Source organism: Stenotrophomonas sp. 169 (assembly GCF_014621775.1).
Taxonomy (GTDB): domain Bacteria; phylum Pseudomonadota; class Gammaproteobacteria; order Xanthomonadales; family Xanthomonadaceae; genus Stenotrophomonas.
In genome coordinates, this window is sequence record NZ_CP061204.1 from 4002713 (window position 1) to 4060383 (window position 57671).

Sequence of the window (57671 nt, forward strand, 5' to 3'; positions counted from 1 at the left end):
CGCCCAGGCGGTCAGCACGGCATTGCTGCTGGCCGATACGATCAGCTGCACATCCACGCCGGACAGCGCTGCGATGCGCAGGGCACTGAGCGTGGCTTCATCAGGCACGAAGTACGGCGTTACCAGCACGATGCGGCGGCGGGCGAGGTGGATCAGCGCGTTGACCGCATCGCGTGCGTTGCTGAACGGATACGCCGGTCCGCTGGGCAGCAGCTGGGTGGCGATGTCCTCGGTGCATACCGGCACATCGGCCATCACGTCCAGGCGCTGGCCGGTTTCCATGTACCAGTCGCTGGCGAACACCGCTTCCAGATGGGCCACGGCGGGGCCGCGCACGCGCGCCACCAGTTCCCGGTTCGGATGGCCCGGCACGAAACCGGCATCGGCCAGGTTCTGCGAGCCGATGTAGCCGACCTTGTTGTCGATCACCGCGATCTTGCGGTGGTTGCGCAGATCCATGCGTCCGCTGCGGCGCCAACGCAGGCCACCCGGCAACATCGCGCGCACGTCGATGTCGCGCGCCAGCAGGCGCTTGCGGTACGCGCGCAGGCCGCGTTTGGCACCCACCGCGTCCAGCAGCAACCGGCAGTGCACGCCACGCGCGGCGGCACGCTGCAGCGCTTCCACGATGGCCTCGCCGACCCGATCATCGAACATCAGGTAGTACAGCAGGTGCACGCGCTCTTCGGCCTGGTCGATGTCGGCGATCAGATGGGTCAGCGACTCGTCATACCCGGTCAGCAGGTCGAGCGCATTGCCATGCACCGGCATGAAGTCGCCCTGGCGCTCCACCAGCGGCACCACCTCGGCCACCGCGGTGTCCGGGCAGGGTTGCCAGCGCAGCGCGGCCTGCAGCGCCTGTTCCTCGCGGATCACCTGCGAGGCCTCGGCCTGACGCCGCACGCGCTCGGCGGACAGCCACGGATGGCCGAACAGCAGATACAGGGGCAGGCCCAGCAACGGCACGAAGCCCACCAGCAGCAGCCAACTGCGCGCTGCGCCCGGGGTGGTGCGGGTGGGGATCCAGAACAGCGCCGCCAGCCGGATCAACCAGTCCAGCAGCAACAACCATGACCCCAGCATCCACTCGAACAGCATCGCATCGCCCGTCGGAACATCGACCTGCATTCTGGCACGGGCGGCAAGGAGGCAAAAAAAAACCCGCCTCGCGGCGGGTTCTTTCTTCGGGGAGACCCGTAATCCGCAAGGATTACTTGATCTTGCCTTCCTTGTACGGGACATGCTTGCGCACGACCGGATCGTACTTCAGGAATTCCATCTTCCCGGGGGTGTTCTTCTTGTTCTTGTCCGTCGTGTAGAAGTGGCCGGTACCGGCCGTCGAAATCAGACGGATCTTGTCGCGCTTGCCTGCCATGATTTACTCCTCAGACCTTTTCGCCGCGCGCACGCAGCTCAGCCAGAACGGAGTCGATACCGTTCTTGTCGATGGTGCGCAGTGCATGCGCGGAAACACGAAGCTTGACCCAGCGGTTCTCGCTGGCAACCCAGAAGCGGCGCTCGTGCAGGTTGGGCAGGAAACGACGACGGGTCTTGTTGTTGGCGTGCGAGACGTTGTTACCCGTCTGCACTCGCTTGCCGGAAACTTGGCATACGCGGGACATTGCGCACCTCGATAGTAGTTGTTGTCAGCCCGTAGCCCGGGCGACGGCGGCCTCGATGGTTGCCCACCACACGTCAAGAGAATCAAAGGGTTACGCTGACCTGGGCGGACCGGAGGACGTGTTCCCGGCCCCGCCGCCCGGAATCAACCGGACACAGCGAGCCGCGAAGTATGCCGCGAACGGGACCTTGGCGCAAGCGCGCTCCGGGCCACCCCTCAGGGATCGGGCCGGTACACAGCGCCCTGCCCCGGCGCCTGCTACACAGAGCCCCATGAAACTGCTCGCACTCACCTACGGTACCGAAGGCGATACCCGCCCGCTGACCCTGCTCTGCCGAGGCCTGATGGACGCCGGCCACGAGGTGATGCTGCTCGCGGATGGCAGCACGCTGGGCAGCGCACGTCAGCTGGGTGTGCCCCATGCGGCACTCGACGGCGACATCCACGAAGAAGTGGTGGCGCTGCTCGCCCGCGGCAACAGCCCGCGCGCCGCCAGCCGGGGACTGGCACGGATGGCCCAGCGCCATGTCGGGGCCTGGATGTGTCAGGCCGATGCAGTGGCCAAGGACTGCGATGCCGTGCTGACCGGCGGGCTGGCGGCCTTCGTCGGCATGAGCGTGGCGGAACACCATGGCCTTCCCCTGATCGGCACCGGCATGATCCCGATCACGCCCACCGGCGCGTTTCCTTCGCCGTTCCTGCCACCGGGCTGGACCCCGGCGCTGCTCAACCGGGCGAGCTATCGGCTGGTCAACCAGCTGATCTGGCGGCAGTTCCGCGGCCCGATCAACGACGCGCGCCGGGCAGTGCTGGATCGACCTCCACGACGCAGCCCGTGGACGGACGTGCCGATGCTCTATGGTATTTCCCCCAGTCTGGTGCCGGCTCCGCCGGACTGGCCGTCCGACCATCGGATCTGCGGGCAATGGCGGATGCCGGAGACGCTGGAATGGGCACCGGATGCGGCCTTGCAGGCGTTTCTCGATGACGGCGAGCGTCCGGTGTATGTCGGCTTCGGCAGCATGACCGGCTTTGATCGTGAGGCCGTGCTGACCGCGCTGCTGCGCATGTTGGATGGGCGACGCGTGCTGTTGTCGCCTGGCTGGTCCGGCATGCCACAGGTGGCGTTGCCGTCCAGCGTCCATGTGATCGACGCGGTGCCCCACGAAAAGCTGTTTCCGCTCACCTCGCTGGTGATTCACCACGGCGGCAGCGGCACCACACACTCGGCCTGCCGGGCGGGCGTGCCGTCGATGGTGATGCCCTTCGCGGCCGACCAGTTCTTCTGGGCAGATCGCCTGCACCGCCTGCGCGTGGCCCCACGCGCGCTGTCGGCGAAGCGACTAACCGCTGCATCGCTGGCGGAAGCGTTGGCCTTCGTCGAACAGGCCGAAACGCACACACGCGCCGCTGCGTTGGGCCAGCGAATGGCAGGCGAAGACGGCGTGGGCCACGCGGTGGCCGCGATACAGGCGGCCCTCCCCACAGCCCGGTAGCGCCGAGCCGTGCTCGGCGAGCACGCAGCGCGGCCTGTATCCGACATCGCACCGCCGAACGCATCCGCCGAGCGTGGCTCGGCGCTACAAAGATGTGCCGCCAGCCCGGTAGCGCCGAGCCATGCTCGGCGAGCGCGCAGCGCGGCCCGTATCCGACATCGCATCGCCGGACGGATTCCGCCGAGCGTGGCTCGGCGCTACAAAGATGTGCCGCCAGCCCGGTAGCGCCGAGCCATGCTCGGCGAGCGCGCAGCGTGGCCTGTATCCGACATCGCATCGCCGGACGGATTCCGCCGAGGGTGGCTCGGCGCCAGGGGCTAGACGCGTGTTCACCAGCTCATGGCGACGGCGGCTTCACCGAGTTGGTCGGCCAGCGCAGGATCGGTGGCATGCAGTGCGACGAAATCCCGCGCACAGGCCGCGAACTCTCCCGCAGCGGCCTGTGCGGCGTCCACGGCTTGCTGGTGGTACTGAATCAACAGGGCGGGCAGTCCGGGCGTGTCCCTGGTACGCAATGAAAGCCACAGCGCTCCAATCAAGCGCGCGCGGCGACTGCACAGGTCCTGATGGTTGAGCTGGAAGAACGCGATGGTCACCAGTGCGCGTTCGAAATCCCGTCCCCGGTCATGCCGCGGCACAGCCAGCACACCCGCAAAACGGATCAGGCTCGCCGGATCGACATCCAGATGGCCGAGGGGATAAATCAGCAGCGGATCTTCGGCCATGGCGGTGTCCGGATGAGCAGCGCGCGTGCTGCGCGCCCGGCGGACCGGGAAGTAATCCGCCTTCAAGGTCGAGTTGCAGCGCGTGCAGGCGATGACGTAGTTCAACGGATGGTAGGCGAGCAGGTAGTAGCCACGTCGGCTGGCCCGCCCCAACCGGCACGGCGGCACGAAGCCCACGGCGCCCTTTCCGGTCGCCGGCGGCCACGTCTTCACCCGCGACTTGGGCCTGAAATGCTCTACCTCATGCACTTTGCTGCTCAGCTCCCTGCCGGCCAGACGGGTCTCGCAGTACGCGCATTTCTCGTGCTGCAGTTCGATGTAGATGTCTTTTATCTCGCCCCAGAAGTCCTGCCCTTCCACGTAGCGTCCTGTACGCCGATACATCGCTTTCCTGCTCTTGGCCCTGGCCAGCCACGACGGCCGATGGGCGGCAATGGCAGCGTACAGGACGTCGGTTTCGGTCTCGATCCGTATCATGCTCACAGCGCTCCGGAAGACAGCAGGTGCAGATAGTCGGCCGCAGCGCGCAGATCCCCCGCCTCGCTTGCGCGCCTCAACTGTTCCAGCCGGTCCGCCACGCCCGGTGCGCGGGTGGACGCCAAGCCGAAGTAGGGGCTGAGCAGCACCTGTTCCGCACTGCGCCCGTGCACCTGTTCGGGCAGGCGGCGGCACTGGGCGCCGTCGTCATCGCTTTCGTCGAGGACCAGCAGGTTCTGCGGCTGCAACGAGCCCACCACCAAGGGGCTGTGCGTCGTGACGATGAACTGGATGTTGGGCAGGGCGCGCGACAGCGTGGGCAGCAACGAACGTTGCCAATCCGGATGCAGGTGCAGGTCGATCTCGTCGATCAGCACCACCCCGCGGTTGTCCACCAGCTTGCGGCCTGAGGGCGCACCCATGCACAGGTGGTACAGCATGTCGCCGATCCAGCCGATATACGCGCGATAGCCGTCCGACAGCGCGCGGAATGGGACGTGGACGCCGTGCATGCTGAAGCCAGGCGCTTCCGTATCGCCCCTGTTTTCTCCAGCCGCGTGCATGCAGCACGATTCGGGCAACAACCGGTTCATCAGGTTGATCACCTGCTTGCCGCGGCCTGGATTCTGCGTGGCATAAGCGGGCCACCAGGCAGACAACGGCACCATGCTGTGATGGTCTTCGAACAAGCCCGCCACGCGCTCGTAGCGCGGGGCGCGGGTCTTGAAACGCTGCGCCGGGTCTGCATCGTGATCGTGTTCAACACGCCGGGTCGCACCGTAGCCCACCAGGAAGAAGGCACTGGTCTGCCGTGTGTCCTGGAGCTCACGGACCTCGCGTGCCACGTGCGGATCGTCGGGTGGAATCCACTGCAGCACTTCCGAATCACCGACCTGCTCGACCTTCGCCTGCATCGTCAACGCCACGCTCGCCGAATCGCCGCCGAGTGCGCCATCCTGCGCGTCAATCCACACCGCCGTATCCAGCGTGGCCACCAGCGGTGCACGGCGTGGGACGCCTGCCTTGCCGTCCGTGCCTGCGCGAGGGGTCCGCACCAAGCCATCGGGAAAGAACCCTGCGCCGCGTTCAAGCACCGGGGCGAGCACACTCAATGCGATGGCGCGCAGGACACTCGATTTGCCGGCGCCGTTCACCCCCAGCAGAACGTTGACGTTGGCCAGCGCTGTCCCGTCTGGCGCATCACCCGGTCCGAGCAATGAAACGCTGATGTCCTGGATGGAACGAAAATTGCGGATGCGGAGAGACTGGATGTGCATGTGCGTGCCGATGCAGGGTGCCGACCCAGCATGGCAACCCACCGCAGCCGCTGCAGCAGGCAAACCCGTCGAGGTCGCCGTGCGGCGCTGCGATGGCTGTCGGATACGTGCATCGCTGTCGCACCGCACGCGCGAGCAGCGCGGAAGGCAGGAGGCAACGCATCCCGTCAGTTCAGCCCGTCGTGCCGGGTGCCATCATCTGCGTCACCCACTCGATGAACACGCGCAGGCGGTGACTGACGTGCCGGTTGGGCGGAAACATCACATGCATCGGTATCGCCTGCAGGTGCCAGTCATCGAACAGGCGCACGAGTTCAGTACGTCCCTCATGAGGGGCCGCCATGTAGACGGGCACGCAGACGATGCCCAGACCCGCCAGGCCAGCAGCGAGATACGCATCGCCATCGTCCAGAGCGATCACGTGACGGCCCTGCACGTCCATCCGTTCATCACCGCGCTGCAGGATGAAACGGCGGGTGCGTCCGGTGCGCGGGCGCAGGAAGCCGACGGTGAGGTGGTGCGGCCCGTCGAGGTCCCGCGGATGCGTCGGCGTGCCATGGCTTTGCAGGTAGTCCGGACTGGCATACACCGCCAAGGGCAGCGCACCGAGGGGGCGGGCGACCAGCGACAGGTCGTCCGGCGTGCCGCCGCGGATCACGCAGTCCACGCTGTCACCGATCAGGTCCACCTCGCGGTCACTGACCCCGATATGCAGCTCGATGTCCGGATAGCGCGCGTGGAAGTCCGGCAGCGCCGGTACCAGCAGCAGCCGGGCGAACGGGCTGGGCACGTCGATGCGCAGCCGTCCGCGCGGTGCCGCCGTGGCGGTGGAGAGACTCCCCTCGACCGCCTCCAGTTCAGCCAGCAGGCCGACCACGCGAGGGTAGTACGCCTCCCCTTCCGCGGTCAGGTTGAGCCGCCGGGTGGTGCGGTTGAGCAGGCGCACGCGCAGGTGCGTTTCCAGCTGCTGCACCAGTTCGGTGACCCGGGTACGCCCCACCTGCAGGGTGTGCGCTGCCTTGGTGAAGCTGCCAGTTTCGACACCCGGGCGAAGGCGCGCATTGCGTCGAAACGGTCCATGGCGGCCTGTATCTGTCGGTTATGCCGAACAATCTAGGCGTGATTGGACGGTTTATCCAGCACACGAAGCGGTCCAGCATGCAGGCATCCCCGCTGCGCCGTGCAGCGATCCTGCTGGAGCCCTTCCATGATCCGTGATGTCGTTTTTCCCGCTGGCCGCCAGGCCCTTTACGACCGTAATCATTATTCCCCTGCCGTACGGGCCAATGGCTTCCTGTTCGTGTCTGGCCAGGTGGGCAGCCGCGAGGACGGCTCACCCGAGCCCGTGCTGGAAGATCAGGTGCGCCGCGCCTTCGACAACCTCAATGCCGTGCTGTCTGCGGCCGGGTGCACCTTTGATGACGTGGTCGACGTGACGGTGTTCATCGTCGACCCGGAAAAGAACTTCGAAAAAGCCTGGGCGATCGTGCCGGAGTATTGGGGCGAGGCGCCCTACCCCACCCTGACAGGGATTGGCGTGACCTGGCTGTATGGCTTCCAGTTTGAAATCAAGGTGATCGCCAGGGTGCCGGACAGCCAGCCCGCGCGTTGAGGCGCGCGGAACCGACTGGAACGGGTAGAGCCGACTTCAGTCGGCTGCACTTTTGGAAGCCGACTGAAGTCGGCTCTACCCTGCGTTTTTGGAAGCCGACTGAAGTCGGCTCTACCTTCGGGTCACTACCGTTCGTTGCGGTGCAGCCAGCGGTACAGCACCGGCAACAGCAGCAGGGTCAGCAGCGTGGACGACACGATGCCACCGATCACCACGGTGGCCAGCGGACGCTGCACTTCCGAACCGGCACCCACATTGAAGGCCATCGGCACGAAACCCAGCGAGGCCACCAGCGCCGTCATCAGCACCGGTCGCAGGCGTCCCAGCGCGCCTTCGCGTACGGCCTCGCTCAGCGGCATGCCCTGCGCGCGCAACTGGCGAACGAAGCTGATCATCACCAGACCGTTCAACACCGCCACGCCGGACAGCGCGATGAAGCCGACGCCCGCGGATATCGACATCGGCATGCCCCGTGCGGCCAACGCCAGCACACCGCCGGTCAACGCCAGCGGTACGCCACTGAACACCACCACGGCATCGCGACCCGAACCGAACGCCCAGAACAGCATCGCGAAGATCAGTACCAGGGTGACCGGCACCACCACCGCCAGGCGCTGGCTGGCCGATATGAGCTGCTCGAAACTGCCGCCGTAGTCGATCCAGTACCCGGTCGGCAGCGGCACCTGCGCGGTGACCGCGGCCTGCAGATCGGCGACGAAGCTGCCCAGGTCACGATCGCGCACGTTGGCCGTCACCACGATGCGTCGCTTGCCATTCTCACGATTGATCTGGTTCGGTCCCTCACTGGTCTCGATGCGCGCCAGTTCCCGCAGCGGCACGGTCCGTGGCCCGCGACCGGCCGCACCGACACCCCGGCTCAGCTCATCCGCGTTGCCGCCAGCGAGTGCGGCCTCCAGGGATATGGGCAGGTCGGCGAGGGCAGCCGGGTCCTGCCGCAGCGCTTCCGGAAGCCGCACGACGATGTCGAAGCGGCGGTCACCTTCGAACAGCTGGCCGGCCACCTGGCCCCCTACCGCCGTCGCAACGGTGGACTGTACCTGCCCAGGATTCAGCCCGTACCCCGCCAGCGCCTGGCGATCGGGCAGTACGGTCAGCAACGGCAAGCCACTGGTCTCTTCCAGACGTACATCCGCTGCCCCCGGTATCGCTGCAACCTGCTTCTCGATGCGTTTCCCGAGCTGCACCAGCGTGTCCAGATCATCGCCGTAGACCATCACGGCCACATCCGCGCGCACCCCCGAGATCAGCTCGTTCATGCGCATCTGGATGGGCTGGGTGAACTCGTAGTTGTTGCCCGGCAGCTGTTCCACCGCCGCTTCCAGTTCGCCCAGCAGGGCGGCCCGCGATTTGCGCGGGTTGGGCCATTCGCTGCGGTCTTTCATCATCACGAAGGTATCGGCCACGGACGGAGGCATCGGATCGGACGCGACTTCGGGGGTGCCGATCTTCGAGAACACCTTCTCCACCTCTGCGAACTGCAGCAGGCGCGTTTCGATCTGCACCTGCATCTGCACGGACTGGCTCAGGCTGGTACCCGGTATGCGCATGGCATGCATCGCGACATCGCCTTCGTCGAGGCTGGGTACGAACTCGCTCCCCAGCCGGGTCGCCAGCACACCACATCCCACGATCAGCACCAACGCACCGGCCATCACCCAGCCCGCGTGCTGCAGCACCCGGTCCAGCAGGGGGTGGTAGCGTCGCCGCAACCAGGCCATCACCCGGTTCTCTTTTTCCTGGACCCTTCCGCCCAGGAACAGCGCGATGGCCGCCGGTACGAAGCTCAGGCAGAGCAGCATCGCCCCGGTCAGTGCCAGCACCACGGTGATCGCCATCGGGTGGAACATTTTTCCTTCGACGCCGGTCAGGGCGAAGATCGGCAGGTACACGGCAGTGATGATGCCCAGGCCGAACAGGCTGGGGCGGATGACCTCGGCGGTAGCGCGTGCGGTCTCGTCGAAGCGCTCGGCGGCGGTCATGTCGCGGCCCAGTGCGTGCTGGCGTTCGCCGAAGCGACGCAGGCAATTTTCGATGATGATCACGGCACCATCCACGATCAAGCCGAAGTCCAATGCGCCCAGGCTCATCAGGTTCGCGGACACACCGCCGCGGGCCATGCCGGTCAGGGTGAACAGCATCGACAGCGGAATCACCGCCGCGGTGATCAGCGCGGCCCGGAAGTTGCCGAGCAGCAGGAACAGCACCACGATGACCAGCAACGCGCCTTCCAGCAGATTCTTCGCCACGGTATGGATGGTGCGGTCCACCAGCGCGGTGCGATCATAGCTGGCGGTCACGGTGACCCCATCAGGCAGGCTGCGTTGTGCCTGCGCCAGCTTCGCCGCAGCGGCCTGCGCCACGTCACGGCTGTTGCCGCCGACCAGCATCACCACGGTTCCCATCACGACTTCGTGGCCGTTCTGGGTGGCCGCACCACTGCGCAGCTCTGCGCCTTCGGCCACGCGCGCCACGTCATGCACATGGATCGGCACGCCTTCCCGGCGGTCCAGCACGATGTCGCCGATCTCGTCCAGGTTGGCGACCTGCCCCGGTATGCGCACCAGGAACTGCTGGCCATTGCGCTCGATGTAGCCAGCACCGACGTTCTGGTTGTTGGCCTGCACGGCGGCGACCACGTCGTCCATGGTGAAGCCCAGCGCGCGCAGGCGCGCGGGATCCGGGGTGACGTGGACCTGACGCTGGAAACCGCCGATGGTGTTGACCTCGGTGACGCCCGGCACGTTGCGCAGCTGCGGCCGGATCACCCAGTCCTGCAGGGTGCGCAGATCGGTGGCGGTGTACGCCGTCCCGTCAGGCTTGCGGGCCGTGGGCGCCGCATCCAGGGTGTACATGAAAATCTCGCCCAGGCCCGTGGCGATCGGACCCAGCTGCGGATCCACTCCCTCCGGCAGCTGCGACTTGACCTGTTGCAGACGTTCGGCCACCTGCTGGCGGGCGAAGTACAGATCGGTGCCGTCTTCGAACACCACGGTGACCTGGGACAGCCCATAGCGCGACAACGAGCGCACCTGGTCCAGTGCCGGCAAGCCGGCCATCGCGGTTTCGATGGCATAGGTGATGCGCTGCTCGCTCTCCAGCGGCGAATAGCCCGGCGCGGCCGTGTTGACCTGCACCTGTACGTTGGTGATGTCCGGGGTGGCATCGATCGGCAGCCTGCTGAAGCTCCATGTTCCGACCAGTACCAAGGCCAGGGTGAGCCCCATCATCAGCCAGCGCTGGGCAATGGCGCCGCGGACCAGGCGCTCCAGCAGGCCGTGCGGGGTGCCATCGAGAGACGGTTCAATGCTCATGGGCCGCCGCCGCCTTGCCGATGTCCGCCTTCACCGTGTAGCTCTGCTCGACCACGACCTGCTCGCCTGCGCGCAGTCCATCGGTCACCGCGATCTGGCGGGCATCGCGCGCGCCCAGCTGCACGGGGCGTGCGGTGTAGGTGTCGCCGTCGCGCACGAATACCACGTCGCCACCGTCCAGCGTCTGCAGCGCGGTCAGCGGGACGACGATGGGCGCCGGGGTGCTCGCCACCACGATGCGCGCCCGCACGGCCGCGCCGGGCCGCCACAGGCCGTCCGCGTTGTCGATCAGGGCGCGGGCGACCGTGCTCTGGCTGGCGGTCGCGGTGCCGGGCAGCACGCGTTCCAGGGTGACGGTCTGGCTGGCACCGTCGGTCATGCGGGTCACCGTGACCGGCACGCCCGCGGTGATGTGCTGCGTGTCGGAACCGAAGATGTGGAGGTCCACCCACAGCTGCGACAGGTCGCCGATATCGAACAGGACCTGGCCCTCGGCAGCGACGGCACCGAGCTGCACCTGGCGTGACAGCACGACGCCGGAAATAGGGGCGGCTACGCTGTAGGTCGACAGGCTGAGGTTGCTTTCGATGCTGGCCAGCGGCTGTCCGGCGCGTACGCGGTCGCCGACATTCGCCCGTAGTGCGCGCACCGGACCGGGGAAGCGTGCAGTGACCTGGGCGCTGCGTCCGTCGACGGGTGCCAGCAGGCCCTGCACTTCGTGCTCATCGGCAATCGTGCCCGACGCAGCGGGCGCGGTGACGATGCCCGCTGCCCTCGCCTGTGACGCGGCGATGTGGGTGGTGGCCGGTGCCTCTTCTTCGTCATGTGCTTCCGCTGCGTCATGGTCCACCGCGGGCTTGCCCGCAACCGAGGCCCCGTCGTCCACCTTGCCGGTGCACGCGGCAAGCGCGGAAAGCAGCAGCAACGACAACGCGCTGCGCGCCAACATCGTGAGGGTCAGGGTCATGGTGCGGTTCCTTGGATGGCAGGGGCAACCAGCGGTTGCCCGGTGAGCCTCTGGATTTCAATGAGAGCGGCCTGTCCGGCCAGGGCCGCATCCAGCTGGCGCTGCCGCGCTTCGATGCGCATGGCCTGCAGCTGCGACCATTCGAGATAGCTGATGGCACCGGCGCGCCATGCGGTTTCGGCGGCCTTTTCGGCACGGCGCAACTGCGGCACGACGTCGCTGTCCATCCGCGTGACCTCCAGCCTGGCGGTGCCGTAGCGTCCATGTGCCTCCGCCAAGGTGGCGTGCAGCTGAAGCGCGCGCCCTTGACGTTCCAGCGCGCTCATCGCCAGTTCGCTGCGTGCCGCCCGGATCTCCGGCTCGGCCCGCCGTGCAGCGCCCAGCGGGATGCTGAAGCCGCCCACCAGCGATGCATCGCGGCTGGCCCGGTCGTGGCGCACGCCGAGCTGCCAGGACATGTCACCGCGCAGTTGGGTACTCGCCAACTGCAGCTGTGCCTCACGCACACGTTGTTCGCCGGCGATCACCGCAAGTTCGGGTGTGCGCTCGAGCAGATCGGCCAATTGGGCGAAATCCTGCAACGCAGGCAGCTGCAGCGGATCGCCGCTGACCACATCGAACGCAACGCTGCGCTCGTTCCACAACGCGGCCAACGAAAGCCGCGCCGCCTGGGCTTCCTGCAGGGCACGGTCACGGTCCAGCTCTGCCTGCGCGAGGGAGGCCTGTGCGGTCATCAGGGTCGATGCCGGTGACGCACCGGCGGTCAGGCGCCGCTGTGCTGCGTCCACCGCGCGCCGACGCTGTTCGATGTCATCCCGGGCAATCCGCTCGCGGGCGGCGGCGGCGGTAATGGCCAGGTAGCGGCGTGCCACCTCCGCCATCATGTCCAGGCGGGTGATCTCCCGCTGCGGGGCCAGTGCATCGAGGTTGGCCTGCGCGACCGCACGGCGCGCATCCAGCTTGCCTCCTCGCTCCAGCACGCCTGCCAACGACACGGTGGTCTCCAGTGAGCGGACACCGCGGCTGTCACCGGTGCCGAGGGCGTTCTCGACGTCTGCGCCGAACACCAGCGGCGGTGCGAGCCCGGCGGCATCGCGTCGTGCCTGCGCGGCATCCTGCTGCAAGGGCAGAAGTCGCAGGTCAGGATGGGTGTGCGCAACACGCTCGATGGCGGCATCGAGTGTCAACGGGACAGGGGGCGGCGTCACCTGTGCAGGGGCGCACGGTGCCATCGCCAAGGCCGCCAAGGCGGCCAGGCATTTCCACATGGGGTCTCTCCGAAGGACGTATCAGGGATCAGATCACCGGCTGCGGGCCGGCGGTGGATCAGCCCTGGATCGGAGGACGCAGCAGACTATCGGGCATCATCGATGTCCCGCCGGCGTCGTACACCGCGTCAAGCAGAACGACGCCGGGAGACAAGCTGCACCAGCCAGCGTGCCCCATCGGCAGCTGCCCGCCCTGCCCGTGGCAATGGCCACAATGCACAAGCGCATGCAGCAGCCGGTCGCCGACATCTTCATCGTCGTGACCGCTATCGCTTTCCAGACTGCCATGCGGCACGGCCGGATGATCCGCGTGCGACAGCTCGTGCAGGTCACCCAATGCCGATGCCAGCGCGCCGCCGGCCGTACCCAGCGCCACCACCACCAGCATCAGCAGGCGGAGCAGGAACAAGCGGCGGTGGCGGGGTGGACGGATCATCACCCGCAGGGTAGCGGGCGCATCGGGCGTTACACAATCGCAGCGACCGCATGCGCCGCTACAGATGGGTCGCCTCGATATCGCCAAGCGACGCGCCGGTCACCTCCTTCATGCCGGGCGGCAGCGCCGCTTTCAGCGCGTCCAGACTGGTGAAGTGCACATCGCGTACGCCATTCCATGCCGGGCGAGCTGTCTCCGGTACATGAAGGCGCCAGCCCGGTGCCGAAAACTCCAGCGGCGTACGCACCAGCGGCACCAGCGCACCTGCTCCCGCAGCCAACCGCGGACGATGCACCAGTACGAAGCTACCCGCCTCATCACGACGCACGCAGAAGCTTCCCGGCTCGCACAACTGCCGGTAGGTCAGGTGAGCCTCGGCCTGGTCCGGGCGCACCGCGATGATGCGCTCCGGATCGGCGAGTGCGGAAGAATGTACGGCGTAATCCAGGTAGAGGGTACTGCGCTCCGCGTGGGTCAACAGGTCCATGACACTGGTGCGCAGCCCATCCTGGTAGCACGGCATGCCGCACATTGTCGTGGTGGTGGTCATTGCTGGCGCGTTGGTCACCGAGAGCGGCGCCCATGCCGGTGGCTCGCCCGAGGGCTGCACGACCCCCTGCGATACGCTGAAGGTTCGCCACTGAATGGAGAAATCATCCGGAACGTTGTTCATGCGGCAGCCTTTTGGAGGTGACCCCCCAAGGCTGCCGCATCCCTGCTGCGGCGCTACCGTGGATCGCTCATGCGCGCTTGCGCTCTGCGATGAACGCCCGGATCTGCTGCTCAAGCACCGGCAACGGCACCGAGCCCTGTTCCAGCACGGCGTCGTGGAAGGCCTTGATGTCGAACTTGTCGCCCAGCTCCCGTTCGGCCTGTGCGCGGAGCCGGACGATGGCGATCTCACCCAGCTTGTAGCTCAGGGCCTGTCCCGGCCAGGAGATGTAGCGGTCGACTTCGGTGGTGACCTCATGCTCGCTCAGCGCCGTGTGGTCACGCAGGTAGGCAATGGCCTTGTCACGTGACCAGCCCTTGCTGTGCACGCCGGTATCGATCACCAGACGCGCCGCACGCCACATTTCGTAGGTCAGGCGGCCGAAGTCTTCGTAAGGGGTCTCATAGATGCCCATCTCGATGCCGAGCTTTTCGCAGTACAGCCCCCAGCCTTCACCGTAGGCGGAGATATAGCTGGTGCGACGGAACGCCGGCAGGTCACCCTGTTCGGCGGCCAACGCACCCTGCAGCGCATGGCCGGGATCTGATTCGTGCAGGGTCAGGGCGGGCAGGTTGTAGAGCGGGCGCGCCGGCAGGTTGTAGGTATTCAACCAGTAAGTGCCCATGCCACCGCGGCCGGCGGTCCAGAACGGCGCGATGTCCGGCGGCACCGGCACGATGGTGAAGCGCGCACGCGGCAGCGTCATGTACTTGCCGATCACCCCGTCCACGCGCTTGGAGATCCACGCTGCACGATGGAGCAGCTCATCCGGGGTCTTCGCGTAGAACTGCGGGTCGGTGCGCAGGAAGGTCAGGAACTCATCGAAGCTGCCCTTGAAACCGACCTGCTGGATGATGGCGTTCATTTCCTTCTGGATGCGTGCCACCTCATCCAGCCCGATGCGATGGATCGCATCCGGGGTCAGGTCCAGCGTCGTGTATTCGTGGATCTGCTGCTTGTAGAACGCCTTTCCATCGGGCATGGCTTCGGCCGCCAGCGTAGTGCGCGCCTGCGGCACGTAGTCCTGCAGGAAGAACGTACGCAGTTGCTGGAAAGCCGGGATGACCTTGCCGCTGATCGCCTCGCGTGCCTGCGCCTGCAACGCGGCCTGGTCCGCCTGCGGCATGCTGGCGGGCAGCTTCTTGAACGGTGCGTACAGCGGGGATTCGGTCGGATCCTTCAGGTCGGCAACGTTGGAAATGGCCACCTCACGTCCATCCAGCACCGCGCGCGGCACGCTGAAGCCGCGCTTCAGGCCGGCCCGCATGTTGTCGGTCTGCTGGCCGAAGTAGCGCGGTACGTCATTCAAGCGGGCGATGTAGTTGCGGTAGTCCTGCGCGGTCTTCATCTCGCGCCGTGCCATGAAGGACAGGTTGGACCAGAACGACGAGTCGGAGTTGAACGGCATCTCGTAGGTCCGCAGGCGCACTTCCTGGGCCAGGTTGAAGACCTGGTCGCGATAGATCGCGAAGTTCACCTGGTTCACCGGGGACAGCGCCTTGACGTCGGTGCGGTCCAGCTGCGCAAGCACCTCGTCCCAGACCTTCAGCCGGTCCTGCTGCGCGGCGGGGCCCACGTCGGGCAGCCGTGCCGCGCTGGCCGGCGCATCGCCGTCTTCGCTGGCTTCACCGCCGCCCTCCTGGCGCCAGGCCCATTCCTTTTCATAGATAGCGCGGAACGCGGCATCGGCAGCGCGTTCGTTGGCGACGCTGGCCGGCGCGGTCGTGGCAGTGGGCACGGCGGCATGGACGGCCAACGGCGAGGAAAGGGCAAGCAGCAGGGCAACGGCAAGACGGTTTTTCACGAGCGACAGGTTCCCGGGAAGGCAGACCACCGATCATGGCACCGTTGGCTGCCTGCGACATGGGTCGAATGTCCTGCCCGTGCCGGGCAATGGCGTCGATCACGTCTACGCAGGGGCGGTGGACGCAGGGGTGTGCGTCGCCCCGTCAGTGCGCGGCTTTGTCGCGCTTCCAGCCGCGGTGGTCGATATCCAGTTTCAGGCTGTACAGGGCAGTGAACGCCGGGAACAGATTCTGCAGCACACCGACGGAGTCCTGCTTGGCCGAAAACAGAAAGTAGCTCAGCGTCATCAGGCTGCCGACCACGCTCATGTACCAGAACAGGCGCGGGATCACCGGTTTACCGGCACGCCGCGAGGCGACGAACTGGACCAGCCAGCGGCCCCCGAACATCAGCGCGCCGGTATAGCCGATCAGCTTCCAACCCGTCACATGCAGCCCGGTCCAGTACAACCAGGTCAGCGGCTGGTCCAGCCAGTGCAGTTCCATCAGGCTTCTTCCACGACAGTACGGCGGCTGCGGGTGATCAGCCAGGCCACGCCGCGCAGGTCGCGGATGCCGACCAGCGCGCGGCCCAGGTTGGTGTACTTGGACACGCCCGTGGTGCGATGGCGGTGGTTGACCGGCACGCTGGTGGTCTGCCAGCCGGCACGTTGCATCAAGGCTGGCAGGTAGCGATGCATGTGATCGAAGTACGGCAGGTCCAGGAAGGCCTCGCGCTCGAACAGCTTGATGCCACAGCCCGTGTCCGGCGTGTCATCGCGCAGCATGCGCGCACGGATCGCATTGGCCCAGCGGCTGGCCCAGCGCTTGCTGCCGCTGTCCTTGCGGTTGACCCGCCAACCGGCGAAGAGCTTGACGCTGGCATCAGCCCGCGCACGCGCGTCGAGCAGCCCGGGAATATCGGCTGGATCATTCTGGCCGTCACCGTCCAGGGTCGCGATCCACGCGCCCCGCGCATGCTTGACTCCGTTGCGCACGGCCGTGCTTTGCCCGCTCTGGCTGACATGGTGCAGCACGCGCAGTTCCGGCGTCTGGGCCTTCAGCGCCTGCAGCATCGCCAGCGTGTCGTCGCGTGACTGGTCGTCGACGTAGACGATTTCAAAGGCGATGCGTCCCCGCAGGGCGGCGGTGATTTCAGCCACCAGCGGCGCGACATTATCGCGTTCGTTGAACACCGGGACCACAACGGACAGCTCGGGATGGCTCATGGGGCACTCGGCCGGGGTGAAAACAAAGAGCGCGCATTCTCCGCTGCCGAGGTTAGCCGAAGATGAACCCGGCTGCCCAGCAGCGGTGGATCAGGCACGATCGCCGAAATAGTCGCGGCACCATGCCACCACCGGGGGCAGACCCTGCTCGATCGGCAGGGCCGGCTCATAGCCAAATGCGTCGTAGGCGCGACGCGTATCGGCCATGGTGCGGACCATGTCGCCCGGTTGCATGGGCTTGTAGACCTTGGTGGCGGGGCGGCCTGCGGCCTGCTCGATCACACTGATGAACCGCTCCAGCTCCACAGGGGTGTGGTTGCCGAGGTTGAACACGCGGTGCGGCACAGGACCGTCGCCGGGATGTGCGAGCACGCCGAGAATACCGGCGACGATGTCGGAAACATGTGTGAAGTCACGCTGCATGCGCCCTTCGTTGAACACGTCGATTGATCGGCCCGCCAGCACCGCACGCGAGAACAACAGCGGCGCCATGTCCGGTCGCCCCCATGGCCCGTACACGGTGAAGAACCGCAGGCCGGTGGCCTTCAGCCCGAACAGCTGTGCGTAGGTATAGGCCATCAGCTCGTTGGCTGCCTTGGTGGCCGCATACAACGAACGCGGCTGGTCCACGCGCTGGTCTTCGGAAAAGGGCGGCGTTGCCGAGTCGCCGTACACCGAACTGCTGCTGGCATAGACCAGATGCTGCACGTTGCGGTGGCGGCACAGTTCCAGGATGTTGACGAACCCGCTGATGTTGCTGTCGACGTAGGCGTGCGGGTTCTCAAGCGAATAGCGCACGCCCGCCTGCGCTGCCAGGTGGATGACCGCGGTGGGCCGCACCTCGTTGAACAGCGCGCCCAGGCCGTCACGATCGGTGAGATCCAGCGTGCGCAGGTCGAGCTGCGGACACAGCGCGGCGACCCGATCACGTTTGAGCTGTGGATCGTAATAGTCGTTGAAGTTGTCCAGCCCGACCACCGGGCGACCGGCCTGCAGCAGGGCCTGCGCGGTATACGCACCGATGAAGCCGGCCGCGCCGGTAAGCAGGATCGTCATGAATGCAGGCCGTAATGCGTTGCGCCGACGTTGAGCCGGAAGGGGTCGATGATGTCGCTGATGCCTTTGGCGCTGAAGCGGGCCAGCAAGGCTTCCGCATCGTCTTCCAGCTTCAATGCCATCTCTTCGGGATACACCGGCACCACCGCCATGAAGCCGATCAGCGTGCCATCGTCAGTGGTCAGGTGGGCGAAGGCGTCAGGTGCACTGGCAGGCGGCAGGATCAACGCCCCTTGGAACCCTACCGTCGTCGCATAGGGTTCGGCAGGCATGCCGTTGGGAATGCTGTGGCCAAAGCCCAGCCAGGTATCGTACTTGTGCGGCAGCCGCGCCAGGGTCTTCAACAGCCGCAACGGCCAATAGCTGCGTTCGTCGGCAAGCGCCGTCTCACTGAGCGGCCAAGTGCCGGGAAGGGTCACCATCAACTCGAGACGGTCAGGCGATTCGGCGCCTTCCGGCACATCCATCGGCAGATCGCTCATGCCCGAGGTGACGATGCGCAGGAAAGGGAATGCATCCGTGGCCGCCACGACATGCAGGTCGATGCGTACCGTGTCGGAGATGATCTCGTGGTACACACCCGCAACCGGCCCCAGATGCTGCGCGATGTGTGCCGCGATCGCGGCAACGTTGGGGCCTTCGGATGCAGCGGTGAAGGCGTTCTCGTCACGGTGCCGATGGATCGGACTGCCGCCCGGACTGACCTCGTCGTAGTCGTTGCTCATGGACGGCTCCTGGCCAGGGGTGCGCTGTCGAACGCTCACGCGCGCTGGGCGCGCAGCCGTTCGAGCACGCCGTCCAGCGTATCCAGGTCAGAGTAATGGATGATGAGCTTGCCCTTGCCACCACGGCCGTGGGTGATCGCCACCTTGGCGCCCAACGACTCGCTCAGTTCGGTTTCCAGCGATGCGATGTCGGCCTGCGGCGCGGTCTTCGCTGCCGCCTGTGGCCGGTTGCTGGGCACCTTGCCGGCCGCGAAGGCCTGCGCACGGCGCTCCACCTCGCGCACCGACCAGCCTTCGTCTGCCGCCTCCTGCGCAAGCTTGCTGGCCAGTTCCGGCGCCAGCGTCAGCAATGCACGCGCATGCCCCATCTCCAGGCGGCGCGACTCCAGCAGCACGCGGATGGCGATCGGCAGTTCCAGCAGGCGCAGCAGGTTGGACACCGCCGCACGCGAGCGGCCAACCGCCTCGGCCGCTTCGGCATGGGTCAGGGTGAACTCACTGATCAGGCGCTGCAGGGCTTCGGCTTCCTCCAGCGGGTTGAGGTCTTCGCGCTGGATGTTTTCGATCAGCGCCATCGCGATGACGGTGCGGTCTTCCAGCTCGCGCACCACCACCGGCACTTCATCCAGCCCGGCCAGCTTCGATGCACGCCAGCGGCGTTCGCCGGCGACGATTTCGTAGTTGCCGCCCGGCAGCTGACGCGCCAGGATCGGCTGGATCACGCCCTGCGAGCGGATCGAATCGGCCAGCTCGGCAAGCTTGGTCTCGTCCATCTCGCGCCGCGGCTGGTACTTGCCCGGCTGCAGCTGGCCGATGGGCAACCTGCGCAGCACTTCGCCCGGCAACGGCTCGATCACCGCGGTGGCCTGCACCTGGCTGACCGATGCCTTCGGTCCCAGCAGGGCATCCAGGCCGCGGCCGAGGCCACGCTTCTTCCCTGCTGCGGGCTTGGTGCTCATCAGACGGTCTCCACGGCCGCGACGGCCTTGTTGCGTTCGTTGTTGCGTCGAATGATCTCGCCGGCCAGGCCGAGGTAGGCCACGCCGCCGCGCGAAGCGCGGTCGTAGCCGACGATGCTCTGCCCATGGCTGGGCGCCTCGGCCAGGCGCACGTTGCGCGGCACGATGGTGCGGAACACGAGGTCGCCGAAGTGCTCGGTGAGCTCGCCGGACACGGCATTGGCCAGGTTGTTGCGCACATCGAACATGGTGCGCAGCACGCCTTCGATTTCCAGCGTCGGATTGAGGTTGCCACGCAGCGCTTCGATGGTTTCCACCAGCGCGCTCAGGCCTTCAAGGGCGTAGTACTCGCACTGCATCGGCACCAGGATCGAATCGGCGGCGGCCAGTGCGTTCAACGTCAGCAGCGAAAGCGCCGGCGGGCAGTCGATCAGGATGTAGTCGTACTCATCGCGGATCGGTGCCAACGCGCGCTTGAGGCGTTGCTCGCGCTCGCCCTGGCCCATCAACTGGATCTCGGCGGCGGTCAGGTCGATGTTGCCGGGCAGCAGGTCGTAGCCCTCGGCTGCTTTCAGCCGAACTTCCACGGCCGTGCTTTCGCCCAGCAGCAGATCGCAGGTGGACGCTTCCAGCTCGCGCTTGTCGACGCCGCTGCCCATCGTCGCGTTGCCCTGCGAATCGAGGTCGACCAACAACACCCGCTTGGGCGCGTTGGCCAGGGCGGCGGCCAGGTTGACGGCGGTCGTGGTCTTGCCGACGCCACCCTTCTGGTTGGCGATGGCGATGATGCGGGCCATGCGGGTGAGCCTCGTCGACGGTTGCTGGGGCTGGTCATTATGCGTACAACCGGCCCCGGGCGGAAATCGGGCTTCATTCCGGCCTTGTCCAGCAGGCAAGCGCGGCGCCCTTCAGGGGCCGCCAACGCTGACCAGATGGCGCTCTCCCGCCAGGCCGGGCACGTTCAGCGCCACGACCTCGCGCACCTGCCAACCCGCGGGCAGCGCGGCGATCTCATCGTGCGGGTGGACCCCTTTCATCGCCAGCAGCACGCCGCCGGGGCGCAACAGATGGCCGCCGACGCGCACGATGCCTTCCAGCGTATCCATCGCACGCGCGGTCAACTGATCGTACTGGCCGGGCTCATCCAGCGCCTCTGCCCGCGACTCGGCGACGCGCGCGTTGGTCAGTCCCAGCTGGCGCACGACTTCACGCATGAAGCGCGCTTTCTTGCCGTTGCTCTCCACCAGGGTGACCTGCAGGCCGGGGCAGGCAATGGCCAATGGAATGCCGGGCAGGCCGGGACCGGTACCGAGATCGGCCAGCGACCCGTCCACCACATGCGGTCGCATGGCCAGCGAGTCGAGCAGGTGGCGGGTCACCATCTCCTGCGGATCGCGGATCGCGGTGAGGTTGTAGGTCTGGTTCCAGCGGTGCAGCAGGGCCAGGTAACGCAGCAGGGGCGGCGCCAGATCGGCCGGCAGGCCCATGTCGGCCAGGCCACGCTGCAGCGTGTCGGCGACGGCAGGTGGAAGGGTAAGTTCGCTCATGTGGGCATTATCGCCGGTTTCCTGCTGCGGTAAGCAGGTCAGGCGACATGCCACGCCAGCGCGGCGCGGAAGTTGGCGCTGGCCTGCCACTCGTGCAGGTGCCAGCGCGCGGCGTGGCCCAACGCCGGATCGCACCATTGCAGCTGCAGCGTGCCGTCGTCAGCCGGGCCGAACTGCAGGCGGTGCAGGCCGAAGGAAATGCCCTGCCCGTCCGCTTTCAGCATCGCCTCCTTCGCACACCACACACGGAAGAACCATTGCACGCGGGCTTCCTCGGCAAGGCCCTCCAGCCACGCGATCTCTGCAGGATGGAAGAACCGGCGGATGATCTCCAGCATGCGCGGGCGCGGGCGCAGGAGCTCCAGGTCAACGCCGAGCCGGACCCCTTCGCCCAGTGCGACCAGCAGGACATCGCCGCTGTGGCTCCAGCCCGTGCCGAAGCGCGACAACGCAGCCGACAGTTCCGGGCGGCCACGGGGGTCGCGAACCAGCGGCAAGGCCAGCGGATCGCCCCCCAAGGCCTGCGCCAGCACCTGTCGTGCCTGCGGCTCACCGCGCTGGCCGGGCACGTGCGGGCGACGCCACACCGTGACGGGACCGAACCGCCACCTTTCCTGCCCTGACATCCCCGCGCTCATGCCAGCGCCCCGTCAACGCCACTGCACAGCGGTTTCACGGCCATACGCGTCAACTGGAATCTCTTTGAGATAGGAGATGGGGCAATGGGCATCATTATCTGGTTGATCGTCGGCGGCATCGTAGGCTGGCTTGCCAGCATCATCATGGGACGCAATGCCCAGCAGGGCATCATCCTCAACGTGGTGGTCGGCATCGTCGGTGCACTGATCGCCGGGTTCCTGTTCGGCGGCGGCATCAACGAAGCGATCACGGTACGCACGTTCCTGTTCTCGCTGATCGGTGCGGTGATCCTGCTGGCCATCGTCAACCTGTTTACCCGCAAGAGCATCCGCTGACGCTGCGGTAGGGTCGGCCGCTGGCCGGCAGACGCATCAGGACGGGGCCCGGCCAAGGTCGGGCCTCGTCGATTCAACCCAGCTGCACCCATGCCGGTGCATGGTCGCTGGGACGCTCCCAGGTCCGCGGCTCGCGGTCGATGCCCGACGCAACGGCGGATGCCTTGAGGGCATCAGACACCAGGGTCAGGTCGATCCGCAGGCCAAGATTGCGGCGGAATCCCGCGGCGCGATAGTCCCACCAGCTGAAGATCCCGGCCTCGTCGCTGTGCAGGCGGAACGCGTCGTGCAACCCCAGTTGCAGGAGCTTGTTCAACGCCCCGCGCTCGGCGGTCGAGGTCAGGATGTGGTTTTCGTTCCACACCAGCGGATCGTTCACGTCACGCTCGTCCGGGGCGATGTTGAAGTCCCCCATCACGATCAGTTTCGGGTACTTCTGCAGTTCGGTTTCGATCCACGCATGCACCGCCTCCAGCCAGCGCAGCTTGTAGGCGTATTTGTCCGTGCCGACGTCCTGGCCGTTGACCACGTAGAGATTGATTACCCGCAGGTCGCCGAAGGTGCCCGCGATCACCCGCTTCTGTTCGTCCTCGAAGCCGGGGATGCCGATCTGCACGTCCTCGGCCGGCTCACGCGACAGCAGCGCCACGCCGTTATAGGTCTTCTGCCCGGCGAACACGCTGCGGTAGCCGGCACTGGCCAGCGCGGCATCGGGGAATTTGTGGTCTTCCAGCTTGGTTTCCTGGATGCCCACGATGTCCGGACCGGCATCCTTGAGCCACTGCTCCAGGTGCGGCAGGCGGACGTTGAGGGAGTTGACGTTCCACGAGGCGATTTTCATGGCGGGAATTGTACCTGCCCTGCCCGCCCCCCTCCCGTTCGTGCTACCCGACCAGCCGCTTGAGCAGCCCCTGTATCCGCGCGTACGGCGGCCGCAGGAAATCGGTCGCGGCCCAGCGGGACTGCCACAGCACCGGCATCGGCCGACTCATGGCATCAAAGCCGGCGCGTGCGTGGTACGCGCCCATGCCGCTGGCACCCACACCACCGAACGGCAGGCCATCGGCAGCGAAATGCAGCAGCGTGTCGTTCACCGTCACTCCGCCAGCCACCACCGTAGCGAGGATGCGATCCACCTTGGCGTCCTCATGGCTGAAGGGATACAGCGCCAGCGGCCGATCCCGCGCCACCACATCGGCCAAGGCGGCATCCAGGTCCGCATAGGCGCGCACCGGCAGGATCGGGCCGAAAATTTCCTGCTGCATCAGGTCCAGGTCGTCCGGCGGATCCAGTACCACGGTAGGCACCAGCAACCGTTCGCGGGCTGCACGCAGCGGATCGATGGTGGCCAACGGAATGACCTCCACGTTGCGGTCGCGCGCCTGCTGCAGATACCCAAGCAGCCGCTGGTACTGCCCTTCATTGATGATCCGGGTGTAATCGGTGGCGTCGCTGAAATCCCCGTAGCGCTGGACGACCTGCTCCTGCAGTGCCTGCACGAACGCGCGTTGGCGCGGGCCATCAACCAGCACGTAGTCCGGTGCGATGCAGGTCTGTCCGGCATTGAACCATTTACCGGTGGCCAACCGCGCCGCCGCTTTCTGCAGGGGAAAGTCGCTGCACACGATGGCCGGCGACTTTCCGCCCAGTTCCAGCGTCAACGGCACCAGGTGTTCCGCCGCCGCTGCCATGACCTTCCGGCCGATGCCCGTGGAGCCGGTGAACACCAGATGGTCCAGCGCCAGACCGGCCACGGCCGAGGCCACGTCCGCGCCGCCCTGCACCACCGTTACGCGTGCGGCGGGGAACACGCTGGCAAGCAGCTCCGCCAGGAAAGCGCTGCTTCGCGGCGTGTGCTCTGAGGGCTTGAGCAGCACGTGGTTGCCGGCCGCGATGGCCGTGGCCAGCGGCACCAACGCCAAGGTGATCGGATAGTTCCAAGGCGAGATGACGCCGACCACGCCCAGCGGGGTCGGGCGCAGCTGCGCACGCGCTGGCCACAGCTTCCAGCCCGCACTGGCACGCCGTGGCCGCGACCACCGACGCAGGTGCTTGAGCAGATGATCGATGGCCGACAGCACGCTCATGCCGTCGGCGATGCGCGATTCGGCGTGCGAGCGGTGGCCGAAATCCGCGGCGATGGCGGTGGCCATGTCGTCCATCCGCGCTTTCAATGCCGTACGCAGGCGACGCAGGTCGTCCTCGCGCTGGTCGATCAAAGGACGCTGCGCCTGCCACGCGATCCGCAGTGTCTGCAGCAGGGCAGGAAGGTCGGCGGGGTCGGTATCTGCTGTCATGCCCCACTATAAAGGGCATGACGGCCAGCGGCCGTCACTACCGGGAGCACATGGGAACGCCCGGTAGCGCCGAGCCATGCTCGGCGGCGGTTTGCCGAAAACGACGGATACACCCCGCCGAGCATGGCTCGGCGCTACGGGCTACCGACGCTCAGGCGGACGGCACGTCCCAGCCGAACAGGTCCAGCGCCTTCTGGAACTCACGGTCCAGCGGGGCGCGCGCGTCGACTACGCCGCCTTCCGGATGCGGAAAACGCAGCCGCTCGGCGTGCAGCAGCATGCGGTGCACGCCCTGCATGCGGAATATCCGGTTGTGCCGCCCGTCGCCGTGGCTGGTGTCACCGATCATGTGGTGAGACAGGTGCTTGAGATGCCGACGGATCTGCCGGAAGCGCCCGGTCTGCGGCTGGCAGCGCAGCATCGCATAGCGTGAGGTGGTGAATTCCCCGCTCGGCACGCCCAACTCGCCGGTCTGCAACCGCTGGAAATCGGTGATGGCCTGCTTTTTCACCGGCTTGCCCGGGCCGCCATCCAGATCGTGGTCCACGCGCCAGGCCGCTTCGGCCGGCCAGCCACGGCAGACCGTCAGGTAATCCTTCATCACCTCGCCGCCCATCAGCGACTTGCCCAGCGCGCTCGCGGTATCGCGATCAAAGGCCAGCAGCAGGCACCCACTGGTCGCGCGATCCAACCGGTGGACCAGGAAGATCTGACGGCCCAGCTGCTCACGCAGTCTATCCGCGAGGAAATCATCCTCGCCGCGCGCCAGCTTGCTGTCATGGACCATCAACCCGGCGGGCTTGTTGACCACGGCCAGGCGCTCGTCCTGATGCAGCAGCTGCAGCGGCGGCGATGCGACCGCCGTCACGGCCTCATCGGCCACCGATTCGCCCGCCATCATCGCCACCATGCCCGCGCCAACGCGAACGCACCCAGTGCGCCGGAGACCCAGCTCCACACCGGCATGTCGCCGATGTACCAGCCCGGTGGCTGCAGGACATACATCAGCGCGGCGATCGCCAACAGGCCGACACCGGTGATCGCGCCCACGGCGTGCTTCTGCAGGCGCTGCACACTGACATCCAGCGCGGCCAGGTCGCGTGAGCGCATCGACAGTTCATGCCGGCCTTCGACCTGCTGGCTCAGCCAGGCATGCACCAGGCGCGGCATGTCCGGGGCGTGGGTCATGATCTCCGGCACCCGCTTGCCGATCTCGCGCAGCACCCGGCGCGGGCTGTAGCGCTCGCGCAGGATCTTCGACAGCACCGGCTTGGCCACTGCCCAGATATCGATCTGCGGATCGAGCTGTCGGCCGACGCCTTCGATGTTCAGCAGGGTCTTCTGCAGCAGGATCAACTGCGGCTGCAGGGTCAACTGGTAGCGCTGCGCCACGCGGAACAGCTTCATCAGCACTTCGGCCAGCGAAATCTGCGACAACGGACGGGTGAAATAGGGCTCGCACACCGAGCGTACCGCCGCTTCCAGATCGTCGATGCGCACGTGATCAGGCATCCAGCGTGCCTGTACGTGCAGCTCGGCGATGCGCCGGTAATCGCGGTTGAAGATGGCCATGAAGTTCTCGGCGAGGTAGTACTGATCCTCCTGCGAGAGCTGGCCCATGATGCCGAAGTCCAGCGCGATGAAGCGCGGATTCGCCCGCCGTGCCGGATCGACGTCGACCCAGATGTTGCCGGCGTGGGCGTCGGCATGGAAGAAATTGTCCCGGAACACCTGGGTGTAGAACACCCTTACTCCCTTGGCCGCCAGCGCCACGCGGTCGATGCCGGCGCGGTCCAGCGCCTCGATGTCATCGGAGGGAATGCCCCAGACGCGCTCCAGCGTCAGCGCGCGTTCGGCGGTGTGGCTCCAGATCACTTCCGGCACGTACAGATCGTCAGAGTGCTCCCAGAACCGGCGCAGCACGCTGGCATTGGCGCCTTCGCGCTGCAGGTCCAGTTCGGCCGACAACGTGTTCTCGATCTCGGCCACCACTTCGCGCGGACGGATCTTGTCCGCACGCGGGTGGGTGCGCTCGACCAGTGTGGCGAGCGAATTGAGCAACGCGATGTCGGCGACGATCTGCTTTTCGATGTTCGGCCGCAGCACCTTGACCACGACCTGGCGTCCGTCGCCCAACGTCGCCGCGTGGACCTGCGCGATCGACGCCGAGGCCAGCGGCTCGGTATCGAAGCTGGCGAAGGCTTCGGTGACCGGCATGCCCAGTGTGTCTTCGACGATGCGGCGCGCGGTTTCACCGTCGAACGGCTTGACCCGGTCCTGCAACAGGGTCAGCTCGACCGCGACGTCCGGCGGCACCAGGTCACGGCGGGTGGACAGGATCTGGCCGAACTTGACGAAGATCGGACCCAGATCCTGCAGCGCCAAGCGGAGCCGGGCACCACGCGACTGTGCGGCGATGTCGGCCGACGCACGCGGTACGAAAGGCTTGGCCAGGCGCAGCCAGCGTTCAGCCGGCGTGTCCTGCAGCAGGTCATCCAGGCGATAGCGCAGGATGATGCGGCCAATGCGGCTGGCCCGCAGCAGGGCCTTCATGCGACACCCCGCAGGCGCTGCACGCGCGCCGACAGACGCTCGACGTCGTCGCGCAGCACGTCCACGTCGTCATGGAACGCGTCCAGCTCGCCACGCGGCACCACGTCGCGGGACTCCTCGGTCACGTACTCCGCCGCCGTATGGGCCAGATCGGAGACGCCGCGGCGTGCGTGCTGCAGCGCGCTGCGCAGTGCGTTGGCCACCTGCACGCCCAGCACCTCGCCGAAGACGCGCACGAACGGCAGCTGCCAGTCCGGATCAAAGCCTTTGGCCAGTTGCTGCAGACGGCGGGCCAGTTCGGCATCCCCGGCCACCCGTACGCGGCCCGCCGGGTCGCCCTGTCCGCTGCGCGACCTGGCCAGCAACGGCAACTGGGCCAGCACACCGGCCAGGCTGCTGCGCACCGCCAGATCGGCTTCGCGGTGGTCGACCGGGCCGACCTCAAGCTGCTCGCCATGCACACTGATCCGCATGGCAAGCGCAGGGGCGTCCAGGGTCAGGTCGATATGTCGCCCATCCAGCGCGGTCAACGCCTGACGGGTATCGGGATCCAGCGCCAGCGCACGATTCAGCGCGGCTTGCAGGGCGCGGCCGGCGACCGGCTTGAGCGACTTGAGCAGGGAAAGAGGCATGGTGCGCATTCTACCTGCCTGGTGGCAGATCGCTGCGGAATCCTGCCGGTGTCGCGACAGCGGACGCAGGCCGCGCGGCGCGCTCGCCGAGCGTGGCTTGGCGCTACATGCCCCGCTCCGGCGTAACTCACCCATCCACAGGAACGACGAAGCCGGGCAATGCCCGGCTTCGTTTCAAGCGCTCACCGAGGTTACCCGGTGGTGCAGCGTCAGGTTCGCTTGCGGAACATGGAGATCACAGCCAGCACCAGGAAGACCACGAACAGGATCCAGGCGATGTTGCTGGCGGCACCGGCAATACCGGAGAAGCCGAGGACGGCGGCGATAAGGGCGATGACGAAAAAGATGACGGCGTAGTGCAGCATGGCGATCCTCGCGGTTACGTGCCGGGGGTGGCGTTGGGGTCCATCCTCCCGCGTCGCCGGTGTTCATCAAGTGATGGAAAAATCGCCTTTTGATGAAGCCTTCAGTCGCGTGAGTCCTTCGTCAATGCTCACGATCGGTATGTAGCCGAAGTCGCGGCGTGCCGGTTCCATGCTGTACCAGTGCGGCGTACACAGCTGTTCGGCAAGGAAACGGGTGAGCGGCGGCTCGCCGGGCAAGCGCAACAGCGGCCACAACCGCTCGCAGATCGCGCCGATGCGATACGCCGTCTTGAAGCTGATCGTCCGGTGCACGGGCGGGGCCCCCACTGCACCCAGCAGCTTGTTGAGCAGCTCACGCATCGGCAGCGGTTCGCCGTTGGAGATGAAGTACGCCTTGCCCGCACAGGCCGCTCCCGGCGCCAGCGCATCCAGCGCAAGGAAATGGGCAAGCGCTGCATTGTCGATGTAGGTCGTGTCGACCTTGTTGCTGCCATCCCCCACCAGCCGCAGGCGGCCGGCACGGGCGCGCTGGGCCAGCCGCGGTACCAGTTGCAGATCGCCCGGCCCCCAGATCAGGCGCGGACGCAGCGCGACGGTGGCGAGCGTTGCATCGTTGGCCGCCAGCACGCGCTGCTCGGCAATCGCCTTGGTCGCGGCGTACGGGGCCTGGAAGTCCTCGCCATAGGGCACTTCGTCCGCACCCAGACCCTCCACCGGATGCGTGGCGCGGTGGGTCACACTCGGCGTGGAGGTATAGACGAGCTTGTGCACGCCCTGCGCGCGGCAGGCCGCGAGGACGTTGTCGGTGCCGACCACGTTGGCCTGGTGATAGCTCTCGTAGCTGCCCCAGGCGCCCGCTTTGGCCGCGTTGTGCAGCACCGCGTCCATGCCGGCCACGGCATGCAGCACCGCCTGCGCATCGGCCAGGTCGCCCTGGATCTGGCCCACGCCCATCGCCTGCAGCGCCGGGTAGTGGCCCCGGTTGAAACTGAGCACCTGATGGCCTCGCTCGGCCAACCCGGCACAGAGTGCCTGGCCGAGGAAGCCGCCGCCGCCGGTGACAAGGACCCTCATGCTTTTTTCTCCAGCTCGGCGGCAGCCCAGATCGCCAGCTTCTCGCGGCCGATCTTGGCATTGTGGCGGATGTCCACCGGGAAACCGGGATGGACGAGATAGTGCCGCAGGCCAGCGTCAGGCACGCAGACCGCAGCCTTGGCCCGCAGCGCGTCGACCAGTGCGGGCGAGCTCGACTGCCCACGTGCAAGCTCGATGCACAGCACCGGCACCTGCTGACCCGGTGTACCGACGCCGACCAGCGCGCTGCGTGCAACGCCCGGGACGGTGTTGAACACCGGCTCGATCTGCTCGGTGTAGAGCGGTCCGCGTGCCGTCTCCACGCGCTGGGTCTTGCGGCCGCAGAACCACAACTGGCCCTGTGCATCGAAATAGCCGACATCGCCCATGCGATGCACCACGCGCAGATGACCGTCGGCCAGCGTCTCGCTGATCTTGGCGGCCGCCGTCGCCTGCGGGCGGTTGAAATAACTGTCCGTGGCGGTGGGTCCGGCCACGGTGATTTCGCCGATCTCGCCGACCGGCATCACCCGTGCCCGGCTCCAGTCCGGCAGCGCGGCATCGTCGATGGCGATGATGCGCACCTCGTTTGGCGCCACCACACTACCCACGCAGGTGCCGGCCCCGGCCTCGGTCGCGGCACGGGTGTCTTCCAGCGCGCGGCCTTCGATCACCGCCACCGGCAGGCACTCGGTAGCCCCGTAGGGCGTCCAGAACTGGGCATCCGGCGGCAACAGGCGGCGGATCGTCGCCACCACGTCCGGCGGCACCGGCGCACCGGCCGACGTCACCCGCTTGACGCCCGGCAGGGGCTGTCCATGATCGGCCAGCACCCGCATCAAGGCGGGCGAGCCAAACAGCTGGGTCACGCCGTGGCGCTTGATCGCATCGTGCAGGCGGCGGGGGTCTGCCGACGCCGGTCGGGTCGGATCCATGTCCGGGATCACCGAGGTCAGGCCCAGTGCGGGGTCGAACAGGGCGAACGGCGGGAACGTGGGCAGGTCCACGCCACCCGGCTCCATGCCGAAGGCCGAGCGCAGCAGCTCGACCTGGCCGACGAAGTGGCGGTGGCGGTAGACCACGCCCTTGGGCACCCCGGTGGAGCCGCTGGTGAACAGGATCGCGGCCGTGTCCTCGCCATCGGTATCGGCCAGCATGGGCGGCGTGCCTGCTCCTGCCCGCTCCAGCGCAGCCAGCGTGGTGCCGCCCCACCCCAGCTTGCGCCCCACGGTGACCAGCCGCTTGGCCGACGGTGACCAGCGCAGCGCAAGCCGCGCCACATGGGCCAGCGGAATCCCGATGAAGGCGTCCGGCTGCGCCTCGTCCAGGCACTGCTTCAGCGCGCGCTTGTCGATGCCGGGATCCACCAGCACCGGCACCGCGCCGATCTTGAACAACGCGAACATCAACAGGAAGAACTCCGGCGACGGCCGGACCATCACCACCGCACGCACGCCGCGGCCGATGCCGTAGGCGGCCAGTCCGGCGGCCATCGCATCACTGCGCGCGTCCAGTTGGCGGTAATCGAGGGTGACGTCGTAAGACGCCATGCCATTGCCCGGGCCGCGTCGGCCGGGGCAACGAATGGCGATCTGGTCAGGCCGCTCACGGGCCAACTCGGGCAATCGGGCGGCAATATTGCAGGATCGGTTCATCCGTTCATTGTCGCCGCGTCCGGAATTTCTTGCACGGCGCTCCGCTTCGTGGAAAATCCGCACTCTCTTTCAACGACGCGACTGCCGCCTGGGGCGGCTTGCCCATGCAACACCCCTGCATGACCTGTGGTGCCTGCTGCACCCAATACCGCGTTGCCTTTCATTGGATGGAATCGGACGAAGTCACGCCCGGTGGCGTGCCGAACGCACTGACCGAGGTGCTGGACCCGCATCGCCTGTGCATGCGCGGCACCCACAGCGCGCCGGTGCGCTGCGTCGCCCTGGATGCGCAGATCGGCGTGTATTCCCGTTGCACGATCCATCCCAACCGGCCCAGCGTGTGCCGCGAGGTGGATGCTTCGTGGGAATACGGCAAGCCCAGTGCGCAGTGCGAAAAGGCGCGCATCGCCTATGGCCTGGACCCGCTGACGCCCGCCGATTGGCGCTGGCGCGATGCGCCCGGCAGCAATGACGACCATCCGGACGACAACGGCTCGCCACAGGCCCCGATCGCGGCGTGAGCCGACGATTCACCGGCCCGGTCGCGCCGAGCCCTGCTCGGCGGCCGTTTTTCCGCGTCCCCGCTCAGCTCAGCGGATGGGCATCCAGGAAGGCGCGGATCGCCGGTACCAGTACTTCATGCTTGTCTTCCAGCACGTAGTGGCCTGCGTCGTTGAACGCATGCACCTCGGCCTGCGGCAGCGCCGCCTGGAAGGTTTCCAGGAAATGATGATCGAACACGAAATCGCGCAGTCCCCATCCGATGAACGCCGGGCGGTCCGCGAAGGACGGCAGCGCCTTGCCGGAGCGCTCCAGCAACGGCCACGCCTTGTCGGCCGGTGACAGCGGGATGTCCTGCATGAAGCGGATGGTGCTGATCCGGTTCGCCCAACTGTCATACGGGGCAACGTAAGCGCGGCGGACATCGGCGGGCATCTTCCGCTCCACCCCCAGTCGCGAGGCGCCGGCCGAGAATGCATTGAAGGTGCGGATGATCCATTCCCCCACCTTCCAGTGCCGGCCCAGGCCGATCTGCCACGGCATCTTCTTCGCCGCCGGCATCGGGAAGGCGGCGGTATTCAACACCACCAGCCGCTTGACCTGCGCATGGTGGGACAGCGCCCAGCCAAAGCCGATCATGCCGCCCCAGTCATGCACGGCCAGGGTGACCGGGCCGGTGATGCCCAGGTGCGCCAACAGCGCATCGAGGTCGTCCACGCGGCTCTGCAGGGTGTAGTCGTAGCGGTCATCGGCCGGCTTGTCGGACAGGCCCATGCCGATGTGATCCGGCACGATGCAGCGGTACCGGTCCGACAGGCCGGCCACCAGCGTGCGCCAGTAATAGCTCCAGGACGGATTGCCATGGACCATCACGACCACCTCGCCATCGCGCGGGCCCTCGTCGATGTAGTTCATCGACAGGCCGGGGCGGACGTCGAAACGGTGGGTCGTAACGGGATATCCCGGAAGATCGCGCATGGGGTGCACCTGTGAAAAGGGCCGGATAGACCGGCCCTTGGAGTTTCATCGAACGGACCGGATCACCAGACCACTTCAGCCATCGAGCAGTTCAGCCCCGAGCCGATGCCGAGCAGCGCGATGCGGTCGCCCTTCTTGAGCTTGCCCAACTGCTTCAGCTTGCTCAGCACGATCGGCACCGAGGCCGGGCCGATGTTGCCGTGCTCACCGAAGATGGTCATCACCTTCTTCGGGTCAATGCCGAAGTTCTTGATGAACGCAGCGGTATGCGGCTGGCTGACCTGGTGGATCACGAACTGGTCCAGCTCCTCCACCGCCCAGCCCAGCGCGATCTTCGCCGCAGCGAACGTCTTCTGCGCCAGCTTGATGCCCTCGATCAACAGCACGCGGGTGTCGGTGACCATGCGGTCCAGGTTACCCAGGCACAGCTGGTTCCACTCGGTGGCCGAACGGGTGACGCCGCCCTTGTAGCGCGGGGCATCGGGTACCAGGTCCGAGCGCGCCATCACCATCGCCGCAGCACCCGAGCCGGTGGTCAGCGCCGCCAGCTCGTTGCGGAAATCTTCGGCAGTGACATCCGGCGCCGTCATGCGCTCCAACGTCTTTTCATACACCAGGTTCGCGGTTTCGCCGTCGACAACCAGCGCGTATTTCAGCTCGCCGCGCTCGATCATGCGGGCGGCGATGTCCATGCCGTTGATGAAGGCCAGGCAGGCGTTGGCGACGTCGAAGGTCACGCACTCCTCGCCCACGCCCAGGTTGCCGGACACGATGCTGGCTGTGGACGGTTCCAGGTAGTCGCGGCTGACCGAGGTGTTGATCACCAGGCCGACATCGGCCGGGCCGATGTTGGCGTCCTCCAGCGCCTTGCGGGCCGCCATGGTGGCCGCATCGGAGGCCAGCGTGCCGTCGTCCCACAGGCGGCGCGCATGGATGCCCGCCACATCCCCCAGCACGTCGGTACGGATACCGAGGCGGTCCAGGGTGGGCTGCAGGCGTTCGTTTATTTCCTTGGTCGTTAGCGTGTGGGGCGCGTCGACATGCGCCAGGCCGGCGATCGAGACATTCTTGAAGAGCATCGAGTTAGCGCCAAGGCTCAGGCAAAGGGGGCGTCATTCTATAACCCTCTTGGCCTGTCCGCACCTTTACGGGTTCAGCTTGGTCCGCGAGGGGATTTTCAGCGCGGCGGGCACTGGTAGGCCGCGAAGCGCTGGCTGCCGTCCGCAGGGGGGGCCGAGGCCTGCAGCGCATTGGCTCCGGCACTCGGCGCTTCGTTGCGCGCCAGCGTTTCCAGCTCTTCCTGCACCCGCAAGGGGTTGCGGTTGTAGAAGCCGACCTTGTTCTTCACGGTGACCGCCACCTCGCCCTTGTTCACGCAGCCCGCGGGGACCGCGCCTGCAGGCAGCACCCGGACGCTGGTTCCGGCAGGCTCGATCGGCACCCAGGTGCAGGCAGTGGTGGCGAGCAACAGGGCGGAGATCAGCAGGATGCGCATGGGGTCTACCAGAGAAGGTTTCCCTGATTGTGCCTGAACCTGCTGAACGTGGGATGGCAGAGACCGACCGTGTCCGTCCAGCGTCAACGTGCGCGATGAGCCAGCTCCCGCACCTGCAGGTTGTCCAGCACCAACGCGGTGTCGTCTTTCTTCTTGCCGATGACCAGCACAAGCGCTTCAGGCCCTTCAAGGGTGAACTCCATGGTCCCGTAGCCCATCTCTCCCGTTTCCTGCTCAAACAGCATGACCTGCTCGTCGGAGATCAGTTTCTGCAGGAAGCAGGGGCGGTTACAGCCCCACGAGAAGGCCACCCGACGGTGCCCCGCGCCTTCAAGGGCAATGCTGACGCTCGAATCCACGCTGAGATGCCTGCCCGAGATCAGCCCGCCGCTGGCAGGATGCGGGCGGTCGCTGACGGCGGCGTGATCACCGCTGAGCTCGAACTGGAAGCCCCCCGCCGTAACTCGCGTGTGTTGCCCCACCGGTACCTCTTCGAAATCGACTGACCCCCGCTGCGCCGGCTGCCCGACGGCCTGGTCATGGACATCGTAGGAAAATGACATCCGCTCCTGCTTGCTGGCTGGAAAAGCGAGCTGAACGATGGGTATCACCCGGCCGTGGCGCTGGAAATACTGGATCTGATCATGCTGGGCTTTGACCAGCGCCTCGCGCACTCCCTGCACGCGGAAAAACGAGTGCAGCGGGAGCCGACCGCCACTGCCTTTCGGCCAGGCCGATACAAGAACTTCATTGTTGATGGACCAGCGCGCATCGGGCAGCCCCTGGTGTGCCTCGGCCGCCAGCTTGAACCATCGCGCCGAGTCCTCGGCACGGCCATGACGAAGATCCCAGCCACACACCTGGTATTCCTTGGCGCCGGCATATCGGTCCAGCCACTGCGTGGCGGTGGTGACGCCCAGCCTCTGGCACGTGTCGGTGGAGTGCTCATGTGCCGCCATGGGGCCACACCCCTGAAGGGTTGGGCGACTGTTCGTGTTGGCGGTGATGGGGAAACTGCACAGTATCTGCAGCGTGCCAAGCTGGCCGCGCGGGACTTCATGGTTCGGATAGAGAATGAATCCGTTCTGCCTGCCATACGGACGGCCAAACCCATCATCCTGGCGCAGCCAGGAAAAGGCGATGCTGCCCTTGGCGGTCTGCTGGTCACTGGGCTCCCACGGCTGGAAGCCTGCTGCGGTCCGGGTAGCGCGCAGCAGGATGCCGCTGCATCGATAGGCAGGCATCCCAGCACCGCCGCAGTCATCCACCGTATCGCCGTACCAGCGTTGCAGATCCGCCACCGCGGTGCTGTGGCGGACGGACGATGGCAACGCAGGCGCTGCGGCCAGCGCGATGCAGGTCGACATCGACGCATGGACCGCCAGCAGGAAACCCGCAGCGGTCCGGCACCGGGATGAACAACGCGCGGCACGTTCCATGATGGACATCCTCTCTTGCTCACGATTGGGTGCAGGAGCCGCATTCCAGCATCCGTTGCGTTGGATGACTGAGCGATCGGTCAGAGAAGCAATCGGTCGTCCAGAAGTCCGACACGAGAAGGCGGCATTCCCAACGGCGGAAAGCAGAAGGGCCACGGATTTCGCCGCGGCCCTTCTGCTCACGCTATGTCGATCACCGTTATTTGGTGATATCCACGTTCTTCGTATCGCGCAGGAACAGGCCACCGATGACGACCGTCATCAACGCGATGGCGATCGGATACCACAAGCCGTAGTAGAGGTTGCCCGTGCCGGCCACCAGCGCGAAGGAGATCGCCGGCAGGAAGCCGCCGAACCAGCCATTGCCGATGTGGTACGGCAGCGACATCGAGGTGTAGCGGATGCGGGTGGGGAACAGTTCCACCAGGTAGGCGGCGATCGGGCCGTACACCATGGTCACGTACAGCACCAATATCCACAGCATGAAGATCGTGCCGGGGATGTTGATGCGCGCATTGTCCGCCTTGGCCGGGTAACCGGCTTCGACCAGCGCGGCCTTCAGCTCGGTACCGAACGCATCGCCCTTGGCCTTGCCCTCGTCCTTGGCCAGGCCGGCGGACTCGTAGGAACTTACCTTCGCCGTGCCGACGTTGACCACCGCCAGCGAGCCCGCCGGTGCCGGCTGCACGTCATACGGCACACCGGCCTTGGTCAGCGCGGCCGTTGCCACGTCGCACGAGCTGGTGAACTTGCGCAGGCCCACCGGATCGAACTGGAACGAGCAGGTGTTCGGATCGGCCACGACCAGCGCCGGCGAGTTGGTGCGTGCTTCTTCAATGGCCGGATTGGCGAAGTGGGTCAGGCCCTTGAACACCGGGATATAGGTGATGGCGGCCAGCAGGCAGCCGGTCAGGATGATCCACTTGCGGCCGATGCGATCGGACAGCCAGCCGAAGAAGATGAAGAACGGCACGCCCAGCGCCAGCGCGGCAGCGATCAACAGGTACGAGGTGGTCGGATCGACCTTCAGCATGCTGCTGAGGAAGAACAGCGCGTAGAACTGCCCGCCGTACCACACCACGGCCTGGCCGGCGGCAGCACCCAGCAGCACCAGCAGCATCAGCTTCAGGTTGCCGTCTTTCAGGCTGTCGCGGAATGGCGTCTTGGAGCCCTTGCCTTCGGCCTTCATCTGCTGGAACAGCGGCGACTCACTCAGTTGCAGGCGGATCCACACCGAAATGCCCAGCAGGACGATCGACACCAGGAACGGGATGCGCCAGCCCCAGTCTTCGAACGCCTCGTTGCCCAGGAAATAGCGGCAGGCAAGGATGATCAGCAGCGACATGAACAGGCCCAGCGTCGCGGTGCACTGGATGAAGCTGGTGTACAGGCCGCGCTTGTCCGCCGGTGCATGCTCGGCCACGTAGGTCGCCGCGCCACCGTACTCGCCGCCCATTGCCAGGCCCTGCGCCAGACGCAGGATGATCAGGATCACCGGTGCGGCAAAGCCGATGGAGGCGTAGTTGGGCAGCACACCGACCAGGAAGGTCGAGATGCCCATGATCAGGATCGTGACCAGGAAGGTGTACTTGCGGCCGATGCGGTCACCGAGGCTGCCGAAGAAGGCCGCACCGAACGGACGCACGAAGAAGCCCGCCGCGAAGGCAAGCAGGGCGAAGATCATGCCCGTGGTTTCATTGACACCGCTGAAGAACTGCTTGGCGATGATGGCGGCGAGTGAGCCGTACAGGAAAAAGTCGTACCACTCGAACACCGTGCCGAGGCTCGATGCAAAGATGACTTTCTTGTGGCCGTGCGTCAGTGACACAGGCGCGGTACCAGGTGTTGTCGACATGAGACGCTTCCCCTCCGAAGCAGGATGACTGTGGTGCCGGCGTCAGCCGGCACCCGCGTTAGAAACTGTATTTGGTGGTGAACTGCACGCGGTTGATGTCGCCCTTGCGACCATCTTCGATCTCGCGCACGCCGTACATGTACTCCGCACCGATATCGACCTTGGGCATCGGCGTGTAGAACACGTTGCCGCGGATGCTCTGCACGCTCTTGGTGACCAGTGGGCCGAGCGTGCCGTCGTTGTCATAGTCGCTGCGCGCATAGATCAAGTTGGTGCGCAGCTTCGGGGTGAAGGCATGGCGCCAGCCGACATAGCCAGCCAATACGCCCGTCGTCGCCAACTCGTCGCGGGCGACGTCGTAAGCGGTATCGGCGGTGATGCCCAGGCCGATGTAACGCGAAATGCCCTCGCCCCCGGTCAGCTGGTAGTGCAGCGTATCGGTGTCGGCCATCACCCACTTGCCGCCCAGGGTCAGGCCGCCGGCGATCTTGTCCGCGTCCGCACCGGTGGTCTGGTTGTCCACCTTCAACTGGCGCACCAGGCCGGCCACGCCGAAGGTACCCCAGTCACCCTTCCAGCCGTAGCGCACGGTCAGGTCGGGCAGGCTGCCGCGATCAGAGTTGGCACTGGCGTTGGTCCACGCCCCGGTGACCGGATTGCGCACGCCGGTGAGCGTGGTCGTCTCCGGATTTTCCAGTGCCACGCTCAAGCCGCCGGTGGTATAGCGGATCTGTGCCTGGCGGACGAACACCACACCGTCGGTCGGACCGACGAAGTCGGCGGCCTCGGGAATCGAGGCGGCATCCATGAAGTTGGTCCAGGTCTGGCCTGCGGTCCACTTGTTCCAGTACATGTACGCGTGGCGCAGGGTCACGCCGTAGGTATTGGTGGCCGTCTGGTTGCCCAGCGAATTGCCGAAGAAATCCATCTCGAAGAACGCGCCGGCCTTGTCACCGGACGCGCTGACGTTGTCGATGCCCAGGTTGAAGCGCGAGAACTTGGCGTGGGCATTGAAATCCACGTCCGAACGCTCGCCGCTGCCGCCCGCACCGGCCACCGGGGTCTGGCCCGGCAGGTACAGCGCACGGCCGGTGGCATCGTCGGCCAGTTGGCCATCACCGGTCTGGGTGGCCATGAAATCAGCCTTGATGAAGCCACCGATCTTGACCGTGGTGCCCGGTGCCGCGCCAGGGGTGATGGTAGTGACCTGGATCGGCTGTTTGCCTGCCGGCACGACCGGCTTCTGCTCGGCCTGCACCGTCCTTACCTCGGTGACGGCCTGCTGGGTCTGGCTGAGCTGGGTCTGCTGCTGTTGCTGCGATGACAGCAGCAACTGCACCTGGCGCTCGAGCTCGCCCACGCGTGCTTCCAGTGCTTTCTCTCTCGCGGTTTCCGCGAACGCCATGCCCGGTGCCGCCAGCGCAACCAGCATGCAGGCAGCCAACGGCTTGCGCAGCGTCTTCAACGTACGGTGATTCATGTTGCCCTCTCTCCCAAGTGGCAAATCGAAAGACGCGCGTGGGGCACGGTCGAAGCCGAGGGTGCGTCCGCTTGACGCACCGCCGCTATTGGCCATTAGTCGTACCTGCCCGATGACGGCCGTCCCCGGAGCAGCCCAGTGCACCCTTGCCGGCCTGCAGGTTTCGACCATGGTCTAAGGGGTACGGTGTCGCGGCTGGGGATGGATGGGGCAAACTGGGTGTCAACGGTTGCCGCGCATGCTGCAACTGCACATAAAAGTCCACGTGCAAGTGAGGGTGCCATGGTTGATCTCTATCCCGTCGATCCGCAGTTCGCCGAAAAGTCGCGGATCAACAAGACCACTTACCAGCAGCAGTACCAGACGTCGGTCGATGACCCCGACGCGTTCTGGGGCGCGGCCGCGCGGCGCCTGGACTGGTTCAAGCAGCCCACGATCATCAAGAACGTCAGCTACGACCTGGCCGACTTCCACATCAAGTGGTTCGAGGATGGCGAGCTCAACGCCAGCGTGAACTGCCTGGACCGCCAGCTCGCCACGCGCGGTGACAAGACCGCGTTGCTGTTCGAGCCCGACAGCCCGGATGCGCCGGCGCAGCATGTCACCTACCGCGAGCTGTACGAGCGCACCTGCCGCCTTGGCAATGCGCTGCGCAACCTCGGCGTCAAGAAAGGCGACCGCGTCACCATCTACCTGCCGATGATCGTCGACGCGGCCGTCGCGATGCTGGCCTGCGCGCGCATCGGCGCCATCCACTCGGTGGTATTTGGTGGGTTCGCGCCCAATTCCATTGCCGATCGCGTAAGCGACTGCGCCAGCAAGTTGATCATCACCGCTGACGAGGGTCTGCGCGGTGGCAAGAAGATTCCGCTGAAGGCGAACGTCGATGCAGCCCTGAAGCTGCCCGGCACCAACACCGTGGAAACCGTGCTGGTGGTACGCCACACCGGTGGCGTGGTGGACATGCAGGCGCCGCGCGACCGCTGGTTCCATGATGTGGTGGACAGCCAGCCAGCCGAGTGCGAGCCGGAACGCATGAACGCCGAGGATCCGTTGTTCATCCTCTACACGTCCGGCTCTACCGGCAAGCCGAAGGGCGTGCTGCATACCACCGGCGGCTACCTGCTGTATGCGGCCTATACGCACGAGGCGGTGTTCGATCTGCGCGAGGACGACATCTACTGGTGCACCGCCGACGTAGGCTGGGTCACCGGCCACAGCTACATCGTCTACGGGCCACTGGCCAACGGCGCGACGTCGCTGATGTTCGAAGGCGTGCCGAACTTCCCCAGCACCTCGCGGTTCTGGGAAGTGATCGACAAGCACAAGGTGAGCATCTTCTACACCGCGCCCACCGCCATCCGCGCCTTGATGCGCGAGGGCGAAGAGCCGGTCAAGAAGACCTCGCGTGCCTCGCTGCGGCTGCTTGGCAGCGTCGGCGAGCCGATCAACCCGGAAGCCTGGCGCTGGTACTACGAGGTGGTGGGCGACAGCCGCTGCCCGATCGTCGATACGTGGTGGCAGACCGAAACCGGCGGCATCCTGATTTCCCCCCTGCCGGGCGCAGTGGACCTCAAGCCTGGTTCGGCCACGGTGCCGTTCTTCGGCATCCAGCCGGCGCTGGTCAATGCCGATGGCGAGATCAAGGACGGCGCCACCGAGGGCAACCTGATCATCCGTGATTCGTGGCCGGGCCAGATGCGTACGGTCTACGGCGACGACCAGCGCTTCATCGACACCTACTTCCGCACCTATCCGGGCGCCTACTTCACCGGTGACGGCTGTCGCCGCGATGAGGATGGGTATTACTGGATCACCGGGCGGGTAGACGATGTCATCAACGTCTCCGGCCATCGCATCGGCACGGCCGAGGTGGAAAGTGCACTGGTATCCCATCCGAAGGTGGCCGAAGCCGCAGTTGTCGGCTTCCCGCATGACGTCAAGGGCCAAGGCATCTATGCCTATGTCACCCTGATCGCCGACGAGGCCCCCAGCGACGAACTGCATAAGGAGCTGGTGGCATGGGTACGCAAGGAGATTGGTCCAATCGCCACGCCTGACCACCTGCAGTGGGCGCCGGGACTGCCGAAGACACGCTCGGGCAAGATCATGCGCCGCATCCTGCGCAAGATCGCGGAGAATGCGCCGGACCAGCTCGGCGACACGTCTACCCTGGCCGATCCATCCGTGGTGGCCTCGCTGGTCGACGAACGCAAAGTGAAGTAACGGCCAGCGGGGGGCAGCTCGGTTTCGCTGCACGACACGGATCTGCCTCCTTCCGCCCTCCTGATTTTCCCTAAGCTGACGCCATGACCACCCTTTTGATTGCCGATGACCATCCGCTGTTCCGCGAAGCACTGCGCGGCGCCGTGCAGCGTGTCATTCCCGGCGTACAACTGTTCGAGGCCGACAGCGTGGAAGCCCTGTATGCCTTGGCCGACCAGCACAACGATGCCGACCTGGTCCTGATGGACCTCAACATGCCCGGCGCGCAGGGTTTCAACGCGCTGGTGCATATGCGGTCACTGCACCCGCACCTGCCCGTGGTGGTGGTGTCGGCACGAGAGGAACCCACCGTGATGCGGCGCGCACTGGACCACGGCGCATTCGGTTTCATTCCCAAATCCGCAGATTCGGACACCATCGGCCATGCGCTGGGGATGATCCTGGACGGCGAAACCTGGGCGCCGCCGGAAGCGCATAACGTGCCGCCCACCGGACGCGAAGAGCGCGAAGTCGGCCAGCGCCTGCGCGAGCTGACCCCTCAGCAGTTCCGCGTGCTGCAGATGTTGGGAGCCGGACGGCTGAACAAGCAGATCGCCTATGACCTCACGGTCTCTGAAGCCACGATCAAGGCGCATGTCACCGCCATCCTGCGCAAGCTGGGCGTCACCAACCGGACCCAGGCGGTGTTGATGGCAGGCAAGCTGGCCATCGATGACCAGCAGATCGTGTTGCCGCCGGAAGAAGAGTGAGCGGTTGAGGAGCGGCCGCTGCGCTCGCCGAGCGTGGCTCGGCGCTACCGTGATGCCGCGTCCCGCTGCGCAATATAGCCGCAGCTATGAAACCCAGCTTTACCTGCGCAATCACCCACTGACGCCTACTGCTGCAGCACCAGTGCTAAGCTTCGCGTCCCCTTGGGGAGTAGCCGGTTTCCTGCTGCAGGAAACGCCCGTATCAACATGCTCGGCCAGTGCGCCGTGGTGCGGGCAACCATCATGGTTGGCGAGACCAGCGGTCCGCGTGCGCAACGACAGGTTGGGCGCGAGCGCGGGCCGTGCGTCCGTCTTCGCCCGACCTGTCGTGAACCTCATGTCCCCTCTTTCGATCCTCCTGATCGGCTTCGCCATGTCCACCGATGCCTTCGCCGCCGCCATCGGCAAGGGCGCCGCCATGCGCAAACCGGTGTTCCGCGATGCACTGCGTGCGGGCCTGATCTTTGGCGTCATCGAAGCCATCACCCCGGTGATCGGCTGGCTGATCGGCCGCGTCGCGCTGGAATACGTGGAGGCCTATGACCACTGGATCGCGTTCGGCCTGCTGTCTGCGCTCGGTCTGCACATGGTCGTGGCCGGCCTGCGGCCCGAAGACGAGTCCGAAGACGAAGATCCCTCGCGCCACCAAGGATTCTGGCATCTGGCCGTGACCGGTTTTGCCACCAGCATCGACGCGATGGCGGTCGGCATCGGGCTTGCCTTCATGGATGTGCATATCGGTGTCATGGCACTGGTCATCGGCCTGTGCACGCTGACCATGGTCACCGCAGGCATCATGCTCGGCCGGGTGCTGGGCAGCCTGATCGGCAAGCGTGCGGAGATCATTGGTGGCGTGATCCTGATGATCATCGGCAGCACGATTCTGTACGAGCACCTGAGCGGGGCGGCATGACGCGGCACTCGGTACGGCGTCGCCTCACTCCCACCATCGCCCGGGTCGGTCACGGTTGGTGCAGCGCCGGCGGACGGTGACCGGCGGCTCGGTCGAGGGCTGGTAGCAGTCGGCCAGGGTCCGGTGGTGCGGGGTGTCAGCTGCCTCAACGCCCTCTGATCCGGCCGCGTGCGGGTCCAGGTCGACCGGCACGGCCGCGCCTGCTCTACGCAGCGGGCCGCTGATGTACGTACAGCGGTGCTCATTGAACAATGGCTCCGGCGAGACATGCCGCCTGAGGACGTCCTCCATCACGTCACGTGAGATACAGTCGACCGCCGCAATGTAGTACCGGCCGCGCTCCGGCTGCAGGAACAGCAGCGGGCCATGTCCGATGCACTCGGCACGGCAGAAGTCGGCGATGCGTTCAAGCGCCTCGTCATCACAGTGCAGGACGCGCTCGGCGCAGTAGGCGCTGAAGTGAGCCGTCATCTGCGCTGCCAGGACTTCGATGCACGTATAGACATGCCGCAACCGCTTGTCGTCGGAGGCGGTGATGCGTTCGCGCTGCAACCATGCGCGCATCTTCGGGTAGCGGTTCAGCGTTTGCCACTGATGCTGCTGGCTGGCCTCGATGGTCGCCTGGTCCAGTGAGAACTGATGGGATATCGCGCCCATCGCCGCCCCCACCACGGCATCGCCCACCAGCCGGGCGCTGCCGTGGCACATCCATGACATGCCAGCACCCAGCGCACCCCCGACGGTGGCCGCCAGCACCGGCGCTGCAGGCGATTGGACCGGCAGGTTGAGCACCACGTGCAGTGCGCTCCCCAGCGCGCAACCGGCGTCGCGGACGCGCCCCAGCGCGACAGACGGGACAGCGTGGGAAACAGGAGGAACAGTCAGCATGAAGCATCACCTGCGGGGAGGGGATGCTCTGGATACCGTGCCGGCACAGCGCCCGCCACCAGCCAGCGCGCATCGCGTCGAACGGCAGGGGACGTCAGTCGCGCGGCGTCGCGTAGGCGGCCAGGAAGGCGCGCAGCGACGCAGGTTTGATCGGCTTGGTCAGCAGGCGATAACCCCGATCACGCGCCATCCGCTTCAGCTCATCGCGTCCATCGGCCGTCAGCAGCGCACCAGGCAGGTCACTGCCGGCGGCCTCGCGCAGTGCCACCAGCGTATCCAGCCCGTCCAGGCGATCGTGCAGGTGGTAATCCACCAGCATCACGTCCGGACGCTCGGCCACCTTCTGCAGCGCCTGGTCCACCGTGCTCGCCGTGATCACCTGCACCTGCCATCGTCCCAGCAGCGCGCGCATGCCGTCGAGGATCTCTTCGTCGTTGTCCACGCACAGCACGCGCATGCCCGCCAGCGAGTCGGCGCGCACGGCCGGGATCGCTGCAGCCGCGGCGTCCAGCTCGCCCATCCCGTGCGTTGCGGCCACACGGGGCAGGGTGATGGAGAACATCGAGCCGCTGCCCACGCGGCTGCGCGCATTCAAGCGATGGTCCAGCAGGCGGGAGATGCGCTGGCAGATCGACAGCCCCAGCCCAAGCCCCTGTTCACCCCAATCGAATGGCTGCTGGTAGCGATGGAACTCATCGAAGATCTGCTGCATGTGATGTTCAGGGATGCCCGGGCCTGTATCCCACACCTGCAGCTCGATCTCGTCGCCGCGGTGGCGCACCGCCAACACGATCCTGCCCTTGCGGGTGTAGCGCAGCGCGTTGGCGAGGAAATTCTGCATGACCCGGCGCAGCAGGCGACGATCACTGCGCACCCAGGCCGGCCGCGCGAACAGGTCCAGGCGCAGGCCCCTCCCTGCAGCGACGGGAGAATACTGGGCAGCCAACTCACGCATCAAGGCACTGGCGTCGAAGTGGCTGATCACCGGATGCAGTCCACCGGCATCCAGCCGCGACACATCCAGCAGCCCGTCCAGCAGTTCCTCCGCCGCGCGCAGCGATGCATCCACGCGCTCGGCCAGATGACGCTGTTCTTCGTTGTTGTGGTGGCTCTCGCGCAGCGCCGACGCAAACAGCCGGGCAGCATTCAGCGGCTGCAACACGTCGTGGCTGATCGCTGCCAGGAAGCGCGTCTTCGACTGCTGCGCTGCTTCTGCGGCGTTTGATCGCTCCGCGACACGCTGCTCCAGCGTCTCGTTGGCCTCCAACAGCGCTTTTTCCGCGTGCTTGTAATCGGTGATGTCGTTGTAGCTGGTGACATAGCCGCCGCCGGGCAACGCCTGGCCCCGCATCTCGATCACCTTGCCGTCGCTGCGGGTGCGTTCGAACACGTGCGGTGAACCGGCCCGCATGTAGCGGATGCGGCGACTGATCTGCTGCTCGATGTCCCCCTCGCCCAGCTCTCCACGTTCGGCGTTGTACCGGATCAGGTCAGCGACCGGGCGACCCACATACAGCATGCCATCGGGGTAGCCGAACATATCCTGGTAACGCCGGTTCCACGCGGTCAGGCGCATGTCCGGGTCGACCACGCTGACCCCGGCGCTGATGTTCTCCAGCGTGGTGGACAGGATCTCCCGATTGAAGCGGAGCTCCTGGCCGGCTTCATCCAACACCGCCACGACTTCGCCCAGGTCCATGCCGGAGCCACGCAGCAGGCTGGTCAGCAACAGGCGTGCGGAGGCCGCGCCGATGGAGGCGGCCAGCAGGCGTTCGGTGAACTGCACCCACGGCCGATCGGCAGGCACCTGGGTCTGCAGCTCGCGGCCCAGCGACTGCGCCTGCTCGAAGAAGGATCGCCGCGCATGGCGCTCGCCCACCACGCGCGATGCCAGCGCCAGCAGATCGCCCACATGTACGTGACCCGGCCATCCACTGGCCACCGAGGGGCGCTGCGCGTACGGATCCAGGAAGGGCGCCGCACGCAGGCGCTCATCCACGCTCGGCCGCCAACGCGCCGATACCAGCATCATCGTGCCCGCGTTGACCAGTAGCGACCAGAAGGTGCCGTGAGTCAGGGGATCCCACCCGTTCATGCCGAACAACTGCTGCGGACGCAGCCACGCCACCCCGAAAGGACCTTCCGCCAGCCAGCCGGTATCCAGCCATCCCGCTTGGGTCAGTGCAGGCAGCAGCAGGGTGTAGACCCATGTGGCGAAGCCAAGCACGATGCCGGTCTCGACGCCGCGGCGGCTGGCGCCGCGCCAGTACAAGCCACCGATCAGCCCCGGCGCGAACTGGGCGACAGCGGCGAACGCCATCAGACCGTAGGAGGCCAGGGAATTGTCGTTACCGCTGCTGCGGTAGTAGCTGTACGCGATCAGTGCCAGCAGCAGGATGGCGAGGCGGCGTATCCACAGGACGCGCGAGGCGACGTCGGCCGCTTCACCGGTATCGCCACTGCGCCGCAGTAGTACCGGCATCACCAGATCGTTGCTGATCATCGTCGCCAGCGCGATCGAGGACACGATGACCATGCCGGTGGCCGCCGAAAAGCCGCCGATGTACGCGATCAACGCCAGGACGTTGCGCCCTTCGTGCAGCGGTAGTGCCAGCACCATCGCATCGTCGGCTACCGAGCCGCCGGTGCCGAACAGGGTCACGCCCGCAGTAGCGATGGGAATCACCATGGCCGAGATCACCACCAGGTAGCCACCGAACATCCAGCGCGCGCGACGCACGTCGCGTACATCGCCGCACTCCACCACGGCCACGTGGAACTGGCGTGGCAGGCAGACGATGGCCAGGAAACTGAGCAGGGTCTGCGAGATGAAGCCAACCGGCGGCAGCGAGGTGAACAGGGTGTGCGCCGACTCGACCACCGCATTGGTGCGTTCGCTCAGCCATACATAGGCGAAGATGCCGAGCGCCACCATCGCCAGCAGCTTGATCACCGATTCCAGCGCGATGGCCAGCATCATGCCGTGGTGATGTTCGGTGGCGTCCACCTGGCGCGTGCCGAATAGGGTGGCGAACAGGGCCATCAACAGGGCCACGTAAAGCGCGGGATCACTGAAGTAGCCCGTCGGCCCGCTGTCGCCGGTGAGCACCTGCAGGCTCATCGCCACGGCTTTGTACTGCAGTGCCAGGTAAGGGACCACGCCGATCAGCGCGATGATCGCGACCAAGGCGGCCAGACGGCGCGAGCGACCGAACCGCGACGAGATGAAGTCGGCGATGGAGACGACGTTCTGGCTGCGCGCCACCAGCGCCAGGCGCTCGATGATGCGCCAGCCGAACAGCATCATCAGCAACGGACCGATGTAGATCGACAGATAGCCAACGCCACTTCGGACGGCTGTCCCCACCGCGCCATAGAAGGTCCACGACGAGCAGTACACCGCCAGCGCCAGGCTGTACACCACCGGCCGCAGCCACGGGCGGTCCGGGTACAGCGGGCGTCGGTCACCCCACCACGCCACGCCGAACAGCAGCGCAGCATAGGCAACCGAGACCAGCAGCAGGATCCAGCTCGACACCAGGGGCTCGTCGTCCAGCGGAGAAGTGCCGCCCAGTGTAGAGCGTTACGCGGCCATCGTCCGATGGACAGCGGCGCGCTCGAGGATGGCCGTGGTGCAGGGCATCACGGCCATTCATCCGCTCACCCCTCGGCCGGCACGCCCATCTCCTGCAGCAGTGCAGGTGCCGGGTAGACCTTGGCCAACAGCCAGCGCAGGTAACGCATGTCTACGTGCACGGCGCGCTTGTAGCGCGGATCGAACCACCAGCTGGCACTGACCGACTCCCAGTTGCTGTCGAAGTTGAGCCCGATCAGCTCGCCCTTGGCATTGAGCACCGGTGAGCCGGAATTGCCGCCGGTGGTATCCAGGTTGGTCAGGAAGTTGACCGTCTGCGTGCCCAGCGCCGGATCGACAGTGCCAGCGAAATCTCCCTTGGCAATGGCGGCCAGCAGCGGCTTGGGTGCATCGAACGGATACGCATTGGTGTTCTTTTCCACGATCCCGGCCACGGTGGTCACCGGATCGAAATGCACACCGTCGCGGGGGCTCAGCGATTCCACCTTGCCATAGCTGATGCGCAGTGTACGGTTGGCATCGGGATACACCGCCCTGCCCTGTTTCGCCCGCCATGCGAACAAGGCCTGCATGTAGGCCGGGCGCAGGCGCAACTGCTCACCTTCGCGCGCCTTGGTCTGGTCTTCCAGGCGCAGCTGCGCGGCCACCAGCGGCGTGGCCAGCGCCAGCAGCGGATCGGCGGCGAGGGGCTTGCCCTCCCGGGCGGCGGCGAAGCGGGACAGGCGCTCGCCCTCCTCACCCAGTGCCGTGCGCGCGTATACCGCTTCAAGCGCCTTGGCCAATGCCTCCGGCGTGCGCCCGAAGGCAGCGTCGAATTCCGGTACGCGCTGTGCATCGGGCAACTGCTGGTAGCGGCCCAGCAGATGCGCCAGCAGCGCCTTTTCCACGCCCGGCACGTAGCGACGCTGGACCTGCTTGAGCACCCCTTCGATGAGCGCCTGATCGCGCTGCTGGTAGCCGGTCTCGCGCAGTGCGTCGGGCTTGGCCGATTCGATCCGCAGGCGTTCCAGCAGCAGCGCCGAGCGCAACAGTTGACTCTGCGCGGTCAGTTGATCGAGCAGCAGGTTGCGCTCACCGACCGCCGCGCCCTGCGACAGCGTGGTCAGCAGGGTGCGGATGTCGGTGTTGTACTTCGTATCGGTATTGGCCAGCATCGCCTGCTCATCGGCAGCACGCTGCGCCTTGGCATCGCTGCGCAGCAGGCCTTCCAGCTCACCCGCTGCCCGCTTGCGGTTGTTCTTCAGCGACTGCAACTGCGCCGCATAGCGCGTACGCGCCTGAGCATCGTCCGCGGTGGCCGCCTCGATGGTGTCGATCATCTGCTGGAACAGCGCGACGCGGCGCGGCAGCACGCTGTCGATCTGGCTGGCGAACTCCGCTGCCGTGCGGTGCCGGTAGGTGATGCCCGGATAGCCGGCCAGCATGGCGAAATCGCCGGCCTTGGGGCCATCGACCGACATCGTCAGATGAGCCGGGGGCTGATAGGGCACGTTGTCGGGGCTGTAAGGCGCCGGCTTGCCGTCCTTGCCGACATAGGCACGCAGCAGCGTGAAATCACCCGTGTGCCGCGGCCACATGAAGTTGTCGATTTCATCGCCATAGTTGCCGATGGCGCGCGGCGGCGCGTAGACCAGGCGCACGTCGCTGAGTTCCAGCTGAGAGATCCGGTAGAAATCCGTGCCGTAGTACATGTCCGCTACCGAGCAGCGCACGCTGCCCGCGCGCTCGCAGTCGGCCACGATCTGCTTGCTCGCTGCATCCACCGCATCGAAGTAGGCACGGCCGGTCTTGCCCTTCGCCTGGGCCAGCACCTGGTCGGTGACCTTGTCGAAGCCCACGGTGACCAGCACCCGGAAATCCGGGTTCGACGGCCGTTCGTCCGTTCGTCCCTTGGCAATGAACCCTTCGCCGATCAGGTCGTGGTCCGGTGTGGTGTTGTACTGGATCACGCCCATCGCCACGTGGTGGTTGGTCAGCAGCAGGCCATCGGGTGATACGAAGGAACCGGTGCCGCCACCTGCACGCACTACCGCGCTGAGCGGTGGTGCGGTGACGTTGGCCAGATCCTGCGGGTCACCCTTGAACCCGGCCGCTTTCAGTGGCTTGGCCAGCGTCGGCAACTGCGTCGGCATCCACATTCCTTCGTCGGCGTGGGCTGCCGCGGCCAGGCTCAGGCCAAGCGCCAAGGAGGCGGGGAGGGATTTCCGAATGGGCATGGCAACGTCCGGTGATGCGGGTCAGCGCACGACCTTAGCGTGCGTGGCTTACCCGGGCAACGTCTCACCGGTGGTGCGATCACCTGAAGCGACTTTGATATCGACGTTGGGAAGCATGCGCGCGGCCTCGCGCAGCAGCCGCTGGCAGTTGCGGTCACACGGCGGCATGTCGCTGAAGGCACGATGCTGCCGCGCACGGTGGTATCCAGTGCGCCGTTGCTCACGGCGTTGATCAGCTGCGCCACGCAACGCGCAGGCGCTCGCGCAGGGCATCGTGGCATCGGCAGAAGACATCTGAAAGGGACGCGCAGGAACCGCTGCGCCTGCAGGCGACACGCGTGCAGGCAAGGAACAATCAAGGGACATCGGGTGGACCAGGGGAGGTAAAGGGGCGGATAGTCCACGCCGCCGATCTTCACCCGGACCGTTGCTCTGGCTGTTTCACGGATGATGCATTTCCGACTCGCATACGGCTGCCGGAAAGCTGCAGTTCACACTGTTCCGCCAGCCCACACGGGGTGCGCTGGCGGGTTCGGTGACGCCCGTGATGTCAGGGCGTCACTTTTCCTTGCGCCAGTTCAGCGACCCGCGGTTTTCCACCGTGCTCGACTCGACTTCCACATCGAAACCGCGGCTGAGCAGGTATTTCAGCGTAAGTACCGAACCGCTGCCAACCAGGGACACGCCGTAGCCGACATACAGTTTGGGCGAGATGAACTTGCCCACGCCAATCACCGATCCGCCCAGTGCACGCGACTGGCTGACACCGGCGTCGTCCAGTCCCAACTTGGCACCCAGCTGCGACGCCAGCAGGCCACTGCCGGCCGACAGCGCAGCCGAGGCCGCGTTGACCTGCTGGACCTGGTCACTGGTCGCACCGGTCAGGCTGCGGCCCAGCACCAGGTAACCCAGCGCTTCGGACTGCGACATGGCCGGGCTGGACCACACGTCGGCGCGCGGCTGCATCGCCCGTCCCGTGACATCGATACCGGCCGTGACGTCACCGATCCGGCGTTCGGCGCGCAGGTTGATGCGCGGGTCCGAAACCGGGTTGTAGTTCCAGGTCAACTGACCGCGGGTGATGGTCAGGTCCTGCCCGTAGGCCTTGTAACGCCCACTCACTTCCAGTCCGCCATTGGCGGTCATTTCACGACCCGGCTTGGCCCATACCTGCATCTTGCCGGCCAGCGCGCCCTTCAGGCCGAAGCCGGCCATCTTGACGTTGTCGCCAAGGCTGACGGTGAGGTCCATGTCCAGCGGCGAAGTCGCCGTTTGTTCGGGGTCCACCGGGTCCAGCACCACCACGTCACTGGATACCGACGTGCCGCGATCAAGGCGTTCGAGATCGATGTCCGCTTCCGGCACCAGCACTTCGCCCTTGAGCTGCATGGTCGTGCCGGCCAAGGTGAAATCAAGGTTCGGGTTGGCCACCACGCGCAATTCGCTGGTGTTGGACAGCAACACGTTCTCACCGTGGATATGCAGCTGCAGCGGCTGCGCGTCGCCGAACCACGACAGACCGCCGTCGACGTACAGCGTGCCCTTCCCTGAGTTCGCCTGCGCGGTGATCTTCGCCGAGCCATCCGGCTGCGCGCTGAAGCTGCCCTTGCCCTGCTCGAAGGTCAGGCCCAGTGCCGGGAACTCGCCCTTGAAGTCGCTGAGCGTGGCTTCGCCACCGAGTGCCGGCTGGCTGCGCGTGCCGCGCAGGCTGACGTGGCCTTCGATCAGACCGGTCGGCCGAACGATGTCCGGCGAGAACAGCTCCAACCAGTACAACCGTGCCATGTTGAGGTACAGCTCGCCATTCAAGGGTGCGGCCGCATCCCAGCCGGTCTGCACTTTGGCGTTGACGAAGCCGTTGCCCTGGAAGCCCATGCCCAGGAAACCGTCGATGCCGGCCGGGGTCATGTCCAGCCTCACCGAAAACTGGTCGTACTTCACCAGCTCGCCGCGCGCGTTGTCGCCCAAGCGCACGCCACCTTCGGGCGAGCGCACGTCTACCTTGCCTTCCCACGCGTTGCCACGCGGGCGGATCTGCGCATCCATCGTCACTTCGCCACGCAGATAGATGCGGCGGCCCGACGTCGGCGGCAACCATGGTTGCACCAGCGTCAGCGGCAATGCGTCGCCGCGCAGCACCAGCCCTTCGCGGGGCCAGTTGGCGCGGGCGCACAGGCCACCGCCTGCAGCGGCGCTCAGGCAGGCCTCGCTCAGGGTGAAATCCGCCCCCTTCACGCTGAAGTCCGCCGGACCCCGCAGCGCCCACGGGTCGCCCTTGACCGGCGCAATGCGCAGGGTGGCCAGCTGGCCACGCCATTGCTCACCCTGCTGGCGCACGCTGCCCTGCAGGTCCATCGCGCCCATGTCGTTGCGCGCCTGCGCCGCCAAGCGCAGGTTGCTGACGCTGCCCTGCGCATCCACGTTCAGGCTGTCCAGCAGCATCCCGACGTTGACGTTGCGGCCTTGCAACGCAAGTGTTCCGTTATCGCCACTCCACGGCAGGCGGCCCTTCAGGCTGATCGATTCGGCGGCGTAGCCGTCCCAGTGCAGGTTGCTTCCCACCAGATCGGCCGTGATATCCGGCGCATCGCGGCGCCCGCTCACCTGCACCTGTCCGCGCAGGCCCCCATCGGTGCCCGGCAGCAGGTCGCTCAACTGCAATGGTTCGAAGCGCGCGTCGATGTCCAGTCGGTCGCCGACCTTCCCCGACGCGGTGACCCGGCTTGCCCCGAGCGCCAGTTTCAGCTGGCCCTCGCCCTGTGCGCCCTGCATGGCGAACTTGCCTTGGGCATCCAGCGCGCGTTTGCGCAGCGTGCCCTTCAACGACGGCAGGTCCACCGTCGCCTCTATCACCCCGGCCGTGTCCGGCGGCGCATTGGCCGGCACTGCCTGCTGGCGGCCGGTGCTGGCCAGGTTGCCTGACAGGCGGCCATCCCAGCCCGGTGCGAAGTAGCCCGGATCGAAGTCCTTCAGTGTTGCCTTGGCATCCCATTGCAACTGCGGTGCCCAGGCGACGTTGCCTCCTACGTCCAGCGTGCCGCCCGGCGTGCGCGCCTGCAGCTGCTCGATGCGCGCCGCATCTTCATTGCCTCGTACATCGAACTGCAGCGCGGCCTTCTGACCGTCACGCTCGACATCGGCACGACCGATCGCCGCCCACGCCTGCAACGTGCCGGCCAGACCCAGCCGCGCTTCTTTCAGGGTCACCGGCACCGCAGGGCTGTCGGCCGTGTTGGGATCTGCCGTGGGCGTATAGGTGAGGTCCTGCGCCACCACGGAGAAGTTGATTTTCTCGTTGCCCTGCTCGCGGAAGTCTGCGCTGCCAGTCAGGCGCGCTTCGCCACCGAACGCCTTCACCACCAACGGGGCGACGTTCAATACCTGGTCTTCCAGCTGCACCTTCGACGGCGCCAGCTCGACCACCTGATCCCCCATCCGCGCCGTACCCTGCAGGTCGGCGTTGCCGCCCTTGCCCGTGGCTTTCACGTCCAGGGTCAGCGGTTCAACGGTAGAAGCCGCTAATGCCGGACCCAGCAGACGCAGGTCCAGTTCGTCGGTGCGGGCCGTGGCGCTCCACGTGGGGTCGGTGCGACCGTCGAAGACCAGCATCGCACGCAAGGGCTTGGGAGCGCGTCCTGCGATGGCGACTTCCATGTGCCCCAGATCGCCGCGCGCCACCAGCCCGAGGCTGGCCGGCGTGCGACCGCGTGGGGCGGGCAGGATCGCCGTAGCACTCAGATCAGTGTCGTAATCCTTGGCTGGATGGTAGTAACCGTTGATGCGGACATTGCCCATGTCGCTGTCGACCAGCAACTGGTTTGCCTTGAACTCGCCATTGGCGATCTCGATGCCGCCACCTATGCGGCTGATGTCGATGGTCGGCTCACCGCCGGTCGTGACGCGCAGTCCGTTCACTTGGATGACATCGGCCTGGATGGCCAGTGGCATCTCGATCTGCGGCAGCGACCCCGGCCAGGACGGCAGCTCGAACGGTTCGTCGCTCTTGGCCAGATTCAGCGTCGCGTTGTCCAGCTCCAACCGGTCCAGCAGCAGCTTGCGTCCCAGCAGCGGACGCAGGTCCGGCTCCAGGCGCGCGCGATCGGCATGGAAGTGGATATCGTTGTAGCGAAAATCAACGTTGTGCAGGGTCAGCGGCCCGGCCAGCGGGCCCTCGGCCTTGTCCCAGGTGAAACTGGACCCGGCAGGCAAGCGCGCGATCACCTGCGCCAGCAGCACATCGCGACCGGCCACGGTCTGCAGCAGCCAATACACGGCCAGCAGGGCGACCAGCACCAGTCCCAGCACGCCCACGCCGGACCATGCCCAGAAGCGGCGGCGGCGATAGAAACGCCGATGTACGGGGCGCCCTGGGCTGGCAGGACTTGGGTTTGGCGTGCTCACAGATCCGCTCCGATGTTCAGGTAGATCTGGAAGTTCGAATCCGGATCATTCAGGCCATGGGCGATGTCCACCCGTACCGGTCCGACCGGCGACTTCCAGCGCACGCCGAAGCCCACGCCGGTATGCAGATCGATGGTGTTGTCGAACGCGCTGCCGGTGTCGACGAACACCGCGCCGCCCCACGGGCCATCGTTGAAATAATGCTCGTACTCGGCCGAACCGACCACCAGGTTCTTCGCACCCAGCGCGAAGCGGTCCGGGCGCGGTGTGCGCGGACCGACTTCCCGGTAGGCATAACCGCGGATGCTGCGGTCGCCACCGGCGAAATAGCGCAGGCTGGGCGGCATCGCGACCAGATCGCTGGTCCACGTCGTGCCGCCTTCGCCGCGCAGGATCAGCCGGTTGGTCTCACCCAACGGCACGTACCAGCGCAGCACCATGTTCGCCTGCACGAAGCTGGTATCCGATCCGGCGCCTTCCACGCCGCCACGCACGGTGGCACTGCCGCTGATGCCGCTGCGCGGGAACAGGCGGTCATCGACGTTTACATAGTCGGCGGCGATCTGCGGATACACCAGCGTCGAATACTGGTACACCGCATTGGTGAACTCGGTGCCCGAGGCATAGCCCCAGCGTTCGCGCAGTGCGTTTATCGACGCGGTCGCCGTCCAGAACTCGTTGATCTGGCCACTGCGGCTGGCGATCAGCTTGAGGTTGCGCAGGTCGATGTAATCGGTCTGCTCGTCATACGCGCTGGCGGCGAAGGTATACCAGCCATCCAGCCAGCGGAACGCAGGGATTCGGTAGCTGGTGGTCAGGCTCTTGCGCTTCTGGGCATAGTCCAGCTGCGTGTTCATCTTGTGCCCGCGGCTGTTGAGCCACCGGCGCTCCAGACCGCCGCGCACACCGGCGCCGCTCTCGCTGCCGTAGCTCAGACCGGTAGTGTAGATGCTGCGCTTGGCCCGCGTCAGGTTGACATCCACCGGCACATTGCCGTTCTCGTCGGCCTCTTCCGGCTTGGGCTGGATATCGATGGTGCTGAAATAATCCAGCTTGGTCAGCGACTCGCGCAGCCGGTCCAGCTTGCCTTCGTGGAAATAGCTGCCTTCTTCCCAGTACACCAGCGGATCGAACAGTTTGTCGACGAAGTAGTTCTGGTTGAAGGTGATCGGCCCCATGTTGTAGCGGCGCCCACTGTCCCAGGCCAGATCGATGTCGGCCGCATCTTCGGCACGCGTCACCTGCACCTGATGCTGGGTGTAGTCGGCGTCGAAGTAACCGCGCTCGGCCAGTCGACGGGTCACCTTGATCTTGCTCGCTTCGTACAGCGTGTGTTCGAACGCGTCACCCTTCCGCGGCTTGAATGCGTCAAGGTCGTCCTGCAGGTAACGGTCATACATCGCCGGACCGGTGATCTCGATGTGCTCTTTGCGCACCCGCACCGGCTCGCCCTTGGTCACGTTGATCACCACGCGCAGGGTTTCGCCCTCACGTGGTGCTTCCACCGTGATCGTCGGGTTGTAGAACCCGAACGGCTCGAGGGCTTCGCGGGTCTGCCGTTCCGCTTGGGACAGCAGGTACTCCAGGCGTGACTCGCCCTGGACTTTGCCGATCGTGTCGTAAAGCGACAGCGAGACCTGGATGTTCTCGATGATCTCGGCGTCGTCGCCCTTGTCCAGGCCGCGGATGTCTACCTTTTCGATGGTGCCCCGCGCATGCGCCAACGGGCTGGCCAACATGGCGAGGCAGAACAGAGGAAGGGCGATTTTCGATGGCTGCATCGCCACAGCATAGCGGGGGTCGATGACATCGGGAATGAAGGCTGCGCGATGCCCGCCGCGCCGGTGTCGCCGTGAGGGCGGTCAGATATCGATGCTGAGCGGTGGGATACCGGTTTCCTCCTCGTCGCCGTACATCATCGTTTCGACGAACATCCGCCTGGCCCAAGCGCGCACCAGCTCCGGCATGGGGTCTGCTATGGGCTCGGGCAGTGGAATGAGGGCGTCCTCTGCGGCCGTATCCAGCTCCGGTTCGGATGTCGCGGGGGTCCGCGCCTCTGTCTGGAGTCGTAGGCGTTCGGACAAGGACATCCTGCCGTGGCGATGCGGCGGCCAGGTCGGTGCGGATGGGGTTCATTGCGTCTCCTTGATGCGGGCCAGGCCCTGTGTCTGTGCGGCGATGTCCAGCGTGTCCAGCAGGCGGGCGCTGTAGTGGGCCGCCGACGCGTTCAGCCGGTCCTGCACGCCGGGCAGGGCACGGCTGAGCGCAAGCTCGACGTCCTCCAGCAGGCTGCCCTGCAGGTCCAGTTCCCATGCCAGCGCGCCCAGTTCCAGCAGGGGCAATTGGCGATCTGCCGGGCGGATATCGAGCGCGTGCAGCCGCGGGTCTGCACGCAGCGCCGCCATCAGGGCATCGTGGTGCTGCGGAACATGCAGCACCGGTCGCAGGCCGGCGCCCACTTGGGTCATCCGGTGCAGGAAGGCGCTGCATATCGGCTCCATCACCGCATCCGGCGCCGCATTCATGGCCTGCAGACTGGTGTGGACATGGTCACGGACGGCGTTCGCCAGCGTAACGTGGGCCAGTTGCATGCCCTCGATCACACCCTGCACCGCGCCCAGCGCATGCAGCACACCGTCGCGGTAGCCTTCAAAGGCCGCCGCCGCACGCAGTTCGGCCACCTCCAGCCGTGCCTGTTCGCGCTCACGGGTGATCTGCCTGCGCGCGAAGGCCTGCACCCGGGCAAGTTCGCTCGCCTGCTGCAGGCTGGAGGCCTGGATGACGCCGTCCACGGCGCGGTCCAGCAAGGTTTCAGGATAGGTCGGCAGCATGGGTCCAGGCACTCAGGAAGCAGGTCATGTCGAAGGGAGCGGGGTGCGCGGTGACCGCCGCCGGAAGCGCCGGCAGCCCGGCGAACCACAACGCCATCCGCGCGTGCAGCCACGCGGGCAGCGGATCGTGCAGTCCCTCCTGCAGCTGCCTGCCGCCCCAGGCGAGCAACTGCTCTGGTGTCGGCGGCTGCGGCCAAGGCGTGGCGGCGTCGGCGAATCCGAGGCGCAGAAACGCATGCAGCGGCGGTGGCTGGCTGGGCAGCCACCGCGCTCCCAGCACGTGCCGGCGGTGCCGGGCACAGGCCAGCAGCCACGCCGTCGCGGGCAGCCGTTGCCAGCCCCGGATCAACCGCGACGCCAGGGCTGACGTCGCGTCCGCATCCGGCGGTGCGCCGGGCAATTGCCGGGTCTGGCAGATCCACGCGTTCGCTGCGCTGCGTTGCACCGGGTTCAACGTGCCCTGTCGCGTGGCCCAGGGTCGGAAGTAGGACACTGGATCGTGCAGGATCTGCAACCGCTCAGGCAGGGTCTGCATTGACCTGCGCCCCCCGTCGGCGGCGGAGGTGGTCGCGCATGCGGGTGGCACGCGGATCGCCCCGCCTCAGCAGCCACCAACCTCCACCTGCCAGCACCGCAAGCAAGGCCAACGGCACCAGCAGCAGCGTCCAGACCGACGTGGATTCATCCGCCGGCGTCACCGCCAGGCTGCGTGGCTCGGCGGCTGGCGTCAGCACCACCGATACGTTGTCGTACGCCACATCGACGAAGGCATTGCGCAGAAATCGTTTGGCGGTGGCCAGCAGGACCTGCTGATCCATGTCGCGCGAGTGCGCCAGCACCGCCGCCACATGCATGGCCGGCGGGCGGCGCTGCTGCAGGCTGCCCTCGGTCGGCCCGGCGTCATAGCTCACATGCACGCGCGCACTTTTCACCCCAAGCAGAGTGGTCAGTGATTCCTCCAGCCGCTGCTCGATGGCCGACAACAGCCGCGCCCGCTCGGCCAGCGGCGTGCTGACCATCGCATCGGCAGGAAACAGCGAAGCGATCTGCATGCGCGGTGCAGAAGGCAGGCCTTTCAGCTGCACCAGATCGATGGCTTCGGCAAGGTCCGCCGCCCCTACCCGCACGGTGAAGCCGGCCTTGCCCTGCAGGCGTTTCTCCGCCGGGATGTTGTGGTGAAGCAGTGCGGCCACCACCTCGTTGGCCTGACGTTCGTCCAGGGCCTGCAGCAGTTCGGAACGTGCGCAGCCAGCAAGCAGCAGGCATAGCAGCACGATCACTAGCCTGCGCGTCGGGAAACGGGTCATGACTCAGCTCTTCACCAACGTTTC

Annotated in this window: 50 protein-coding genes and 1 pseudogene (2 of these 51 running past the window's edge); 7 read left to right on the top strand and 44 right to left on the bottom strand. The window is 66.3% G+C overall.

All coding sequences use genetic code 11. The features are described 5' to 3' along the window. The 3 genes from cls to rpmB all read right to left on the bottom strand — a co-directional run. On the bottom strand, positions 1-1098 hold the 5' portion of the coding sequence (cls, locus tag ICJ04_RS17500; protein ID WP_188327384.1) for a cardiolipin synthase. 321 nt of this gene lie to the left of the window's left edge; only the first 1098 of its 1419 coding nucleotides appear in the window; it begins with the start codon at positions 1096-1098; the stop codon falls past the left edge of the window. A 112-nt stretch (positions 1099-1210) separates the two neighbouring features. Next, positions 1211-1375 (bottom strand): 50S ribosomal protein L33, encoded by a 165-nt coding sequence (rpmG, locus tag ICJ04_RS17505; RefSeq protein WP_042613882.1) that lies wholly within the window; start codon positions 1373-1375, stop codon positions 1211-1213. Between the two features lie 10 nt (positions 1376-1385). Then, positions 1386-1622: a 50S ribosomal protein L28 gene (rpmB, locus tag ICJ04_RS17510; protein WP_005411638.1), complete on the bottom strand. Its 237-nt coding sequence runs from the start codon at positions 1620-1622 to the stop codon at positions 1386-1388. A gap of 271 nt (positions 1623-1893) precedes the next feature. Between rpmB and ICJ04_RS17515 the strand changes: the two genes are divergently transcribed. Next, positions 1894-3117, top strand: coding sequence for a glycosyltransferase (locus ICJ04_RS17515; protein WP_188325430.1), 1224 nt, complete (start codon positions 1894-1896; stop codon positions 3115-3117). Positions 3118-3446: 329 nt separating this feature from the next. Here ICJ04_RS17515 and ICJ04_RS17520 read toward each other — a convergent pair whose 3' ends face one another. The 3 genes and pseudogenes from ICJ04_RS17520 to ICJ04_RS17530 all read right to left on the bottom strand — a co-directional run bounded on the left by ICJ04_RS17520 (position 3447) and on the right by ICJ04_RS17530 (position 6676). Then, positions 3447-4319 (bottom strand): hypothetical protein, encoded by an 873-nt coding sequence (locus tag ICJ04_RS17520; RefSeq protein ID WP_188325431.1) that lies wholly within the window; start codon positions 4317-4319, stop codon positions 3447-3449. A gap of 2 nt (positions 4320-4321) precedes the next feature. Then, positions 4322-5596, bottom strand: a complete 1275-nt coding sequence (locus tag ICJ04_RS17525; protein WP_188325432.1) for an AAA family ATPase — start codon at positions 5594-5596, stop codon at positions 4322-4324. Positions 5597-5768: 172 nt separating this feature from the next. Further along, positions 5769-6676: pseudogene (locus tag ICJ04_RS17530) on the bottom strand (LysR family transcriptional regulator). A gap of 127 nt (positions 6677-6803) precedes the next feature. Here ICJ04_RS17530 and ICJ04_RS17535 point away from each other — a divergent pair. Beyond that, entirely contained in the window at positions 6804-7208 is a 405-nt protein-coding gene (locus ICJ04_RS17535; RefSeq protein ID WP_188325433.1) for a RidA family protein, read from the top strand. 125 nt (positions 7209-7333) lie between these two features. Here the strand turns inward: ICJ04_RS17535 and ICJ04_RS17540 are convergent, their stop codons facing one another. From ICJ04_RS17540 to ICJ04_RS17605, 14 genes are all read right to left on the bottom strand, one after another. After that, positions 7334-10501, bottom strand: a complete 3168-nt coding sequence (locus ICJ04_RS17540; protein ID WP_188327385.1) for a CusA/CzcA family heavy metal efflux RND transporter — start codon at positions 10499-10501, stop codon at positions 7334-7336. 28 nt (positions 10502-10529) lie between these two features. Next, the gene (locus ICJ04_RS17545) at positions 10530-11507 is read right to left on the bottom strand and encodes an efflux RND transporter periplasmic adaptor subunit (protein ID WP_188325434.1); all 978 of its coding nucleotides are present in this window, start codon (positions 11505-11507) and stop codon (positions 10530-10532) included. After that, a complete protein-coding gene (locus ICJ04_RS17550) occupies positions 11504-12775 on the bottom strand; it encodes a TolC family protein (protein ID WP_188325435.1) in 1272 nt (423 codons plus the stop codon). The genes ICJ04_RS17545 and ICJ04_RS17550 overlap by 4 nt, the downstream gene beginning before the upstream one ends. A 58-nt stretch (positions 12776-12833) precedes the next feature. Beyond that, on the bottom strand, positions 12834-13211 hold the full coding sequence (locus ICJ04_RS17555; RefSeq protein WP_188325436.1) for a hypothetical protein: 378 nt from the start codon (positions 13209-13211) through the stop codon (positions 12834-12836). 58 nt (positions 13212-13269) lie between these two features. Continuing rightward, on the bottom strand, positions 13270-13884 hold the full coding sequence (locus ICJ04_RS17560; protein ID WP_188325437.1) for a hypothetical protein: 615 nt from the start codon (positions 13882-13884) through the stop codon (positions 13270-13272). A 67-nt stretch (positions 13885-13951) separates the two neighbouring features. Next, the gene (locus ICJ04_RS17565; protein ID WP_188325438.1) at positions 13952-15727 is read right to left on the bottom strand and encodes a DUF885 family protein; all 1776 of its coding nucleotides are present in this window, start codon (positions 15725-15727) and stop codon (positions 13952-13954) included. Between the two features lie 145 nt (positions 15728-15872). Further along, positions 15873-16214: a lipid-A-disaccharide synthase N-terminal domain-containing protein gene (locus ICJ04_RS17570; RefSeq protein WP_188325439.1), complete on the bottom strand. Its 342-nt coding sequence runs from the start codon at positions 16212-16214 to the stop codon at positions 15873-15875. Further along, positions 16214-16936, bottom strand: a complete 723-nt coding sequence (locus ICJ04_RS17575; protein WP_188325440.1) for a glycosyltransferase family 2 protein — start codon at positions 16934-16936, stop codon at positions 16214-16216. Before ICJ04_RS17575 ends, ICJ04_RS17570 begins: the two co-directional genes overlap by 1 nt. A 90-nt stretch (positions 16937-17026) precedes the next feature. Further along, complete coding sequence (locus ICJ04_RS17580) at positions 17027-17992, bottom strand: NAD-dependent epimerase/dehydratase family protein (protein ID WP_188325441.1); 966 nt, start codon at positions 17990-17992, stop codon at positions 17027-17029. Further along, positions 17989-18717, bottom strand: a complete 729-nt coding sequence (locus ICJ04_RS17585; protein WP_188325442.1) for a suppressor of fused domain protein — start codon at positions 18715-18717, stop codon at positions 17989-17991. The genes ICJ04_RS17580 and ICJ04_RS17585 overlap by 4 nt, the downstream gene beginning before the upstream one ends. 35 nt (positions 18718-18752) lie before the next feature. Next, a complete protein-coding gene (locus ICJ04_RS17590) occupies positions 18753-19676 on the bottom strand; it encodes a ParB/RepB/Spo0J family partition protein (RefSeq protein ID WP_188325443.1) in 924 nt (307 codons plus the stop codon). After that, complete coding sequence (locus tag ICJ04_RS17595) at positions 19676-20473, bottom strand: ParA family protein (protein ID WP_188325444.1); 798 nt, start codon at positions 20471-20473, stop codon at positions 19676-19678. The genes ICJ04_RS17590 and ICJ04_RS17595 overlap by 1 nt, the downstream gene beginning before the upstream one ends. 111 nt (positions 20474-20584) lie before the next feature. Next, on the bottom strand, positions 20585-21223 hold the full coding sequence (rsmG, locus tag ICJ04_RS17600; RefSeq protein WP_188325445.1) for a 16S rRNA (guanine(527)-N(7))-methyltransferase RsmG: 639 nt from the start codon (positions 21221-21223) through the stop codon (positions 20585-20587). A 38-nt stretch (positions 21224-21261) separates the two neighbouring features. Next, on the bottom strand, positions 21262-21849 hold the full coding sequence (locus tag ICJ04_RS17605; RefSeq protein WP_223202935.1) for a 4'-phosphopantetheinyl transferase superfamily protein: 588 nt from the start codon (positions 21847-21849) through the stop codon (positions 21262-21264). A gap of 96 nt (positions 21850-21945) precedes the next feature. On the opposite strand from ICJ04_RS17605, the gene ICJ04_RS17610 reads away from it, so the two are divergent. Then, a complete protein-coding gene (locus ICJ04_RS17610; protein WP_188325447.1) occupies positions 21946-22197 on the top strand; it encodes a GlsB/YeaQ/YmgE family stress response membrane protein in 252 nt (83 codons plus the stop codon). A gap of 73 nt (positions 22198-22270) precedes the next feature. Here ICJ04_RS17610 and xth read toward each other — a convergent pair whose 3' ends face one another. From xth to oleC, 8 genes are all read right to left on the bottom strand, one after another. Continuing rightward, positions 22271-23038, bottom strand: coding sequence for an exodeoxyribonuclease III (xth, locus tag ICJ04_RS17615; protein WP_188325448.1), 768 nt, complete (start codon positions 23036-23038; stop codon positions 22271-22273). A 43-nt stretch (positions 23039-23081) separates the two neighbouring features. Beyond that, complete coding sequence (locus ICJ04_RS17620) at positions 23082-24494, bottom strand: coniferyl aldehyde dehydrogenase (RefSeq protein ID WP_188325449.1); 1413 nt, start codon at positions 24492-24494, stop codon at positions 23082-23084. Positions 24495-24645: 151 nt separating this feature from the next. Next, a complete protein-coding gene (locus ICJ04_RS17625; RefSeq protein WP_223203092.1) occupies positions 24646-25395 on the bottom strand; it encodes a pseudouridine synthase in 750 nt (249 codons plus the stop codon). After that, on the bottom strand, positions 25392-27047 hold the full coding sequence (ubiB, locus tag ICJ04_RS17630; RefSeq protein ID WP_188325450.1) for a ubiquinone biosynthesis regulatory protein kinase UbiB: 1656 nt from the start codon (positions 27045-27047) through the stop codon (positions 25392-25394). The genes ICJ04_RS17625 and ubiB overlap by 4 nt, the downstream gene beginning before the upstream one ends. Then, the gene (locus tag ICJ04_RS17635; RefSeq protein WP_188327387.1) at positions 27044-27679 is read right to left on the bottom strand and encodes an SCP2 sterol-binding domain-containing protein; all 636 of its coding nucleotides are present in this window, start codon (positions 27677-27679) and stop codon (positions 27044-27046) included. Before ICJ04_RS17635 ends, ubiB begins: the two co-directional genes overlap by 4 nt. 209 nt (positions 27680-27888) lie before the next feature. Further along, entirely contained in the window at positions 27889-28044 is a 156-nt protein-coding gene (locus ICJ04_RS17640; RefSeq protein WP_083491872.1) for a DUF1328 domain-containing protein, read from the bottom strand. 66 nt (positions 28045-28110) lie between these two features. Continuing rightward, positions 28111-29118: a 2-alkyl-3-oxoalkanoate reductase gene (oleD, locus tag ICJ04_RS17645; RefSeq protein ID WP_188325451.1), complete on the bottom strand. Its 1008-nt coding sequence runs from the start codon at positions 29116-29118 to the stop codon at positions 28111-28113. Beyond that, on the bottom strand, positions 29115-30773 hold the full coding sequence (gene oleC, locus ICJ04_RS17650; protein WP_188325452.1) for an olefin beta-lactone synthetase: 1659 nt from the start codon (positions 30771-30773) through the stop codon (positions 29115-29117). Before oleC ends, oleD begins: the two co-directional genes overlap by 4 nt. A gap of 104 nt (positions 30774-30877) precedes the next feature. On the opposite strand from oleC, the gene ICJ04_RS17655 reads away from it, so the two are divergent. Further along, complete coding sequence (locus ICJ04_RS17655; RefSeq protein ID WP_188325453.1) at positions 30878-31294, top strand: YkgJ family cysteine cluster protein; 417 nt, start codon at positions 30878-30880, stop codon at positions 31292-31294. A 64-nt stretch (positions 31295-31358) separates the two neighbouring features. On the opposite strand, the gene ICJ04_RS17660 is transcribed toward ICJ04_RS17655, so the two are convergent. The 6 genes from ICJ04_RS17660 to ICJ04_RS17685 form a co-directional block, all read right to left on the bottom strand. Beyond that, positions 31359-32252, bottom strand: coding sequence for an alpha/beta fold hydrolase (locus ICJ04_RS17660; RefSeq protein WP_188325454.1), 894 nt, complete (start codon positions 32250-32252; stop codon positions 31359-31361). A gap of 62 nt (positions 32253-32314) precedes the next feature. Beyond that, positions 32315-33331, bottom strand: a complete 1017-nt coding sequence (locus tag ICJ04_RS17665) for a 3-oxoacyl-ACP synthase III (protein WP_188325455.1) — start codon at positions 33329-33331, stop codon at positions 32315-32317. Positions 33332-33429: 98 nt separating this feature from the next. Then, positions 33430-33747, bottom strand: coding sequence for a DUF4156 domain-containing protein (locus ICJ04_RS17670; protein WP_188325456.1), 318 nt, complete (start codon positions 33745-33747; stop codon positions 33430-33432). Between the two features lie 83 nt (positions 33748-33830). After that, on the bottom strand, positions 33831-35342 hold the full coding sequence (locus tag ICJ04_RS17675) for a hypothetical protein (protein ID WP_188325457.1): 1512 nt from the start codon (positions 35340-35342) through the stop codon (positions 33831-33833). Positions 35343-35385: 43 nt separating this feature from the next. Further along, a complete protein-coding gene (locus ICJ04_RS17680) occupies positions 35386-37041 on the bottom strand; it encodes an MFS transporter (RefSeq protein ID WP_188325458.1) in 1656 nt (551 codons plus the stop codon). Positions 37042-37099: 58 nt separating this feature from the next. Then, positions 37100-38521 carry a DcaP family trimeric outer membrane transporter gene (locus tag ICJ04_RS17685; protein WP_188325459.1) on the bottom strand — a complete coding sequence of 474 codons (1422 nt, stop codon included), beginning with the start codon at positions 38519-38521 and terminating at the stop codon, positions 37100-37102. Positions 38522-38803: 282 nt separating this feature from the next. On the opposite strand from ICJ04_RS17685, the gene acs reads away from it, so the two are divergent. The 3 genes from acs (at position 38804) to ICJ04_RS17700 (ending at position 42409) form a co-directional block, all read left to right on the top strand. Beyond that, positions 38804-40747 (top strand): acetate--CoA ligase, encoded by a 1944-nt coding sequence (gene acs, locus ICJ04_RS17690; RefSeq protein ID WP_188325460.1) that lies wholly within the window; start codon positions 38804-38806, stop codon positions 40745-40747. Positions 40748-40830: 83 nt separating this feature from the next. Continuing rightward, positions 40831-41496 (top strand): response regulator transcription factor, encoded by a 666-nt coding sequence (locus tag ICJ04_RS17695; protein ID WP_188325461.1) that lies wholly within the window; start codon positions 40831-40833, stop codon positions 41494-41496. A 337-nt stretch (positions 41497-41833) separates the two neighbouring features. After that, entirely contained in the window at positions 41834-42409 is a 576-nt protein-coding gene (locus ICJ04_RS17700; protein WP_188325462.1) for a manganese efflux pump MntP family protein, read from the top strand. 24 nt (positions 42410-42433) lie between these two features. Here the strand turns inward: ICJ04_RS17700 and ICJ04_RS17705 are convergent, their stop codons facing one another. From ICJ04_RS17705 to ICJ04_RS17750, 10 genes are all read right to left on the bottom strand, one after another. Further along, entirely contained in the window at positions 42434-43297 is an 864-nt protein-coding gene (locus tag ICJ04_RS17705) for a hypothetical protein (RefSeq protein WP_188325463.1), read from the bottom strand. A 94-nt stretch (positions 43298-43391) separates the two neighbouring features. Further along, positions 43392-46838 (bottom strand): PAS domain-containing hybrid sensor histidine kinase/response regulator, encoded by a 3447-nt coding sequence (locus tag ICJ04_RS17710; protein ID WP_188327388.1) that lies wholly within the window; start codon positions 46836-46838, stop codon positions 43392-43394. 119 nt (positions 46839-46957) lie between these two features. Further along, a complete protein-coding gene (locus ICJ04_RS17715; protein ID WP_188325464.1) occupies positions 46958-49108 on the bottom strand; it encodes a S46 family peptidase in 2151 nt (716 codons plus the stop codon). 558 nt (positions 49109-49666) lie between these two features. Further along, positions 49667-53509, bottom strand: coding sequence for a translocation/assembly module TamB domain-containing protein (locus ICJ04_RS17720; RefSeq protein WP_188325465.1), 3843 nt, complete (start codon positions 53507-53509; stop codon positions 49667-49669). After that, on the bottom strand, positions 53506-55290 hold the full coding sequence (locus ICJ04_RS17725; protein WP_188325466.1) for an autotransporter assembly complex family protein: 1785 nt from the start codon (positions 55288-55290) through the stop codon (positions 53506-53508). The genes ICJ04_RS17720 and ICJ04_RS17725 overlap by 4 nt, the downstream gene beginning before the upstream one ends. An 81-nt stretch (positions 55291-55371) precedes the next feature. Beyond that, positions 55372-55593 (bottom strand): hypothetical protein, encoded by a 222-nt coding sequence (locus tag ICJ04_RS17730; RefSeq protein WP_188325467.1) that lies wholly within the window; start codon positions 55591-55593, stop codon positions 55372-55374. A gap of 48 nt (positions 55594-55641) precedes the next feature. Further along, positions 55642-56340 carry a hypothetical protein gene (locus ICJ04_RS17735; protein ID WP_188325468.1) on the bottom strand — a complete coding sequence of 233 codons (699 nt, stop codon included), beginning with the start codon at positions 56338-56340 and terminating at the stop codon, positions 55642-55644. Beyond that, positions 56321-56875 carry a hypothetical protein gene (locus ICJ04_RS17740; RefSeq protein ID WP_188325469.1) on the bottom strand — a complete coding sequence of 185 codons (555 nt, stop codon included), beginning with the start codon at positions 56873-56875 and terminating at the stop codon, positions 56321-56323. The genes ICJ04_RS17735 and ICJ04_RS17740 overlap by 20 nt, the downstream gene beginning before the upstream one ends. Beyond that, positions 56859-57647 (bottom strand): type III secretion inner membrane ring lipoprotein SctJ, encoded by a 789-nt coding sequence (gene sctJ, locus ICJ04_RS17745; protein WP_188325470.1) that lies wholly within the window; start codon positions 57645-57647, stop codon positions 56859-56861. Before sctJ ends, ICJ04_RS17740 begins: the two co-directional genes overlap by 17 nt. A 3-nt stretch (positions 57648-57650) precedes the next feature. Then, a protein-coding gene (locus ICJ04_RS17750) for a type III secretion system protein PrgJ (RefSeq protein ID WP_188325471.1) crosses the window boundary here: on the bottom strand, positions 57651-57671 show its end. It continues 258 nt past the right edge of the window; 21 of the gene's 279 nt are visible here — the last part of the coding sequence; its start codon lies beyond the right edge, outside the window; its stop codon occupies positions 57651-57653.

What these genes read in the sequence shown, in the direction of transcription:
- rpmG (WP_042613882.1), bottom strand. Translation starts at nt 1,375, where the DNA reads ATGGCAGGCAAGCGCGACAAGATCCGTCTGATTTCGACGGCCGGTACC.
- rpmB (WP_005411638.1), bottom strand. Translation starts at nt 1,622, where the DNA reads ATGTCCCGCGTATGCCAAGTTTCCGGCAAGCGAGTGCAGACGGGTAAC.
- ICJ04_RS17515 (WP_188325430.1), top strand. Translation starts at nt 1,894, where the DNA reads ATGAAACTGCTCGCACTCACCTACGGTACCGAAGGCGATACCCGCCCG.
- ICJ04_RS17520 (WP_188325431.1), bottom strand. Translation starts at nt 4,319, where the DNA reads ATGATACGGATCGAGACCGAAACCGACGTCCTGTACGCTGCCATTGCC.
- ICJ04_RS17525 (WP_188325432.1), bottom strand. Translation starts at nt 5,596, where the DNA reads ATGCACATCCAGTCTCTCCGCATCCGCAATTTTCGTTCCATCCAGGAC.
- ICJ04_RS17535 (WP_188325433.1), top strand. Translation starts at nt 6,804, where the DNA reads ATGATCCGTGATGTCGTTTTTCCCGCTGGCCGCCAGGCCCTTTACGAC.
- ICJ04_RS17545 (WP_188325434.1), bottom strand. Translation starts at nt 11,507, where the DNA reads ATGACCCTGACCCTCACGATGTTGGCGCGCAGCGCGTTGTCGTTGCTG.
- ICJ04_RS17550 (WP_188325435.1), bottom strand. Translation starts at nt 12,775, where the DNA reads ATGTGGAAATGCCTGGCCGCCTTGGCGGCCTTGGCGATGGCACCGTGC.
- ICJ04_RS17555 (WP_188325436.1), bottom strand. Translation starts at nt 13,211, where the DNA reads ATGATCCGTCCACCCCGCCACCGCCGCTTGTTCCTGCTCCGCCTGCTG.
- ICJ04_RS17560 (WP_188325437.1), bottom strand. Translation starts at nt 13,884, where the DNA reads ATGAACAACGTTCCGGATGATTTCTCCATTCAGTGGCGAACCTTCAGC.
- ICJ04_RS17570 (WP_188325439.1), bottom strand. Translation starts at nt 16,214, where the DNA reads ATGGAACTGCACTGGCTGGACCAGCCGCTGACCTGGTTGTACTGGACC.
- ICJ04_RS17575 (WP_188325440.1), bottom strand. Translation starts at nt 16,936, where the DNA reads ATGAGCCATCCCGAGCTGTCCGTTGTGGTCCCGGTGTTCAACGAACGC.
- ICJ04_RS17580 (WP_188325441.1), bottom strand. Translation starts at nt 17,992, where the DNA reads ATGACGATCCTGCTTACCGGCGCGGCCGGCTTCATCGGTGCGTATACC.
- ICJ04_RS17585 (WP_188325442.1), bottom strand. Translation starts at nt 18,717, where the DNA reads ATGAGCAACGACTACGACGAGGTCAGTCCGGGCGGCAGTCCGATCCAT.
- ICJ04_RS17590 (WP_188325443.1), bottom strand. Translation starts at nt 19,676, where the DNA reads ATGAGCACCAAGCCCGCAGCAGGGAAGAAGCGTGGCCTCGGCCGCGGC.
- ICJ04_RS17595 (WP_188325444.1), bottom strand. Translation starts at nt 20,473, where the DNA reads ATGGCCCGCATCATCGCCATCGCCAACCAGAAGGGTGGCGTCGGCAAG.
- rsmG (WP_188325445.1), bottom strand. Translation starts at nt 21,223, where the DNA reads ATGAGCGAACTTACCCTTCCACCTGCCGTCGCCGACACGCTGCAGCGT.
- ICJ04_RS17605 (WP_223202935.1), bottom strand. Translation starts at nt 21,849, where the DNA reads ATGTCAGGGCAGGAAAGGTGGCGGTTCGGTCCCGTCACGGTGTGGCGT.
- ICJ04_RS17610 (WP_188325447.1), top strand. Translation starts at nt 21,946, where the DNA reads ATGGGCATCATTATCTGGTTGATCGTCGGCGGCATCGTAGGCTGGCTT.
- xth (WP_188325448.1), bottom strand. Translation starts at nt 23,038, where the DNA reads ATGAAAATCGCCTCGTGGAACGTCAACTCCCTCAACGTCCGCCTGCCG.
- ICJ04_RS17620 (WP_188325449.1), bottom strand. Translation starts at nt 24,494, where the DNA reads ATGACAGCAGATACCGACCCCGCCGACCTTCCTGCCCTGCTGCAGACA.
- ICJ04_RS17625 (WP_223203092.1), bottom strand. Translation starts at nt 25,395, where the DNA reads ATGATGGCGGGCGAATCGGTGGCCGATGAGGCCGTGACGGCGGTCGCA.
- ubiB (WP_188325450.1), bottom strand. Translation starts at nt 27,047, where the DNA reads ATGAAGGCCCTGCTGCGGGCCAGCCGCATTGGCCGCATCATCCTGCGC.
- ICJ04_RS17635 (WP_188327387.1), bottom strand. Translation starts at nt 27,679, where the DNA reads ATGCCTCTTTCCCTGCTCAAGTCGCTCAAGCCGGTCGCCGGCCGCGCC.
- ICJ04_RS17640 (WP_083491872.1), bottom strand. Translation starts at nt 28,044, where the DNA reads ATGCTGCACTACGCCGTCATCTTTTTCGTCATCGCCCTTATCGCCGCC.
- oleD (WP_188325451.1), bottom strand. Translation starts at nt 29,118, where the DNA reads ATGAGGGTCCTTGTCACCGGCGGCGGCGGCTTCCTCGGCCAGGCACTC.
- oleC (WP_188325452.1), bottom strand. Translation starts at nt 30,773, where the DNA reads ATGAACCGATCCTGCAATATTGCCGCCCGATTGCCCGAGTTGGCCCGT.
- ICJ04_RS17655 (WP_188325453.1), top strand. Translation starts at nt 30,878, where the DNA reads ATGCAACACCCCTGCATGACCTGTGGTGCCTGCTGCACCCAATACCGC.
- ICJ04_RS17660 (WP_188325454.1), bottom strand. Translation starts at nt 32,252, where the DNA reads ATGCGCGATCTTCCGGGATATCCCGTTACGACCCACCGTTTCGACGTC.
- ICJ04_RS17665 (WP_188325455.1), bottom strand. Translation starts at nt 33,331, where the DNA reads ATGCTCTTCAAGAATGTCTCGATCGCCGGCCTGGCGCATGTCGACGCG.
- ICJ04_RS17670 (WP_188325456.1), bottom strand. Translation starts at nt 33,747, where the DNA reads ATGCGCATCCTGCTGATCTCCGCCCTGTTGCTCGCCACCACTGCCTGC.
- ICJ04_RS17680 (WP_188325458.1), bottom strand. Translation starts at nt 37,041, where the DNA reads ATGTCGACAACACCTGGTACCGCGCCTGTGTCACTGACGCACGGCCAC.
- ICJ04_RS17685 (WP_188325459.1), bottom strand. Translation starts at nt 38,521, where the DNA reads ATGAATCACCGTACGTTGAAGACGCTGCGCAAGCCGTTGGCTGCCTGC.
- acs (WP_188325460.1), top strand. Translation starts at nt 38,804, where the DNA reads ATGGTTGATCTCTATCCCGTCGATCCGCAGTTCGCCGAAAAGTCGCGG.
- ICJ04_RS17695 (WP_188325461.1), top strand. Translation starts at nt 40,831, where the DNA reads ATGACCACCCTTTTGATTGCCGATGACCATCCGCTGTTCCGCGAAGCA.
- ICJ04_RS17700 (WP_188325462.1), top strand. Translation starts at nt 41,834, where the DNA reads ATGTCCCCTCTTTCGATCCTCCTGATCGGCTTCGCCATGTCCACCGAT.
- ICJ04_RS17705 (WP_188325463.1), bottom strand. Translation starts at nt 43,297, where the DNA reads ATGCTGACTGTTCCTCCTGTTTCCCACGCTGTCCCGTCTGTCGCGCTG.
- ICJ04_RS17715 (WP_188325464.1), bottom strand. Translation starts at nt 49,108, where the DNA reads ATGCCCATTCGGAAATCCCTCCCCGCCTCCTTGGCGCTTGGCCTGAGC.
- ICJ04_RS17725 (WP_188325466.1), bottom strand. Translation starts at nt 55,290, where the DNA reads ATGCAGCCATCGAAAATCGCCCTTCCTCTGTTCTGCCTCGCCATGTTG.
- ICJ04_RS17735 (WP_188325468.1), bottom strand. Translation starts at nt 56,340, where the DNA reads ATGCTGCCGACCTATCCTGAAACCTTGCTGGACCGCGCCGTGGACGGC.
- ICJ04_RS17740 (WP_188325469.1), bottom strand. Translation starts at nt 56,875, where the DNA reads ATGCAGACCCTGCCTGAGCGGTTGCAGATCCTGCACGATCCAGTGTCC.
- sctJ (WP_188325470.1), bottom strand. Translation starts at nt 57,647, where the DNA reads ATGACCCGTTTCCCGACGCGCAGGCTAGTGATCGTGCTGCTATGCCTG.